The sequence below is a fragment of the Liquorilactobacillus aquaticus DSM 21051 genome (assembly GCF_001436755.1).
GTDB lineage: Bacteria > Bacillota > Bacilli > Lactobacillales > Lactobacillaceae > Liquorilactobacillus > Liquorilactobacillus aquaticus.
In genome coordinates this window covers 230,686-288,356 of the sequence record NZ_AYZD01000011.1, presented here as the reverse complement: position 1 = coordinate 288,356, position 57,671 = coordinate 230,686, and the positions used below count along the sequence as shown (strand labels likewise).

Genomic DNA, 57,671 nt, shown 5'->3' with positions numbered 1-57,671 from the left:
TCAAACCAATGGTCCAGCCGACAAATGTCGAGCTTACGATGTAAAAGTAGTCAGAAAAATTGCCTTGGAGCACACGATGAATTCCGCCTAGGAAACCAACAACGCCACCAACAACAGGCCCGCCAACTATTCCAGCGACCGTGATGACCAATGTTCTAGTATTAGCAATCGAGTCAGATTGAGGCAAACCGGTTAAAAATGGCGTTTGGACTAAGGTATTATTTTTGGTGATCTCAACACCAGTTAGGTTTGAAATTACAGCGAAAATTGAAAAAATAAGAATTAATGCAATTTGAGCTTTAGTTGTTTTTTTTGTAATTAGTTTTCTGAAGAAGGAAACGTTGACTAATAAAAAAGCAAGTACCAGAATAATTCCCAAACGCTGGAGAAGAAGAACAAAGAGAGTGAACAAGATTTTGCAGCTCCTTTCTTAAATACGATGAAATCGATTACTAATTTATCGTATCACTTTGGCAAGTAAGATGCTATGAAACGTTAGCCTACTAGTAAAGCTGGCAACATGTTATACGGATAGTGCGAAAAATAAAATAGGGCCGCCCAAGAACGTTAGTCTTGGCTCGGCCCTATTATTTATCATAATATGTTTCAAACTTCGATCCCTTGCAACGGTTTATTATGATTAAAAGGGGATTGTTATTCGACGCAAAAGCGCTTGTCTTTTAGCACATTCTTAACGCTAAACGTAGTCATAAATTCTTGGTTTTTAGTAGCTAAGTCGCAAACGGTAAGATATTTTTTTAAAAAGCATAGTTTTTAACTGGAGTATCAAGCCAGTCATAGCGCAAGAGTTGCCGAAGAGTTCGATTGACTGGAATCCAGAGACCACTTTTAAGTAGATCGACCATTGTCGGCATAAAGAATTTATCTTTTTTTTTGCCCTTGGTGACATTAACGGTAATAACTTCATTTGTTTCGGTTTTTAGTATCACTTGTTGTTTTTTTAATGCAATAACTTGTGCAGATACGATATTATTAGTAGTATTCATAACAGATGCACATCCTTGATATTTATTTAACTTACTATTTGCAGTATAATACTAAAGTCTAAAGAAAGCGTAAACATATATTTATATTTTGATAAAAGATGTATGGCAATAGATCTTGCTTGGAACTAAAGCTATTTCAACAATTTTATTATATAGAATAAAAGCGGAGGGCGAAGTTGGATGATCGGCAAAAAATTATCTCTGAAAGCGGACGTTATTGTTGGTATTGGGGATCTTAGCAAAATGACAGGTGTTTCTACAAGGCAGCTTAGATATTGGGAAGAGAAGGGATATATTCAAGCTGTTCCGAGCAAAAAAAATACTACACGCAAATACAAATTTGAAATGTCTTATAAAGTTCAGGCCATTAAACGATATTTAGATCAAGGCTATACTTTGGCTAAATCTGTGGAGCAGGCTGAAGAATTGCGGAAAAAATTCGAGATTTGGAAAAAATTTATAATGGACAAAGTCGAAAAGGTTGAGATCGTTGATGCTGAAAATGATTATGGAATAATTGATTTGGGAGACTTAGAGGGAGATCAAAACAAGCGGGTTTATGGAGTAGTAGATGAAAATGGTTGTCATTTTGAAGTGAGAAGACAACCGGATATGGATAAATAATTTAAGAATGAACGGAGTAGTTAGCATGGAATTTGAGGGAGTTCATCACATAGCAATAATTGGACATAATTTGCAGAAAACTTTAGATTTTTATGTTGCTAAGCTAGGCTTTGAGATTATTGCACAGCATCGACGCGCATCTAAAAAAGACATCAAAGTAGATCTTCAAAAAAACGGGTTAGTATTAGAAATCTTTATTAAACCAGATGCACCAGCAAGATCTACCTACCCTGAGGGTGAAGCGTGCGGATTAAGGCACTTGGCATTTGCGGTATCAGATGTAGATGAAGCAGTCAGGAATTTGAAAAAAGTTGGTATTTTAACGGAACCTATTAGAAAAGATGATTACACGCACAAAAAAATGACCTTTTTCTTTGATCCAGATGGATTACCGCTTGAAATTCATGAATGATAGTAAAAACAGAGCTTAGCTTACGTGTTTGCGTAAGCTAAACTCTGTTTTTTTTAACGAGTTTACTTAATATTCAAATTATATATTGACAGTTAGTATAATAATAATAACTTTATGAGGGTTTTGACTTGGTAAAAGAAAGCAATAGTGGTCTATCGGAAAAAGATAGCAGCATATGCCCATTAACAGGGCTTTGTGTGACATTGTTTGTAATTAGAATTATGTTAGAATGATTAAAAAATAAGTTGCTTTTTAATCAAGAAAGAATCTAGGTGTAAAAATGATCTCTGATTACAAGAAAAACTTTAAGTCTAGTGGTCAAAAATACAGTTACTACGACATTGTTTCATTTATGCAGGATAAAAAACAAAATGTTGAGACATTACCCTATTCAATTCGAGTTCTTCTTGAATTGACTCTGAGACATAGTGCTACGCATCCTAAAATGGAACAGTTTCTGGAAACTTTTGTAGACTGGGATAAGAAACATGAGTTCGATGTTCCGTATAAACCGGAGCGAGTCGTTCTGCAGGACTTTACAGGCGTCCCCGCACTCGTTGATCTGGCTGCAATGCGTGAAGAAGTCAGAAAACGTGGCGGCGATGTAAAAAAAATTAATCCAGATGTTCCAGTCCACCTTGTAATTGATCATTCTGTTCAGGTAGATATGGCTGGCAGTGAAGAGGCATTTGCGCATAATGTTGAACAAGAGTTTAAAAGAAATAGAGAAAGATATACTTTTCTGAAATGGGCACAGAATAGTTTTGATAATCTTACTATTATCCCGCCTGATACGGGGATAATTCATCAAGTCAATCTTGAATATTTGTCCTCAGTGGTACGGTACACAGCAGGGGAAGACAAAGTGGTTTTTCCAGACACGTTGGTTGGAACAGATTCACATACAACAATGATCAATGGCTTGGGTGTCCTTGGTTGGGGCGTCGGAGGAATTGAAGCTGAAGCAAGTATGTTGGGACAGGAGTCGTATTTTCCAATGCCTAAAGTTGTTGGGGTCAAGTTAACTGGAAGCTTGTCTGCAACGGCAACAGCAACTGATTTGGCACTTACTCTGACAAAACTGTTGCGGGAGCATAATGTTGTTGGTAAGTTTGTCGAGTTTTACGGTCCAGGATTGGCATCTTTGCCGTTGGCAAATCGCGCAACAATCGCCAACATGGCACCTGAATATGGAGCAACATGTGGTTTTTTCCCGATTGACGAACAAACATTGGCATATCTAGAGTTAACAGATCGGACGCCAGAACAGATACAACTAGTTAGAGACTACGCCGACGCGAACCACTTTATGTATAATGTTGAGCAAGACAATGTTCGACATTACTCAGAGTATGAAGAATTGGACTTGTCAACTGTCCGCAGCAATGTGGCTGGTCCGAAACGTCCCCAAGATTCAGTTTACCTTGAGAACTTACCGCAGCAGTTTATGGGGTATGCGGCACTCAAGAAATATTCAGTTGAGGTGGAGGGAGAAGAATTCCATCTCCTGCCAGGAGATCTAGGACTAGCAGCAATTACGAGCTGTACTAATACATCCAATCCCGAGGTACTGATTGCAGCTGCTCTGATCGCAAAAAATGCTATTGCAGCTGGTTTGAAGGTTCCTAAGTATGTTAAGACTTCATTCTCACCAGGGTCCCGAGTAGTGACCGATTACCTCGCCGCTGCAGATTTGCAACGTTACTTAGATGATTTGGGTTTTCAAATCGTTGGTTATGGTTGTATGACATGTATTGGAAATTCAGGTAAGTTGAAGACTGGACTACAGGAAAGGCTGGCGAAGGAAAATTATCCTATCGCGGCGATTGAAAGTGGAAATCGTAATTTTGAAGGAAGAGTTAATCCGCTGATAAGGGATACCTATTTGGCTTCACCCCCGTTAGTTGTTGCCTATGCGCTTGCAGGAACATTAAATATTGATGTGGAGACGCAACCGTTGGGTACAAATCCAAAAACTGGTGCTGAGATATATCTTAAGGATCTATGGCCGACTCAAGAGGAAATTAGTTCTGTTATTCACCGTTTTGTCAAACCACAGCTTTTTTCCAATAACTATAGAGATATTTTCAAACAAAATAATATGTGGAACGAGCTGGAAGCACCGACCTCTGAGACGTATCACTGGGATGAAGCTTCAACTTATATTGCTGAGCCGGACTTTTTCTCCGAAACGAGTGGGCAAGAAAAGCTGACAGGACTAAGAGTTTTAGCCAAACTGGGTGATTCTATCACAACAGACCACATTTCGCCGGCTGGATTTATTGGACAGCGGACCCCGGCTGGAGAATACTTATTGGAACATGGTGTTGAACCTACAGATTTTAACTCATATGGCTCGCGGCGTGGAAACCATGAAGTAATGATGCGGGGGACATTGGCTAATATCAGGCTTCAAAATCAATTAACTCCAAATAAAATGGGTGGTTTTACCAAATCATGGTTGACCGGGAAAGAGACAACAATTTATGATGCTGCAATGGAGTATAAAGCCAATCAGGTCGGAACAGTTATTTTAGCTGGGAAAGACTATGGTATGGGTTCTTCGCGTGATTGGGCCGCTAAAGGTGTTTTACTTTTAGGTGTCAAGGCGGTTATTGCTGAGAGTTTTGAACGGATTCACCGGTCTAACTTGGTCATGATGGGGATCTTGCCTCTACAGTATCTGCCAGGGGATACAACCGATAAATTAGGTTTGATGGGTAATGAAGAAATTTCGATCCGACCAGATGGAGATATTGCTCATGTGAGTGCTGTAAATAAGGAGCATGTAATTAAGTTTGATGTCAATATAAGGTTCGATTCACCGATTGATCGAACTTATTATCAAGAAAATGGCATACTGCCTTTGGTTGTCAAAAACAAATTAAAAGCGTAGAAAGACATGACATGAGGAGGGATTAGATGAGTTATGCGAAGGGACTAGCTGGTGTTGTTGCAGGTCAAACTAAAATCAGTTCTACTGATAATCAGCGATTGGTATATGCAGGCTATCCGATTGAAGAGTTAGCACAGAAGACGTTTGAAGAAGTTGTCTTTTTGTTATGGAACACACGTTTGCCAAACCACACGGAATTATCAAGGTTTAGAAAAGATTTAGTCAGCAAAATGGTCTTACCAGCGGAAACCATCCGATTGCTGAGCTACATTGCTAGGGAACCTCAGCATCCAATGAGCATTTTGCGAACAACAACTTCGCTTTTGGGAACAACTAACGATGTTGAGCATGATGAACCGCCTAAAATACTTGCAAAAATGCTGACAGCTATAGCAGCGATAGTTAGAATTCGTGATAATGATCCGTTGATCGATCTGGATCCGTCATTAGGTGTTGCGGATAATTTTCTGCATATGTTAACGGGCAAGCGTCCAGGCCCTGAACTATCGGGTATGTTCAATACGGTTATGATCTTACATGCAGATCATGAGTTTAACGCATCTACCTTCACGGCGAGAGTGGTTTCTTCAACTTTTGCGGATTATTACTCATGCTTGACGGCAGCAGTATGTGCATTGAAGGGGCCACTACATGGAGGGGCGAATGAACGCGTTTTTGAAATGCTGACTATAATTGCAGAAAATGAGATGGACCCGCTCAGTTTTGTGGAAGAGCAAACTCAGAATAAGCGGAAAGTAATGGGATTCGGCCATCGAATCTATAAAGATGGCGATCCCCGAGCTTTTATCTTAAAAAAGATTGCTGAAAAAATGGCAAAAGAAACTGATAATCAAAAGTACTTCGGAATTCAGCAGCAATTGGCGGATTATATGCTCAAAAGTAAACAATTGCATCCCAATGTTGATTATTATACGGCGCTTATCTACCATTGCCTAGGATTGAAAAAAGAAACTTTTACAATGATTTTTGCAGCTTGCCGGACAGCTGGGTGGCTGGCACATGTTATGGAACAACGTCAGCAAAAATGTTTAATACGGCCGAATTCTGAATATATCGGTCCCAAAGAACGACATTGTGTAAAGCAGCAAAATAGATAAAAAGGAGAAAGAAGTTATGGAAGCTAAAAAGATTCAGATTATAGGCGGAGAACTTTTAACTCCAGATGTACCAACGATTCCGTTTATAGCAGGCGATGGAATAGGACCAGAAATCTGGGGAGCTGCTAAACGGGTTTTTGATGAAGCAGTAAAAAAAGCTTATGCGGATAAGCGGGAAGTTAATTGGTTGCCGTTGTCGGCGGGGGAAAATGCATATCTTAAGACAGGAGAGTGGCTGCCTGATAAAACTGTTGAAGCTTTAAAGAAGTACCTTGTTGCAATCAAAGGACCGTTAACAACACCGGTCGGACATGGTCATCGGTCTATTAATGTAACTTTACGACAAGAATTAGATCTATTTGCTTGTTTTCGACCCGTAAAATACTATGCAGGAACCCCATCACCTGTTAGAGATCCTGAGAAAGTTAATATTGCAGTTTTTCGAGAGAATACAGAGGATATTTATGCTGGGATAGATTTTGACTCTGGCAGTCCAGCAGCTGGAGAACTGTTGGAGCTGCTTGAAAAAGAAGGTTTAGCTTCTAGGGTACGCTTTCCGAAGACTTCGGCTTTTGCACTCAAACCAGTTTCTAGTGAAGGGACTAAACGCCTTGTTAACGCAGCAATTACTTATGCACTTGAGCATGAGAAGCAGAGCGTTACGCTTGTGCATAAGGGAAATATTATGAAGAAAACAGAAGGAAGTTTTAAAAAATGGGGTTATGAGATAGCGGAGAGTTTTGGGAACAAGGTCTATACAATGGCACGTTATGAAAAAACTAAAAAAGAAGATGGTGAAGAAGCAGCACAGAAGCAATTAAAGACGGCTAAGCAAAATGGAAAGGTTATTGTCAAAGACATAATTGCTGATAACTTTTTTCAGCAATCTTTACTGAATCCTGAGCAATTTGATGTTGTGGCCACATTAAACCTGAATGGTGATTATATTTCTGATGCTTTGGCTGCCCAAGTTGGAGGGATTGGAATTTCTCCTGGTGCAAATATCAATTACCAGACAGGGCAGGCAATTTTTGAAGCCACACATGGAACAGCTCCTCAGTTTGCAGGTCTGAATAAACTTAACCCAACTTCGTTAATCTTATCAGGGGCAATGATGTTTGATTATATTGGTTGGAAAGAAGCTGCAGAACTAATCGAACAAGCCGTTGCTTTTGCGATTTCGCATCACTATGTCACAGAAGATTTTGCTCAAAAAATACCAGGTGCACATGAACTTGGGACAAGTGAATTTGCTGATTATATCATTAGTAAAATCGAAACTAAATCCTATAACACAAATTAATTTTAGGGTTTTTCAAGCTATTATAAAACAGGGAGTTGATCCAGAAAATCTGGTTTGATTCCTTTTTTTTTACGAAAAAAAGAGTGAAAATATTATGTTTAAAAATTAATTATTTTCAAAAAATTGAGGTTGTTTTTAGATAATATCGGTTGATGCTGTTCTAAGTGGAGGTAAAATGATATTCTTAAGTTTGGTGGGGGCGATTTGATCGGATGAAAATAAAGAAGAATAACCTTAAAGAAGTTCTGATTTTTATCATTTTTTCAATGCTTTTATTAAAACTTTTACGTTGGTTTGTAAGCGAGAAGTTGTCTGATTATTGGGATATCATGTTTTTCAGTGAACTGTTCATTCTCATAACAGTTTCAATAGTGAACGGGCTATACTTTAAAATTAAAATAGAGACTAAAAGCAGATACTTAAAAACGGGGTTGCTTTTGAGTATCCCTGCACTAATCCCGGCCATTGCTAATTATTTTCAAATAAAACAGCTTCCAACATGGTCGCTTGGAATTAAACTGATAGTTTTAAGTTTATTAGTGGGTTCTTTTGAAGAATTACTATTCAGAGGGATCTTGCTGCGCAGTTTATTGATAAAGTGGAACAATCTGCAGCATGGGCCTTTACTAGCACTGACGGTTTCAAGTATGTTCTTTGGTGCAGTTCACCTAATAAACTTGACGCATCAGTCGCTTCCAGCGACTCTTTTTCAAGTCGAGTTTGCGTTTAGCTTAGGTATGCTGCTTGGGGGAATCTATCTACGGACACATAATCTATTTTTGTGTATTTTTTTACATGCGTTGATAGACAGTGGTGCTTTCTTGTCTAATTGGATGAATAATAGTGCAGCTATGCAGATTCCTACAATATGGATGCTGGCCGCAGGAATTATTGTTTTTGCACCATACTATTTGTTAGGTGTTTTTTATGTCAGACCTAGTAAGAGAAAGTCTATCTTGAATGAGAGTCAAATTTAAATTGGCTGCTGGTACGCTTGACACGTTTCGTTTTTGGAAGGTTTTACTAATGAGAGTTTTCAGAAGTTATCTAGAATTTCATTGGAAATGAACTGAATTATGCTGTTACAAGATAAAAGAATGAATGATGGAGTGATATTTTGACTGGGAAAAAAAATAATCGAAGAACTCTTTATACGAAAAGAGCGATTCGTGAAAGTTTTCTTGAACTGTTACAGCATAAAGAGCTGGAAGAGATAACGGTAACTGATATCTGCCATAATGCGGGCATCAACCGAGGAACATTTTATCGATATTATCGTAACCCGCCTAATCTAATGCAGCATTTGCAAGATGAAGTGTATGAAAGAAGCATGTGTTTGATCAAAAAAAGATTTAGAGGGGACAGCTGTGTAGTACTTAAGACAATCTTTGAAGTGTTAAAAGATACAGATCCAGAAATTGTTAAGTTCATTATAGATAAGCGAAACGGATATGCCCTACTAGAAGAAATCTTCAATGGCGCAAAAGAAGCCACCCGCCCGTTTCTTATGCAACGCATAAAATGGCTGACAGATATACAATTCGATTATTTTTATGCATATGTTACGAATGGAGTTATCGGTATTATTTTACAATGGATCCACAGCGGAATGAGACATAACACAGAAAAAATTGAGAAAATGTTCATGCTGATTCTTGAACGAAGCAAACAAGAGCTGGAAGAAAGTGGTTCAGAGTTTCGCAAACTTGAATGAAAAATCTTTATAAGTGTCGCTCAAAACTAGCTGACAGCTATAAGGAGTTTTACTGAAAAAAATGCTTATTACTGCTTGAGCGTGAGTAGAACCAAAAAGATAGTGCTGTGGTAAAATTACGTTGTGCTCTAGGTATCAGAGCCTTCGAATTACCGGACTCTATCTTATTTAGTATGAAATTTAGTTGTGACAATGCTAATACTGCTCAGTATCTCTTTAGGGTATTGGATTGTCTCAACACGCCAGACCTGAAGGGCGCGTCCAATGCGGATGGGCTTTGCGATAGCGTTGAGAGAGCCTTCTGTGATAGGGACAAGGTGATTGGTATTAACACTGACTCCAATAGCAATCTGTCTATCAGAGGCTGCACAGTTAGCTGCAATACTGGCGGCAGTTTCAGCGAGTACAGTATTTATTCCTCCGTGAACAAAGCCATAAGGCTGTTTGACTTTGTCGTTCACTTTCAGGGAGACGATGGTTTTTCTGGCACCGCGACATTCAATTTTTATATTTAAGTTCTCGAGCAAGTTCATGGTCAGACCTCCAATTTTGGTTGTAACTTTATTTTAACAGAAAGGAACTGTGGTAATGGAAAAACATAGCTGGAAAAAAATTAAAGAATATTCTGAGATTATTTTTGAAAGAACAGGCAGAATTGCGAAATTGACAATCAATCGTCCTGCAAAGCGAAATGCATTTACTCCAGTTACTATTAGTGAACTGATAGAGGCATTCAGTGTTTGCCGTGATGACAGTACGATCGGGGTCATTATTTTAACAGGTGCAGGTAATCAAGCTTTCAGTTCAGGCGGTGATCAGAGTGTCCGTGGTAACGGCGGGTATGTAGGCCCAGACAAGATTGCACGTTTGAATGTTCTGGATCTTCAGCATCTGATCAGAATCATCCCTAAACCCGTCATTGCAATGGTGAAAGGTTGGTCTGTTGGAGGAGGCAATGTTCTGCAGCTTGTTTGTGATCTAACGATCGCTGCTGATAATGCTATGTTTGGTCAGACAGGACCAAAAGTTGGCAGCTTTGATGCGGGTTATGGATCAGGTTATTTGGCACGTGTTATTGGCCATAAACGTGCTAAAGAAGTCTGGTTTTTAAATCATTGGTATACAGCCCAAGAAGCATTCGAAATGAACTGGATTAATAAAGTCGTTCCTTTGGATGATGTTGAGACGGAAACGCTGAAGTGGTGTGACGAGCTACTGACCAAATCACCGACAGCACTTCGTTTTATCAAAGCTGCAATGAATGCTGATACGGATGGACTCGCAGGTCTGCAACAATTTGCGGGAGATGCAACTATGCTTTATTATACGACTGATGAAGCTAAGGAGGGACGCGACGCGTTTAATGAAAAAAGACAGCCTGACTTCAATAAATTTCCCAAATTTCCTTAAAAATAAATAAAAAGACAGCAGGAAGCGATGTAATGGAGAATTGGTTAATTAAACAATCTGAATTGGTTCCATATCGAACGGCTTTAGTCTATGAAGGAAAAACGTGGAATTTTAAACAGCTTAAGGTAGTTGTACATAAAACTGCAGGAAAATTAGCAAAATTCGCTGGTAGACTGGGTAAACGAGTTGCAGTGATTGCAGGGAACACACCGGCGAGTTATTTTATGGTGCTTGCGCTGCAACAGTTAGGTGTGCAACCCGTTCTGCTGAATTGTCGATTGGCTTTTTCAGAAGTAGAGAGACAGCGAGAAGATGCTGACGTTTCGGTAGTTTTTGTTGATGATGTGCTAAAGAAAAGTTTTGGAGGATACGTAAAGAAAAACGCACATTATTATCTTATTTCTGAATTGGATGCAATTCTACCAAAAGAGCCATCAATTATTCAATCTTTTAAGGATGAAGAAGTTGCGTCAGTCATGTATACTTCAGGAACGACGGGGCAACCGCACGGAGTTTTACAGACATTTCGTAATCATTTTTTTTCAGCAGTCGGTTCAGCATTTAACTTGGGCCTCAACCCCAATGACCAATGGTTATGCGCTGTTCCTATTTTTCATATCAGTGGATTATCAATAATGATGCGCAGTCTTATATATGGGACAAGTGTAGTTCTTGTACCACATTTTGACCCTGTAAAAATTACTCAAATCCTTGTCTCTAGTCCTGTCAGCTTGATGTCAGTTGTCCCTGTAATGCTTAAGCAGCTTTTGAATTTGTATCCTAGTGAAGGATATAATTCATTTTTTCGAGCTTTTTTGTTAGGAGGTGCACCGATTGATGCAGTGACGCTTGATAGATGTAAAGAAAGAGGAATCAACGTCATTCAATCGTATGGGCTGACAGAGACTTGTTCACAGATTGTGGCTCTGAATTTTGCCGATGCACCCTCTAAAATTGGCTCGGTCGGTAAACCACTTTTTCCAGTTCAGGTAAGAATTGCAAGTAAAACAGGCGAAATTGAGGTCAAAGCACCGAATGTTGTGCAGGGATATTTGAATGATCAAGTAAGTTTTGATGACAAGTTAACCCAAGATGGCTGGTTTAGAACCGGAGATCTCGGACAGTTCGATGATGAGGGGTTTTTGTTTATTAAGGGACGTAAGGATGAGATGTTTATCTCGGGCGGCGAAAATGTTTTTCCGAATGAAATCGAAGCCGTCTATGTTAAAGCAGCGGGGATAAAAGGAATAGCGGTTATTGGAATACCCGATAAAGTATGGGGGCAGGTTCCATATGCTTTTGTCGAACCTGAAACTGATTTTGAACTTGACGATGCAATGCTGAAACTATACGGCAAAAAGCATTTAGCTCATTATAAAGTTCCACAAAAATTTATTAGGGTAGATCAACTCCCGCGAACTGCTAATGGGAAACTAAAGCATGCTGAGATACGAAAGAATTTTTTAAAGAATAATAACTGGTAAGCAGCAGATCTGCAAAAAATTGTGTATCAAAAAAACATAAAGTGTGATGACTTTTTTCATTTCCCAGGTAATAATGATGCAAAAATTTACAGTTAAAGTTTCGCATATTCAAGCTTTTTAAAACCTGATAAATAAAATGACTGACGGGAGGTGTCTTTGTTAGACGCCCCTCAGCCAGTCATTTTTTAGTTGCTATAGTTGGTGTTTTTTTCGCTTACATGTGCTCTTACTTGTTCAAAAATAGTTATAATATGGCGATCCGATAATTGGTAGTTAACTTTTTGACCAGAACGTATGCCACGAACGAGACCTGTTTGACGCAGTAATTTTAATTGGTGGGAAATTGCAGACTGTGAAATACCAATTGTTTTAGCGATTTCGTTAACTGAGAGACTTCGTTCGGTAAGTAAAAATAGTATCTTATAGCGGGTCTGGTCACCAAAAGCCTTGAAAAGCTGGACACTTTTTTCAAGTTCAATTGTTGTTGGTAATTGGATATCATCGGTTGATTTTGCCATCAGATTCACCTTTTTAGATGTTTTTGCAACATTATCAGAAGCTAGCCTCATCTAATAGTTACTTTTAACTATTATACCTCAATTCAAAAATGAATCAAAATAGAAACGAGATTGGTAGCTCGGTTGCTCAGTTTCCTTAGCCAATCTATCTATTAAGTCAAAAAATTTAGTACTGTCTACATCATATACCAGAGTTGCTTTACGCCCAGTTTCAGTTAAGAAGGTCTGCCCGCCAGAAGGGAATCCAAGTTTAACATCACATTTTATTTCTTTAGTTTTAACAATGCTTGGGTCAAAGAGATAACAGGTCGTTAGAACATCCCATAAATAGTACGTCGAGTTTGTTTCAAAGAAATTTAACTCAGGGACAAAAGCATAACTGTTGCCAATGAAGTCAAGACCAGGGTAACGGCGTTGTGAGGCCCATCTTTGCCGTATTTTTTTTGTCAAAGGGACATTATTTGTACTTTCAAGACTGACTAAGTCAATTGGTACTGAAGAATTAAATACAGTCTTAACAGCATCAGGATCCCAAAAAGAGTTCCATTCTTGTGTTCCATCGCAATCTGGTTCGGCAACATTCCCTTTTTCTAAAAATGTTCCGCCCATCCAAATAAGACGTTTGATCTTTTTTTCAATCGAAGGATCACTCTTTAGGACTCGTGCAAGATCTGTTAAGGGGCCAGTAAAGAGCAGGGTTACCGGATCTGCAGTTCTTTGCAGTTTATTAAAAAGATCGACGTGTGCAGGTGCGGATGCTTCTGGAGTAGTTATTTTTCCGCTCTCATTTAGAAGCGGCAACGAATTCTCTGAATACGCTGCTAGACGCCATTCCTTAGGAAAAGGATGCACTGCGCGTGAGTTGGAGACAGCGACCGAGAGCTGAGTCCCATGCCCAAAGCGATCGATAATTTTACGACTTGCTTCAGTTGCTGGGACAACATAACTGTCGGCATCAACAACACCTACCCCTATTAGTTCGATGTTATCCATTTGCAGCAATAGAAAGAGGGATATTAAATCATCGACTCCTCCGTCATGATTAAAATAAATTTTTTCTGTCATGTTTTGCGATCCTTCCGAATTAAGAATATAATCAATGAGCTAAATTAACATTTCAGATTATACATAAAATGATAGCGTTCGTCAAAATGGGTATTTATTGACTTTATAACATTTTATGTAAGTTTATAAACTCTTAAAAGCGAACGTTTTTTAGAATAGCGCTTAAAATATATTGATTTTTCAAAAAGATACAGGTATACTTCTCGACATAGAAAGACAAAAATTGGGGGATGTATTCATTGAAGAAGAAAGTAGTGGCAGTTCTAGCGGCAACATTAATGGTCGGAACATTTCTTGTAGGTTGCGGTAATAATTCTGCATCAAGCAAGGGCACCAAACATTCAGCAGCATTAGTCACTGATGGTGGAGGAATTGATGATAAATCCTTTAATCAATCGGCTTGGGAAGGCTTGAAAAGCTGGGGAAAAAGCGAAGGCCTAAAAAAAGGAATCAATGGGTACAACTACGCACAGTCAAATGATGACTCAGATTTTCTGCCTAATATCAATAAGCTGATTAAGGCTAAATATGCAACTATTTTCGGAATAGGTTACAAGCTGGATAATGCCATTAGTTCAGCTGCAAAAGATAATCCTAAGATAAATTTTGCTATTATTGATTCTGTAGTAAAAGGCCGAAAGAACGTGGCTTCAGTGACGTTCAAGACAGAGCAATCTTCTTTCTTGGCAGGAGTTGCAGCGGCTGAAACAACCAAGACTGGCCATGTCGGTTTCGTGGGTGGTATCCAAAGTGACGTTATTAAAACATTTGAAGCTGGATTCAAACAAGGTGTCAAGGCCGTTAATCCTAAGATTAAGGTAGATGTTAAATATGCAGGTTCGTTTACAAAAGCGGATGTAGGTCAGTCTTTGGCAACTGCCATGTTCAATAACAATGAAGATGTTATCTTCCATGCAGCTGGAGGGACTGGTGCAGGGGTGTTCACCGCAGCTAAAAATGCAGCTAAGAATGGTAAAAAAGTCTGGGTTGTCGGTGTTGATCAGGATCAAAAAGCAGATGGTGCCTATAAAGGCGGTAATGTGACCTTAGCATCAGCAGTTAAAAAAGTTGGTACAGCCGTAAAAGATTTATCTAAACAAGCAGCAAAGGGCAATTTCCCTGGTGGAAAAACAGTTACTTATGATTTGAAAGATAATGGTGTAGGAATTATCAATGATAATATGTCTGCGAGTGCTTGGAAGTCAGTTCAACAATATGAGAAAAAAATTGAAAATGGTCAGATTACTGTAAGTCCTAAATAAAAACACTCGAAGTAATATGTCGGATTAACCTTAAGTATATATAAATGGTGAAGAATTGGTAACGTACCAATACTTCACCATTTTGTTACTTTTTGTGAGCGGTCCTAAAGAAAGGAAACTGAGATGGAAAACGACATTGTTCAAATGAAAAATATCACCAAAATATTTGGAAGTTATAAAGCTAACGATAACATTTCATTAAAGTTGAAAAAAGGCGAGATATTAGCCTTGCTTGGTGAAAATGGGGCTGGAAAATCTACTTTGATGGGGATGTTGTCAGGTTTGCTGAAACCGACTTCCGGCGAGATCATAATCAATGGAAAGCCCGCAAAAATGGAAAACCCACGTGAAGCAAAGGCATTGGGAATTGGAATGGTCCATCAACATTTTATGCTGATACCTGCATTTTCTGTCTTGGAAAACATCATTCTAGGTGATGAGCCTCTTAAGGCAGGACGTATAGATTATAAGAAGGCAGCGAAGGATATAGAATTTTTAGCTGGTAAGTATCATTTGGAAATAGATCTGAATGCAAAAGTATCTGATATTACAGTTGGGATGCAGCAGCGTGTAGAAATAATGAAAGCATTATATCGCAAAGCTAATGTTTTCATATTTGATGAACCAACAGCAGCATTAACACCACAAGAAATAAGTCAATTGATGAAAATTACGCATGCTTTGTCGGAAGAAGGCAAATCAATCATTTTTATTACACACAAGCTTAAGGAAATTAAGGAAGTTGCTGACCGTTGTGTTGTTATTAGAATGGGGAAGGTGATTGATTCTGTCAGGGTCGCTGAGACTAAAGAAGCAGCTTTGGCAGAGATGATGGTTGGTCATAAAGTTAATTTTGCGATAGATAAAAAAGAAGTCAATCAAGAGAAAGATATTTTCAAGATCGAAAAACTGAGTGTGGAAGCGCATGGACAACTTAAAATAAAAAATCTTGATTTAACAGTTCATTCGGGTGAAATAGTTGGTGTTGCAGGTGTCGATGGTAATGGGCAAAGTGAGTTGATCGAGGCTGTTACTGGTTTACGCAAATGTAAAACAGGCACGATCATGTTAAACGGAAAAAAAATTCAGCATCAGAGTGCGCGCAAAATTGCTGAAGCAGGCATTAGTTGCATCCCAGAAGACCGTCAAAACGTGGGCCTGATATTGCCATTGACGATTTCTGAGAATCTAGTTTTGAAATCATATTACAAAAAGCCGATCAGCAATAAAGGTTTTTTGAACTATAAAAAAATTAATGAAGATGGACGCAGGATGATCAAACAGTTTGACATTCGTTCTCAAAGTGAGAAGGAGTTGGTGGGGGATCTTTCTGGTGGGAATCAGCAGAAAGTGGTCGTTGCACGCGAAATAAGTGCTCAGCCAGATTTGTTAATCGCAGCCAATCCAACACGTGGAGTTGACATTGGAGCAATTGAATATATTCATGAAAAAATTATGGAACAACGCAACGCAGGACATGGTGTTCTGCTTGTAAGTTTTGAACTCGAAGAAATTTTAAAATTGTCTGACCGTGTTGTTGTAATGCATGAAGGGCAAATTGTCGGAGAAATTGATCCTAGAGATACTTCTAGTGAAGAGTTGGGGATGTTGATGGCTGGGAAACAGCAAGCTGAAGAGATGGGAGAGATAAGTTAGATGCTACATAGTAGGTCATTAAAAGGATTAGCCGTTCCTTTGATTTCAATTGCTGCTGGGTTCATTATCGGAGCGATATTGATGTTGATGTTTGGTTATGATCCAATACAAAATTATCAAAATTTGTTTATCGGTTCGTTAGGTGATATTTACTCTCTGGGTGAAACACTACGTAATATGACCCCTTTGATACTAACAGCATTGGGTTTTGCAGTTTCAAGCAAGGCTGGTTTTTTTAATATTGGTGGTCCAGGACAATACTTGATGGGCTGGTTTGGCGCTATCGTTTTCGCATTAAATTTTCCTAACTTACCCACGGTATTATTAATTATAGGTTCTTTGGTTTGTGGAGCTCTTTTGGGCGGAATATGGTCTCTGATAGCGGGTTTCTTAAGAGCATATTTTGGAACTAGTGAGGTTATCACGACTATTATGCTAAACTATATTGCACTATATTTTATTAACTTTGCAGTTAAGAACTGGCTGGCCAGCAAGGGAAGCGACTCATCACCCAATATTGTAAAAAAAGCCAGCTTGAATACGGAATTCTTGCAGAAACTGACAAATAATTCAACTTTTAACTGGGGATTTTTTATTGCACTTATTACAGTTTTTGTGATTTGGATATATTTTAATAAAACCCGTTCAGGATTTGAGGTTCGTTCTGTCGGTTTAAACGAAGTAGCATCACTATATGCGGGTGTTAATGTGAAAAGAACAATTGTAGTCGCAATGTTGGTGTCAGGCCTGCTCGCTGGTTTAGGCGGTGCTATTGATGGTTTAGGGAACTTTCAGAATATCTCTGTATCTAACAATCTTCCGAGTGTCGGTTTTAACGGGATGGCTGTTGCTTTGCTTGCGGCCGAGAATCCAATTGGGATTATTTTTGCAGCTTTGCTCTTTTCGGCTTTGCAAATCGGGGGATTAAGCATCTCAGTTTACTCCAATACGCCTAGTGAAATTGTTGATATTGTTATCGCCTCTATTATCTTCTTCGTTGGAATTAAATATGTTTTTGAAGCAGCTTTAGCTAAGAATTGGCGTAAAAAGCAGCGTAAAACACCGGATGGAGGTATGGATAAATGAGTCTATCAACAATTTTAATGACAGTTTTTTCAACAACTTTGATTTACGCAGCCCCACTTATTTTTACAGCGTTAGGCGGAACTTTTTCTGAACGGAGTGGAGTTGTTAATGTTGGTCTTGAAGGCATGATGATTGTGGGAGCTTTTTCCAGTACAGTTTTTAATCTCTCCTTTGGAAATGTTTTCGGTGCTGGAACTCCATGGATATCCCTTTTGATCGGAGGTTTTTTCGGGCTGCTTTTTTCACTGTTACACGCTGTTGCAACAGTTACTTACCGTGCGGATCACATTATCAGCGGGACAGTTTTGAATCTAATGGCACCAGCATTGTGTGTCTTTCTAACACGTATTTTTTATAATGGCAAAGGACAGACCCCCGTGATTGATCAAAGCATGGGTAACTTCACTTTTCCGGGACTTGCGAATATTCCTTTTATAGGAAAGATTCTATTTACGAGGACATCGTTGATCGCTTATTTAGCAATATTTGTTGGCGGAGCCAGCTGGTTTTTCCTGTATCGAACCAATATTGGTTTGCGGCTTCGATCTGTGGGTGAGAATCCTGCAGCAGCGGATACATTGGGCATAAATGTAGCAAAATATCGTTATATAGGGGTCTTAATTTCAGGCGCGTTAGGCGGAGTAGGCGGAGCTGTTATGGCACAATCGATAACGCTTAATTTTTCAGCTAGTACAATTTCGGGGCAAGGTTTTATGTCTTTAGCAGCGATGATTTTCGGTAAGTGGAATCCTATGGGAGCAACTGGAGCGGCCATTTTCTTTGGCTTGGCACAAAGCTTACCCATTATAGGTGGTTACATACCTATTCTATCGCATGTAGATTCAGTCTGGTTTCAAATCGCACCCTATGCAATTACGATCATTGTTTTGGTTATTTTCCTAGGTAAGGCCGTTGCACCTGCTGCTGACGGACGAAATTATATTAAAGGAAAATAATTAAGTAAAATCGGCATTCTCAAAGAATTGAGATAAGAGTGTTGAAGGTATGGAAACACTCAACACCTGTCGAATTCTTCTTTATCCAGCGCGATTTTTTGTTTAAAAAATATTTTGACAGTAAGCGTTTTAGGTGAAGCAAATATTTTATTATGTTAGCATGAATACAAGGTATTTGTCTGGCAAATGGTTAAGGTTACTTAATAATTGGAGGGATTCACTATGGCGCTTACTGAAGAATTTAGAGAAGTTTTGACATTAAAAAACAGTCCTGGTCCATTTATCTCGCTTTTTATGCCGCTTAGTTCATCACTTCATGATGTTTCAGCTGACCGCACTCAGTTCAATAGTTTGATTACTGAAGCCAAGCGTGAACTAACGCACAATTATACGGCAAGTGATTGGTCTCCCTATGCGCGTGAGTTGGCTAAATTTGAACATGATCCGCTAGGAAATGCTAGTGCTCGTGGTTTAGTGATATATGTTGGCCCAACGGTTAGTCAGTCTTTCAGAGTTGCAAAACCGCTTTCTAGCAAAGTAAGTATCTCGGATAAACCTGAAATCTTACCTTTGATCGCAGCATGCGAACTTAACTTTTCGTATGATATTTTGTTGCTGGGGAGAGATATGTTTCGATTAGCCCGAGTTATCAACAATGAACCCGAGCTTGTTAAGCTTCCGAATGATGTTCCACAAACGTTGAAAGAAGCTCTGGGTTCTGAATTAGGCAGTCGTGGTCATTGGCAAAGATCAACAGGTGGCGATAACGGTGGTACACAATATAGCGGGACTGGTTCCTTAGATACAGCTGAAAATGCCGATCGTCGTAATTTTTTCATGATAGTTGATGAGTATTTGCTTAAAAACTTTTCTAATCAAGATCATCGTTCCTTAATTCTCGTTACAGATGCGAAGAATCAGGGTAATTTTCGGAAAATTTCTCAAAATCCTTATCTAAGCAAGACCGTCCAGATTACACAAGTAGCTAATTTAAATGATCCGATGACTGATTTGCGGACTTTAGCAACGAAAATAACTGAACAATTAGAAAAAGCAGCGATGGAAACCTTTGAAAATCAATATGAACAAGCTGCCGGTTCTAAAAGAACTGCAACTGATTTAGGTGTTCTGATGGATGCCGCAGTTGCAGGGCAAATCGAAATGCTTTTTGTGCGTGTGGGTGCAAGTTTCCCAGGCCGCATCTCAGATCAGTTACAAATCGATACGACATCTGTATTGAGTCGCGACAACAATGTTTACAATGATTTAGCAATGCTGACATTAAGCCATGGAGGGCAGGTCCATGTCCTTCCAGCAGAACAGATGCCAGTTGCAGGTAATGTAGCTGCCATCTTAAGAAGTATTGTAACTGTCAGCTGAAAATATGCTTCAAATATTGTTGGTGGAGTTTTTTTAACAAGAGCAAGTGATGAAGGTTGATTTTAGATCAAACTTCATCATTTTTTTATATATTAGATTTCAATCTTCGGGATGTAGAATCACTTTAAATAATGTGTGGAGGAAGCGAATGAATCAACTGGAAGTCAACAATAAAACAGAAATATTGAATAGATTTTTATATGTAATAGGCGAAAATACTGCTCAACGGCATTGTGGCAACGAACTTATGCTTGATGTGTTCCCTACACCTTTGGGAGAAATGCTCAGCTTGTCTAATGAGCGTTACTTGTATTTGTTGGAGTTTACAGATAAAAAAGGACTCGATCAAGAAGTTAAACAGGTAATTCAAAATCATTCTGCTGTAATTACTTTAAGAAAGACTAGTGTGAGTGTTGAAGCGCAAAATCAATTACAAGAATATTTTTCAAAACAAAGAACGAGTTTCTCACTGCCGCTTTTCAAAGATGGGACAGCATTTCAAAAGAAAGCATGGAATGTTTTAGAGATGATTCCTTTTGGGAAAACACTGTCGTATCAAGAAGAGGCAGCTAAATTAGGGAATACCAAACTTGTCAGAGCAGTCGGAAATGCAAATGGAGCAAACAAGCTCGCGATTGTTATTCCCTGTCATCGAGTTATCAGATCAAATGGCGAGCTTGGCGGGTATGCTGGTGGAATAGAACGCAAGATAGCCCTTCTTCAGTTGGAAAAACAGAGCTGAATTTTCCAAACTAAACAGTGGTACTGCTAGAGAGTATATAAATTTCCTGGGAAATAAAAGCGGCGTCTCTTGTCATTGTGCCAAGTACATTGATGATCCGATAAGCAAGCCTTTTGATGTTTTTGAATGACCAATCTGGTTGGTTTTTATTAAAGGTGCTTTATAATTAGGGAGTGAGTGTAAAAAAAGGTTTGAAATGTCTCCGACTGGTGCAATCTGTTCATATTTTGTAAAAGAGCCCAAAATTATTCCAGCTAGATCGAAAAAATCGGGTAATTGTGATAATTGATGAAAGCTTGAAAATAACATATTTCGCTCTCCACTATAACTTTCCAAAAAAAGAATTTTGTTTTTTAGATTTGGAAAATATTTAGTGCCTGCAAGTTTTAAAAAACAGCGAATATTGCCGCCAATTATAGTACCCGATAGAGCATGGCCTTGAATAAACGAGTAATTGAAATCAAAAAGATCGTTTGATCCTTTGAAAAGTGTGTTATAAAGCAGCTTTTTTTGTGTCCCAGATTTATCCCAAGCAAGTGTCTTTAATTGAAATAGTCCCGTTTGGAGATCTGAACGAGTTGTGATCGCATTCAAGACAGCTGTCAGATCGCTGTAACCAAAAAATAGTTTAGGATTACTTTTAATCAGAGAGTAATCAAGATAAGGCAGCAAACTGTTGGACATGTTGCCGCCGCTGACATCAAAAATTGCTTTGATTCTTTTTTCAGCAAAGCATTGATTGATGAGAGCGGCTTTTTGAATGAAATTTTCTAAGTCATTTTTATACAACAATGGGCTAACTTCTGTAACCACTCCCCAGGAAGTAAGGGTCTTAATTAAAGAATCAATAATTGGTTTGTCAGAAAGTGAAAGCGGATCGGAGCTTGCGACCAAGGCGACGGTATCACCCTTTAGTAATTGTTTATTCATCATAAAGAGACTCCTTATTTTTTTCCTTTATTATACGCGTTGCTTGAACTTTTTTGAATGATAGTCAGGTTGCATATTCATAGACATTGGGCACGTTTCCAAGTTAAACTGGAATCAGATAAACAGATGTGATTCTTTTAAAAAAGGTAATTATAAAGGAGGAATTTTTTTGAAGAAACTGCACGTTTTAATTCTGGGCGTGAGCTCTTTGGGACTATTGGCGGGGTGTTCTTCAAATAATCAAGATGCAGCTTCATCTAGCAGCAGTTCAGAGACTTCTAGTTCAGAAGTCTCGAAAACGAGTCAAAAAAGCGTCTTAGATGATAAAGTCAAAGTTTCAGTTAATCAGGCGATTCAGGTTTATCAAGACGCTTATCCTGATACGGATATCACTTCAATTGAACTAGATTCAACATTAGGTAAATACTACTATGAAGTTGAGGGTGTGGACGATGATAATGAATATTCACTCAGAGTCAACGCCAGTGACAAAGCCGTAAGTCAAAAGAAACAAGAACAACTTGACAATGATGAGGATAATGGAACAAAACGCAGTGATGACAAATTAAATTTGAATAATCTGATTTCTGTAAAAAGAGCGGCTAACATAGCTGAAAAAGCAGCAGGTTCAGGAAATGCTTCTGAATGGTCTTTAGATAAGGATATGGATACAACATATTGGGATGTTCAGGTCAAAGATGGCAGTAAGCAAGTTGAAGTTAAAGTCAATGCTCAGACAGGCAAAGTTTTGGAAAAAGAAACAGATGATTAGTTTTTTGTTTTTTCAGTAGCTCCAAGGATATTAGGTAGTTTGTTAACGACAAATTGAGAATGAAGGGTTGTTTTTGGCTATAGTTGATCCGCGATTAGGTGAAAAAGATGGTTGTGGAACACGTTAGTGAAGAAAATGCAAGTTGAATTTAAAAAACTGAGACAAAACGCCAGCGTTTTGTCTCAGCTTTTTTTTGACATAATATAACAAATTAAAAAAATGCTTTTTCCTTTATTTACAAACAATTGTGATAATATACTTGTTTTTTTTTGTTTTTCTAATTAAAATTAAAAGAACATTAGATTTTTTGAAAAGACAAAAGTAGTAATTTTTCTAAAGAATGAAACTAATGTTTGTTGGAACTGACTTGTCAGATTAAGGTGGGAAATTATAATGATTGAAAAAAGCAAAACAATGTATACCCCGACCTTTGAACATGATGCTTGCGGGATGGGATTTATTACGCAAGTTGACGGTAAAACTAGTCATGAGCTAGTTGAGCGTGCTTTAATTATGTTAAAAAGAATGAATCACCGTGGGGGGACTGGTGCGGAACCAGACACTGGTGATGGAGCAGGTATTTTACTTGCAATGCCAGATGCTTTTTTTAGAGCGTATACTGAAAAAAATACGTTGAAATTACCAGCATTAGGTGAATATGCTATTGGAATGTTTTTTTTGCCACAGGAAAAACATGAAAAAGATGCAATGTTGAGTTCAGTGAATGACGAAATTTCGCGGTATGGTTTTCCAATTATTGGTTCACGAAATGTTCCATATGTTTATGAAAGCTGTGGTCCTACAGCTCAAAAAGCCATGCCAGGATTTGTCCAAGTAATCGTAGGGAAACCTGCTGATATAGATGCGGGAAGGCCCTTTGAGGATGCCTTGTATTACTTGCGGCGCCATTTGGAGAAGACTTTTTCTTCAGATGAGTTCGCTATTGTTAGTTTTTCTAGTCGTACCATATGCTACAAGGGAATGCTGCATGCGTATCAAGTGGGAGAGTTTTATCCCGACTTACATGATCCCCAAATGGAGTCAGCTATTGCTTTGATTCATTCACGTTTCTCGACTAATACATTCCCAAGCTGGGAACGTGCACAGCCGTTCAGATTTATAGCACACAATGGTGAGATCAATACATTAAAGCGTGCAGAAAATTGGATGGTCAGTCATAACATTGAGATTTATAACGAAGATGATTCGGACTCTGCAAAATTAGAAAATTGTATGGAGTATCTTTATCGGAATGGACGTGATATTCCACAGATACTTCTAATGATGGTTCCTGAAGCATGGGGCAAAGAGGCACATTTGTCTGCTAAACAAGCAGCTTTTGATGAGTACAACTCCAGTTTTGTTGCGCCATGGGATGGCCCTGCAGCTTTATGTTTTACTGACGGCATCCAAGTTGGAGCAATGCTGGATCGGAATGGCTTGCGTCCTTCTCGGTATAATTTGATAAAGGGTAATTTTTTAATTGTTGCTTCTGAGTCGGGTGTGTATGATGTGGAGCCAGAAAACATTATCGAAAAAGGTATTCTTGGTCCTGCAGATATGATACTAGTTGATACTTCTGAAGGAAAATTCTATCGGACAGAAGAAATCAAAGCGCACTACGCGAATCAGCATCCTTATGAAAAATGGTTAGCAAATGAACAGCTGACCCTTGAAGATCTTTCGGAGGCAGATGTAGATGAAAACATTTCATCCAATGCTTTGCGAACATTATGGCGCCGCCATGGGTATACGGAAGATGTTATCCGCGATGCAATTATTCCAATGGCTCAAAATGGTGAGGAACCGGTTATTTCAATGGGGTATGATTCCCCGTTGTCTGTTTTGAGCAAAAAACCACAATCGTTGTTCACCTACTTCAAACAGCAATTTGCGCAGGTTACTAACCCGCCGATTGACGCGATCCGTGAAAAACTTGTTATCGGAACAGAAATGTTTCTAGGTTCTGACGGAGATATTACGAGTGATAGTCCGTTGAACGCCAAAAAAATAAAAGTTGATTCACCTATTTTAAACTCAGCTGATTATGAGCGTTTGAGACATCTAAATGGTAAAAATGGTTTTAAAGTAGACGAGGTTTCAATGTGCTACGATAAGGCTCAACGACCAAACCGCTTGGAACAGGCGCTTGATGACATGTTTAAAGATGCTGAGACCAAGATTGACAGTGGTGCCAACCTCATTATTTTGACTGATCGAGGAGCAACCCGTGAAAAACTGATTATACCTGTTTTGTTAGCCGTTTCTGGCTTAAATAATTATTTAGTGCGTAAGGGCAAACGAGAGCTGGCTTCGATAATCGTGGATACAGGTGAGGCATGCGAAATTCATCATTACGCAACATTGTTAGGATATGGTGCTTCTGCAATCCATCCTTATGGGGCATACGCGACACTGATAGCTTATAAACTTGGAGATAAACTGGAAAACTATCGCAAGGCATCTGAAAAGGGAATCGTCAAAATTATGAGTCGAATGGGAATTTCGACGATTATCGGTTATCAAGGTGCACAGCTCTTTGAAGCTGTCGGTCTTTCACAATCAGTTGTTGACGAATATTTCACAGGAACCGAAAGTCGGATAGGTGGTTTGTCGCTGGATCAAATTGAAGATGAATATCTTGCTCGATATGACAAGGCATTTGGATCTAAGGCTGTGGAAGATCTTCCATCTGGTGGTAGTTTCAAATTCAGACAGGAAGGAGAGCATCATCTTTACAATCCGCTGACAATGTATAAGTTCCAGCACGCGGTTCGAACAGGTGATTATGAAGTTTATAAGGAATATGTTAGCGAAATGCATGAAGAAGAACTGGCAACTCCAACAACACTTCGTTCGCTTTGGGAGATAAAGAAACACAATAATAAAATACCTTTGAGCGAAGTCGAACCTGTTAGTCAAATTGTCAAGCGTTTCAAGGCAGGAGCGATGAGTTTTGGTTCCTTGTCCAAAGAAGCACATGAATGCATCGCGGAAGCTATGAATGAGTTGGGCGCAAAAAGCAACAGTGGTGAAGGCGGTGAAAATCGTCTGCGGTTTAAGAAACAACCAGATGGTCGTAACTTGAACAGTAAAATCAAGCAAGTTGCATCAGGCCGTTTTGGGGTCAATGCTGAATATTTGATGAGTGCCGAAGAGCTCCAGATAAAGGTTGCTCAAGGCGCTAAACCAGGTGAAGGTGGACAGCTGCCGGGAAATAAAAACTTTCCTTGGGTAGCGGAGATTCGTGGTTCTGTGCCAGGTGTTCGTTTGATTTCACCGCCGCCGCATCATGATATCTACTCAATTGAGGACTTAAAACAATTGATATATGATCTAAAACAGATTAATCCATTTGCCAAAATTACCGTTAAATTGGTTTCGAGCACAGGAGTGGGGACCATTGCGGTAGGTGTAGTCAAGTCAGGTGCTGATAAGGTTGTTATCAGCGGTTACGATGGTGGAACAGGAGCTGCTCCGCGAAACTCTGTTCGTGATGCGGGCTTGCCTTGGGAAATGGGCTTGGCGGAAGCGCACCAAACCTTGGCGTTGAATAATTTGCGGCAAAGAACGACTTTGGAAACCGATGGCAAGTTAATGACCGGGAGAGATGTCCTGATTGCAACAATGCTAGGAGCGGAAGAATATAGCTTTGCTTCTTTGGTACTTGTTTCAATTGGATGTATTATGATGCGAGTTTGCAGCAAGAACACTTGTCCAACAGGAATTGCAACTCAAAATCCAGGATTGCGCAAATTCTTCATAGGCAAACCTGAGCATGTCAAAAACTGTATGAAGTTTATTGCTGAGGATTTGCGCGAGGAAATGGCTGCCCTCGGATATCGTACTATAGATGAGTTGGTTGGACATACGGAAAATCTGCGACCGCGGTTTATTGCAAAAGGAAAAGCAAAATCACTCGACTTTTCAAGAATTTTAGGTACTCCACTGGGTATTGAACGCAAGTCTGTCAATCCATTTTTGCCAAAATATCAATGGCCTGATCTAAATGATTTTGCTGAAACGGCAATTGCAAATAAACAGGATGTTGTTATCAAAAATAAAATCAACAACCGGATGCGTGCGGTGGGCGCGCGAATGGGCGGATGGATCGCACAACGCTTCGGCAACGATACTTTGCCAGCTGGGCACCTTAAATATGAATATACAGGAGTAGCTGGGCAAAGCTTTGGAGCGTTTATTACAAAGGGTCTTGAACTAGAGTTGACTGGAGAAGCGAATGATTATGTTGGTAAAGGCTTAAGTGGTGGTCGGCTGATAGTCAAGTCGCCTAGGAAGGCGCAAGAGTTGTATAGCAATGCACCAATCGTAGGAAACGTTGCTTGTTTCGGAGCGACTGGTGGAGAAGCTTACTTTAATGGACGCGCAGGCGAGCGGTTCTGTGTCCGGAACTCAGGTGCAAAAGTTGTTGCAGAAGGAATCGGTGACCATGGTTGTGAATATATGACCGATGGAATTGCTTTGATTTTAGGCTCGATCGGGCGCAACTTTGGTGCTGGGATGTCAGGTGGTATTGCATATATTTACGATCCTGCAGGCAGTTTTAAGCAGAAATGCAACTTTGAAATGGTCGAACTATTCAAGCTGAATGAAAAAGGCGACGATAGTGTTGTCTTAGATATGCTGAAGAAACATGTTAAATATACAGGCTCACGAAAAGCCAAGTATGTCTTGGAAAATTGGGATAAAGAGCAAAATAACTTTATTAAGGTCTACCCGAAAGAATATCGACATGTAAATGAAATCATGGCACGGTTTGCAAGTCAGGGTGTTGCAGAGGATCAGTTGGAGCAGAAAGCTTTTGATACTGTAGTAGGCTCACAACCGACAATGATGAAATAAGGAAAGGGAGGAAGCGAAATGGCAGATCCGTTTGGTTTTATGAAATACGCACGTGTCGATAATCCCATCCGACCAGTGGAGGAAAGAATCAAGGATTTTGAGGAAATGCAGAATGCTTTGAGTGACGATGAACGACGGAAGCAGGCTGCACGATGTATGAATTGCGGGGTACCCCATTGTCACGTAGGTTTCTTTTACGCAGGAGGACGTGCCGTTAGTGGATGTCCTAATGATAACTTAATTCCTGAATGGAACGATCTTGTTTATCGTAATGAAGACAAACGTGCTTTTGAGCGTTTGACGAAAACCAACCCATTGCCTGAGTTCACGGGGCGTGTCTGTCCAGCACCGTGTGAAGTTGCTTGTAATGAAGCCTTGCATGGCAAAGGAATTACGATTAAAGATAACGAGCGGTTCATTATTGAACAAGGTTTTAAATTCGACTGGGTTAAAGACAGCGGGACACCTTTGAGAAGAAATGGAGTTAAAGTAGCTGTTGTAGGTAGTGGCCCGGCTGGTTTATCAGCAGCTTGGGAATTGAACAAATTAGGTTATACAGTTACTGTTTTTGAAAGGGACGACTACCCCGGTGGCTTGGTTATGTATGGCATTCCTAATATGAAACTGCCTAAAGAAATTGTGCAGCGACGTGTCAAAGTTATGAAAGAATTGGGAATTAAATTTAAGGTAAACACCGAAGTAGGTGTAGACATTACGGCGGCGGAACTGAAAAAAGAGTTTCAACGAGTAATCCTGACTGTTGGTGCACGGTCTGCACGTGACTTGGATGTTCCTGGGCGTCAATTGAAAGGAATTATGCAGGCGGTTGATTATTTAACTTTAGCTACAAAACAGGTTATCAAGGATGGAACGAAAGCAACTAAGGCTTTGGCCGGTAAGAAGGTTGTTGTTATTGGCGGTGGAGATACAGGTAATGATTGTATTGCAACAGCAGTACGTCAAGGTGCTGCTGAGGTGCGTCAGCTTGAGATTACACGGCAGGCACCAAAGAAACGTTTGGCTAGCAATCCGTGGCCGCAGTGGCCAATGGTTTCTAAGCTGGGATATGGTCAAAAAGAGGCTCAAGAATTATTTGGTGGAGTCCTTACATCCTATGAGATGACTGCAGTGGGCTTTAAAGGTAAAAAGGGTAAAGTGGCAAGCATGATTACCAGTAAGGTTCGGTTATTTAAACCAATTGAAGGAACTGAACAGGAACAACCGGTTGATCTTGTCTTGCTAGCGATGGGCTTTACTGGAGCGCAGCAAAGTGTACTGGATGCCTTTAATATTACACAAGTTAATGATGACTATACAACGGATCAAGAACAGATTTATGTGGCAGGGGATGCACGTCGTGGACCTAGTCTCGTTATTTGGGGGATTCACGAAGGAAGAATGGTTGCAGATACAGTGGACCAGTCCTGTCAGGTTCATGTCTAAGGCTGATTTGAGTGTAAGTTAATGAATAAGGACAATATAGAGAAGAAGCCTGCTACAAAGCTAAATACTTTGTGGCAGGCTTCTTTTTCAATACCTTATAATAATTAGAAGTTGAAAAGTGTTTTGTCAGAAACTAATAAGCAAATTTTTTGGAGTTACATTGTTGCAAATTTTTCCCGAATTGTTGCAGCAGAATTAGCTAATTTTGCTTCCTCTTCATCAGGTAATGGAATGTCGATCAATTCCTCGACACCATTTTTCCCGATGATTCCGGGTTGTCCAACGTAGGAATCGTATTTCTTATTGTAAGAAGAACATGGACACATAAGATGTGCATCATCTAGAACGGCACGACTTAATTTGACTGCGCATGTTGCAATTGCATAACTTGTATAACCCTTGCCAGAATGAACTGCCCAACCGCCAGATCTTGCTTGCGACTCAAGCTCCGTGAGGTTAATATTACGTGCCTCTGCGAGTGGGATAACATCAAGCCCATTAACTTTAACGGTTGACCAAGCAACGAATTGTGATTCGCCATGTTCGCCATAGACAAAGCCGGTGACATTTTTTGGATCGACATCGAACTGCTCTGCGACAACTCGCTGCATTCGTGCAGTATCTAAGAATGTACCTGTGCCAAGGACTTGAGATCCAGGTAGATCAATTTCTTTTTGGAGATATTGCGAAATTGCATCACAGGGATTCATTGTATCGATTAAAACACCATGAAAGCCGCTTTCCTTTATTTTAGGTGCGATATCCTTTACGATTTCACGCGTATACTCGAACTCTGCCCAACGATTGCCACTAGCGTGATCAAGCGCGTGAATGTTTCCGGCGGTAACGAACAAAATATCTGTGTCAGCTAACTCAGAATAGTCTTGAATTTTGATCTTCGGTCGAGTTTCAAGCCGTGCGGTTGCGTCTTTCAAATCAAGTTGTTCTGCACGAGCCTTCTTTTCATTTTTGTCGATCAAAATCAATTCATCTGCGTCACCCTTGGTAACAAGTGCAAAAGCAATCGTTGCGCCTACGTGTCCAACGCCGATAATTGCGTATTTTCTTCCCATAAAAAACAAGTCCCTCTCTAAAATTAGTAATAAAATATTCGTTGGTAATTAAACAATTTCCAAATGCAACTGATTGTCTTGGATAAGACCAACCTTTTTCATCATGCTGTAAGCAACAAGTGAAATGATGGCCGGCAAAACAACACCGGTAAACATATAGACCGCGAAACTACCCCAACCTTGTGCAGCATAGGCTAAAGGAGCAATAAATGAGTTAAGTCCCAAGCCAGCCAATTTGTAGGTCGAGCGGAAACCAAACATGATCGTCGCGATCGGCGCACAGACAACTGCAGATAACATAGATGGCAATAAGAGATAAGGATTAATCAGCAGATTAGGAAACTGAACCTTAGGCGTGATGACACCTTGTGCAATATTTGCTCCAATGTTGTTCTGCCGGAAAGACATAACGGTGAAGGCAACGAACTGCGATGTTGTTCCGATTAAAGCAGCAGCGGAGGAAATAGGATCAAGCGTCAAGGCAATCGCTAAGGCGGCAGAAGAAGCGGGGGTCATCAAGAACAACGCCCAGACCACAGAAACACAGATTGAACCAACTAACGGATTCACTTGCATTGTTTCCGCAATATAAGCACTAACACCCAGTAAGAATGGAGTGGTGACAGCAGCCAGCCCTAAGCCGGCAACTCCACCGATAAAGGTTGCTGCAAGCGGGACCAGCATCATGTCTAAAGGTGTTTTTCCTGTCAGATATTTACCCACTAAAGTAGCAATCAAGCCAGCCAGAACAGCACTAATCGGCTGACCTGTTGAGAGGGTAATCGAACCGGCAGCCTGCATTAGGCTAGAACCGGTGGCTGTAGTTCCATTGACAGCACTTGTTGTAAAGTGAATAGCATTTGCACCAATTGTCGATGAGATCATTGCACTGAAGATAACCAGTGAATTCGTTCCCAGCTGAGAAGCAACTGCGACACCAAGTGCTGGGGCAAGCAAACTATTTGCTATTAAACCAACTTGATAAAGCGCGTTCCAATGAACAAAAGAAGCAAACGTCTGTAATAAAAGTCCAATTCCTAATGTTACTAAGACAGCATTAGCGATTGCGGCAGTAATACGGTATGCATACTCCTTAACAGTTGGATTTGATTTTGCCTCAGCATTTTCCATAATTAACACTCCTTTAAAGTATAAGCTAACTAAATTTTCTCGATCCAACCTTCAGGTGCTTTAACGTCACCAAACTGGATGCCGGTCAATTCATCGTATAATTTATGTGTTACAGGGCCAACTTCAGTCTCACTGTAGAAGACATGGTATTTGTCACCATACTTGAATCCTCCAATAGGGGAAATAACAGCTGCAGTTCCACAAGCACCAGCCTCTGCAAAATGATCTAACTGATCAATAAAGATATCACCTTGTTCAGTTTCCATACCGAACCGATGTTCCGCTAAATAAAGCAGTGAATATTTAGTTACACTAGGCAGAATGGAAGGTGACTTAGGAGTAACAAACTTACCATCTTTTGTAATTCCAAAGAAGTTTGCTGAGCCCACTTCTTCAATCTTTTTGTGTTCAATTGGATCAAGATAGATACAATCGGAAAAACCATCATTATGTGCAAGCTGACCAGGGAAAAGACTAGCAGCATAGTTACCACCGACCTTGCTTGCACCGGTACCTTTGTGAGCAGCACGATCATATTCAGATGCAACAAAACTCGTAGGTGTTAAGCCGCCTTTGAAGTAATTACCAACGGGCATCGCAAAAATTGAGAAGATATATTCTTGAGCAGGATGGACACCAATGTTACCGCCGACCCCGATCAGGTATGGACGAAGATAGAGTGTACCACCTGAACCATATGGAGGAATGTATGCCTCATTTGCTCGAACAACTTCCTTTAGAGCAGCGATAAACATATCAGTTGGAACTTGAGGCATCATTAAACGTTCACAGCTTTTCTGCATACGTTTAGCATTTTGGTCAGGACGGAAAAGATTAATGCTGCCATCTTTGCAGCGATATGCTTTTAGTCCTTCAAAAACTTCTTGACCATAATGCAAGCAGGTTGAGCCTTCGCTGATCGTTACATTTGAATCTTCAGTTAAACCAGTATCCTGCCACTTTCCATCACGCCAATAGGCACGATAGCGATAAGGAAGGTTCATATAATTAAATCCCAAATTACTCCAGTCGATTTCTTCAGGTTTAGTTGCTTTTGGTTCTGACATAGTCATAAAAAATTCCTCCTTCTAATTATTACAAAGCGGCTATTTGATTAAATATTAATGAAAAAGCACCTATCGCTATGAGACTAAGCGATAGGTGCTAAAAAAACTCCATCGCCTAAGATTACCTTAGCGCGATGGAGTTAATGTTCTCAGATTTAATCAGCCGAGACATTAAACAACACATCGCGCGTGCTAATAATGACTAGGCTCACTAGGTATGCAACTGCAGAAAAACTTTCATTTAACATAGTCCTACAAGTTCGTGACATGCTGTCTAACTCCCTTCCATTGCTTTTTAAATTCCACTTTGTAATTGATAAACTTAATTATATACAACAAAATTAAAATTGCAAGTATTTTTTAATAAAAATATCATTTTATCATTTTTCAAAATTAAAACAAACTATTATAAGAAGCACTTCAAGAAAATAAAATAACTACTTAATCTGCAACACATAGACGCAATATAGGAAGGTTATGAAAAAAATTTTTATAATGATTGAACTTATTATAATAAACGATTACAATTAGTGGAGTAAGGGATCACGATCTGAGAGGTGTTGTTAGATTTGGTTGTTTCTTAGATACAGCGGATGAGACATCCTCAATTGAGTATCCCTTATAGACAGCAGTTGGACTGTGCTGCATTGAAAAGCTCGTATTGTGGTCTGGTTATCACATGTAGCAGTTTTTGCCAATGACAGCAGGGAAGTTAAGGACATTGAATGATGTTCCTTAGTCTGGCTGTTGTTTTGATGTGTACGGTGGCTTGGTTCATAGACTGTTTTTTAAGAAGTCAGGTACACTTGTTGACAATTTTTGTGTTTGAAAGTATATTATAAGCAATCATTCTTATCTTAATTGATAAAGTAGTCAAAGTGCTTTGTCCACGTTTTTTGGCGTGGAGTGGCGCTTTTTTTATTGTCTAAAAGGAGGAGAGCTGTTGACAACGACAGAGTTTGACACGATTGCTGCTATTTCTACTCCGCCAGGTGAAGGGGCAATCTCAATTGTTCGTTTAAGTGGGGAAGAAGCAATCAATGTCGCAAAGAAGGTTTTTAAAGGAAGAAACCTTTCGAAAGTTTCAAGTCATACCATTAACTATGGACATATTATTGATCCGAAAACAAAACAAGAAATCGATGAAGTAATGGTTTCCGTTATGCGGGCGCCCAAGACATTCACACGTGAAGACATAATTGAAATCAACTGCCATGGCGGGATAGTAGCAACTAATCGTATTCTGCAGTTGTTACTAAGCAATGGGGCTCGCCTTGCCGAACCTGGAGAGTTTACTAAGCGTGCTTTTCTGCACGGGCGAATAGACCTTTCACAAGCTGAGGCCGTAATGGATTTGATCAGAGCTAAAACTGATCGTTCGATGAAAGTTGCCTTGAATCAATTAGATGGAAATCTGTCGCATCTTATTAAGAACCTGCGTCAAGACATTTTAGATGTATTAGCACAAGTTGAAGTTAATATTGATTATCCTGAATATGATGCTGTCGAGGAGATGACAACTCGTCTCCTCAAGGAAAAAGCAGTTGATGTGAAAAAAAGAATCCAGCAGCTGCTGCAGACAGCTAAACAGGGCAAGGTTTTAAGAGAAGGACTGGCGACGGCTATTGTTGGACGGCCGAATGTGGGGAAATCCAGTTTATTGAACCACTTGCTGCATGAAGATAAAGCAATTGTAACAGATGTGGCCGGAACAACGCGTGATGTAATTGAAGAATACGTGAATGTTCATGGGGTACCTTTAAAGCTGATTGACACAGCTGGGATTCATGATACAGCTGACAAGGTTGAAAAAATTGGTGTTGAGCGCTCGAGAAAAGCTATCGAACAGGCTGATTTGGTAATGCTGGTTCTTGACGGCAGTCAAAAACTAACAGAACAGGACAGGGAATTAATCAGTTTGACAGATGATAAAAAAAGAATTGTTCTTCTAAACAAGGTTGATCTGCCACAGCAAGTTGAAATTGAAGAATTGAAAAAAAGAGTTGGGACAGATGAGGTACAGACAACCTCCGTTTTAAAAAACGAGGGACTCGACCAGCTTGAGGAAAAAATTGCCAAGTTGTTTTTTGGTGGCATTGAGAATAGTCAGACAACAGTCATGGTTACGAATGCACGCCACATCGCGTTGCTTAACCAAGCTGAGGATGCATTAGACAATGTTCTGCAAGGAATTGAAGCAAACATGCCGGTTGATTTAGTTCAGATCGATATGACAACTTGCTGGGAACTTCTAGGCGAAATTACTGGTGATAGTTACCAAGATGAACTTTTGAATCAGTTATTCAGTCAGTTCTGCTTAGGAAAATGATAAAACTAATCTTTAAATGTATAGTGGGAGATTGAAATGGAAGTAAAACAATATGTAAGTAAAACATATGATGTGATTGTAGTCGGTGCTGGTCATGCTGGCTGCGAAGCGGCTTTGGCAGCGGCTCGGATGGGTAATAAGACACTTTTAATGACGATTAATCTTGAAATGGTGGCTTTTATGCCCTGCAATCCTTCAATTGGAGGGCCCGCAAAGGGAATCGTTGTCCGGGAAGTGGATGCACTTGGTGGTGAAATGGGCCGCAATATCGACAAAACCTATGTTCAAATGCGGATGCTTAATACCGGCAAAGGCCCTGCAGTCCGTGCATTGCGTGCACAGGCTGATAAGCGCGCGTATTCAATTGAGATGAAGCATACAATTGAGCGTGAACCTAATCTGACTTTGCGGCAAGGAATTGTTGATGACTTGATTGTTGAAAATGGTGTTGTCAAAGGTGTTATTACCAATACCGGTGCTCGTTACGGTGCAAAGAGTGTAGTTTTAACCACCGGAACAGCGGCTCGGGGGAAAATTATTATCGGAGAATTAATGTATTCTTCCGGTCCAAATAATTCCCAGCCATCGATGAAATTGTCAGGTAATCTGGAAAGATTGGGATTTGAACTGAAACGATTCAAAACAGGGACACCGCCGCGTGTTGACGGGAATACGATCGATTATGACCAAACAGAAGAACAAAAAGGTGATGTTGATCCTAATCATTTTAGTTTTGAGTCAAATGATGAAGATTATCTTGCGGTCAAGGATCAGTTATCGTGTTGGTTGACCTATACCAATGAAATGACGCATAAGATGATTAGAGCCAATCTTGACCGTGCCCCGATGTTCTCTGGAGTTATCGAGGGTGTTGGTCCGCGTTACTGTCCTTCTATAGAAGACAAGATCGTCCGTTTTGCAGACAAGCCGCGCCATCAGCTTTTTATTGAACCCGAAGGACGTAATACGGATGAATACTATTTGCAAGGGCTCTCAACTTCGATGCCTGAAGAAATTCAGCAGAAGATGGTTCATTCGATTAAAGGTCTGGAGAAAGCTGAAATGATGCGCCCTGGCTATGCGATTGAATATGATATTGTTTCGCCTTATCAATTGCGGCCAACTCTAGAAACAAAATTGATCAGCGGTTTATACACCGCTGGGCAAACAAATGGGACTTCTGGTTATGAAGAAGCGGCAGGTCAAGGAATGCTGGCTGGGATTAATGCCGGCTGCCACGCGCTGGGTAAAGAGGAGATCGTTTTAAAACGCAGTGATGCCTATATTGGTGTGATGGTAGATGATCTAGTTACGAAAGGGACAAACGAGCCTTATCGACTCCTGACTTCGCGGGCGGAGTATCGCTTGATCCTACGTCACGATAATGCTGATTTAAGGTTAACGGAATTAGGCCGCAAATTGGGCTTGATTTCAAATGAGCGTTATGAAGCCTTTGAAGCCAAAAAAGCAGCTATTGAGGCTGAGAAAAGGCGTTTAGGGGAGTTTAGAATTAAGCCTAACGCTGAGGTCAATAAGTTCTTAGCTTCTAAAGGCGATGCACCGCTTAAGGATGGAGTGTTGGCAAACGAGTTTTTGCGACGTCCAGAAATCGGTTATGCTGATCTGCTAAAATTTATACCTGCACCTGAACAGCCTTTAGATCTCCGAGTCATTGAACAGGTTGAGATTCAGATCAAGTATGAAGGATATATTAAAAAAGCTTATCAAAAGGTTGAAAAGCTGAAGCGGATGGAAGCTAAAAAAATACCCGATCGAATTGACTATGATGCGATCGAAGGGCTTGCAACCGAAGCGCAACAGAAGCTAAAAAAAATTCAGCCTGCAACTTTGGCACAAGCTAGTCGTATCAGTGGTGTGAATCCAGCTGATTTGTCTATCTTAGCCGTTTATATTGAGCAAGGTAAAATTGCTAAAGTTTAATTAAAAAATCCGCATCAGTTTGTCCAATCCTGCAGATCGGGGGTACGATAAACAAGGTGCGGGTTTTCTATTTGTTTACTTCTTTTTTGACTTCCTTTTTCTTTCTGCGTGTTTCAAATACTAGAATAGAAAGTAGCGTTGACTCAACTGTCAGATAAAAAAAGTCGACTAAAAAGATGCTAAGAATAATCCATTTGTTTGAAGTTGAGATAGCCCAGATAGTTGCAAGCAGCAGGGGAATAAAAAAAACACTTAGAATTGCGAATGCTAAACGCAGCTTTTTTTTGACTTTTTCCAATTGACATCTTCCTATCCGAGTTAGTATAAGGTTATTATACCTTTTTTGAAGAAATTTGTGATTGAAAAATAAAAGAACCGGTTAGGGTTAATAATCATTGCGAAAGGCTGTATAATCAGCATAGTAATCAGTGGAAGTAAAAATGAGACTGAGCAGATAAATTTTATGTTATATTAAATTATCAGATTTGAGTCGATGAGGGGATACTAATTAATGAATAAGTTAATTTCACTCGTTGTACCTTGTTACAACGAACAAGAAACAATACCGCTTTTCTACAAGGCACTTGAGGGTGTCAAAGAACAACTCAGAGGTAATGAACTTGAATATATTTTTATTGATGATGGTTCAAGGGATGATACCTTAAAAGAATTGAAAGAATTGCAGCAAAAAGATCCTGAACATGTTCATTATGTATCTTTTTCCAGGAACTTTGGTAAAGAATCAGCCTTGTACGCGGGATTAAGTTATTCAACAGGCGATTATATTGCGGTAATGGATGTTGATCTTCAAGATCCGCCAGAACAATTGGCAGAAATGCTTGCTGGAATTGAGGATGAAGGTTATGACGTGGTAGGAACACGGCGAACAGACCGCAGTGGTGAACCACCTGTCCGTTCATTTTTTTCCAACATGTTCTATAAAATTATTAATAAAATCTCAAATACACCGATACTTGACGGGGTACGGGATTATCGGTTAATGACTAGACAGGTTGTGAACTCTATCCTTGAGCTGAGTGAGTATAATCGATTTTCGAAGGGTCTTTTCAGTTGGGTCGGTTTTAAGACAAAATACTTGGAATATCAGAATCGTGACCGGGTGGCTGGCAGCACATCTTGGTCATTCTGGAAACTGTTTAAATATTCTTTAGATGGCATAGTCAATTTTTCAGATGCTCCGCTTTCGATCGCATCGTTTGTCGGTTTTTTCTCATTTATGGGTTCAGGGTTAGCGATGCTTTTTATCATTATACGCAAATTGCTGTATGGTGGAAGCGTTGATGGCTGGGCCTCGTTAGTAACTATTATTCTTTTAGTTGGGGGGATGCAGCTATTTTGCCTAGGGATTGTCGGCAAATACATTGCTAATATTTATCTTGAGGCAAAGCATCGTCCAAACTATATCGTTAGAGAGAAAAAATAAATTTTTAAGGTTTACACTAGGTACGAATAGAGACATATACGTATATTAAAAAAGCATTGGTTGAGGTATGTAAAGGACCAATGCTTTTTTGGTTGTGCAAAATATTGTTTTATTTATCACAAAGGAACCGCAAGAAAAAATTTTTTTGATATATAATCAAGCTTAGAGTAGAAAAACCATCTCTTCAACATGTTAAAGAATCAACAATGTTTTGTTTTAAAACAAAAGGCGGTACAATTAAAATGTAAGCGGTTCATGAAATGCCGACGATAACGCAGAGTTCTAATTGCTTTTATTATGTTAAAGGTTGTGTTATCTAGTAGGTAGCGCCGTGGTGAATTCATATAAGGAGGTTGCAAAAAATGTCCAAAAAAATTATTGATTTTGAACAGTTAAAAGAGCAATGCGATGAATTTGAAACTATTAAGTTGCTGTCTGAAGAGGGGAAGATTATTGATCCTGAATGGCAGCCTGATTTAAGTGATGAGGAATTGATAGAACTTTTTAAACAGATGCTTTGGTCAAGGACGTTAGATACACGTTCAACTAAGTTAAATCGGCAAGGGAGATTGGGGTTCTATGCGCCAACTGCGGGTGAAGAAGCGAGTCAGATAGCTTCTAATTTTGCAATGGAAAAAGAAGACTTTGTTTTACCGGCCTATCGTGATGTCCCACAGTTAGTGCAGCATGGTTTGCCATTATATAAAGCTTTTCTCTGGTCACGAGGACACGTTGATGGTAATAAATACCCAGCAGACTTCAATGCCTTACCACCGCAGATTATTATTGGAGCTCAGTACGTTCAAGCTGCTGGTGTGGCGCTTGGGTTTAAGCTGAAGGGACAAAAAAATGTAGCCTACACATATACAGGTGACGGCGGAACTTCTCAAGGCGATTTTTATGAAGGCATCAACTTCGCTGGAGCATTTCAAGCACCGGCAGTTTTCATTGTTCAAAATAACGGTTTTGCCATCTCAGTTCCGCGTGAAAAGCAGACAGCTGCTAAAACATTGGCACAAAAAGCTGTTGCTGCAGGTATTCCCGGAGTTCAAGTCGATGGAATGGACGCGCTGGCAGTTTATGAAGTGACCAAAGCTGCCCGTGATTTTGCGATCAATGGAAATGGGCCTGTCCTGATCGAAACTTTAACTTATCGTTATGGGCCGCATACTTTGTCTGGAGATGACCCGAAACGTTATCGGACTAAAGAAACAGATGATTTTTGGCGGGAGAAAGATCCACTTGTTAGGATGCGTAAATTCTTAATTGCGAAGGACTTATGGTCACAAGAACAAGAAGAAAAATACGTTGAAGAGGTTAAGACTGAAATTAATGAAGCGATTGACAAAGTGGAGAATATGCCGCAACAGAAGATCAGTGAATATTTAAAGAATACTTTCGAGGAAGTACCTGCTAATATTCAAGCAGCAGTTGAGTATTATGAAGCAAAGGAGGCCAAATAATTATGGCTAAAAAAACAATGATCAAAGCCATCACGGAGGCATTGGATGAAGAGCTGGCACGTGATGAAAAGGTCTTAGTTTTTGGTGAAGACGTCGGGAAAAATGGCGGAGTCTTTCGTGCGACAGAAGGACTGCATGAAAAATATGGAAATGAACGTGTTTTTGATACACCACTAGCTGAGTCTGGAATCGGTGGTTTAGCCGCAGGGCTTGCACTGCAAGGGTTCCGGGTCGTCCCCGAGATCCAGTTTTTTGGTTTTGTATATGAAGCAATGGATGAAATCGCAGGTCATATTTCACGAATGCATTTTCGTTTAGGTGGTACGCGAAAGATGCCGGTTACGATCCGAGCACCGTTTGGCGGCGGGGTGCACACTCCGGAATTGCACGCTGATAGTTTAGAAGGACTTGTGGCACAAATGCCTGGGTTGCGTGTTGTTATTCCAAGCAATCCATATGACGCAAAAGGATTATTGATTTCCGCGATTCGTTCAAATGACCCGGTTGTTTTTCTAGAACATATGAAACTGTATCGTTCATTCAAAGAAGAAGTTCCTGAAGGGGCATATACAGTTCCACTTGATAAAGCGCAAGTTGCACTGGAAGGTACGGACATAAGCATTATTTCCTATGGTGCAATGGTTCGTGAGAGCTTGAAAGCTGCACAAAAACTTGCCAAGCAAGGTATAAAAGCTGAGGTTGTCGATTTGCGAACAGTTTCTCCGATAGATGAAGAGACAATTTTAGCCTCCGTCAAAAAAACTGGACGGGTTGTTATAGTCCAAGAAGCTCAGAAACAAGCTGGTGTGGGTGCGCAGGTTGCTGCGTCGATTGCAGAGAAGGGGATTCTCTATCTCGAAGCCCCTATCGGTCGAATTGCTGCACCGAATACACCATATCCTTTCAGTGAAGCCGAGAGCGCTTGGCTGCCAAACAAACAGGATATTATTGATAAGGTAAAAGAAAACATAAATTTCTAGGAGGCAAAAAAATGAGCGTATACCAATTCAAGTTGCCTGACATTGGTGAAGGAATTTCTGAAGGGACCGTTGCTCAATGGTATGTTAAACCAGGCGATGTCTTAAAAGAAGATGATGATTTATTGGAAATCGAAAATGATAAATCAGTTGAAGAGATCCCTTCGCCAGTTTCGGGAACGATTAAAAAAATCTTAGTCGAGGAAGGCGAAACGGCAGAGGTAGGGCAAGGGCTGGTGGAGTTTGAAATAGAGGGGGATCTTCCCACTGGAGCGCAAGCAGAGGATTCTGAACCAAAGGAACCAGCTCCGGAATCTACTGAACAGACACCGGCTGCGCCAGCTTCTACGACTGCACCGGAACGAGCGAAAGAAGCGGATGTCGAGGAAACAGCGCCCAAGCATGAAGAAGACTCTAAAGAAGAAACGACCTTGAATAGACCGGAGCGCACCTTGCCGGTTCTAGCAATGCCGGCTGTCAGATTTTATGCCCGTCAGCAGGATGTCGACTTACGGCAGGTCAACGGAACTGGCAAACATGGACATGTTACACGTGAGGATGTTGATGCTTTTCTTGAAAATGGACCAACAGCAGCTACATCTGAAACAGCAAAACAGGAAACCGAAAAGACTGTATCAGCAGCAGCTGCGGGTGATTGGCCGGAAACAAGGGAAAAAATGTCTGGTATTCGCAAAGCAACTGCTAAGGCAATGGTTCGCAGCAAGAGCGAAATTCCACATGTGACGGTGTTTGATGACGTAGTGGTAGATAAACTATGGGCACATCGCAAAAAATATAAAGAAATGGCGGCAAATAGGGATGTTCGCTTAACATTTTTGGCTTATATCGTGAAAGCATTGGCAGTTATTTTGCGTGAATATCCTATTTTTAATTCTAAAGTTGATATGGCGGAACAAGAAATTGCTTATCGCAATTATATCAACATCGGTGTTGCGACAGATACAGACCGGGGGTTGCTTGTTCCGAATATTAAACATGCAGATGAAAAGAGTCTCTTTACGATTGCACGCCAGATAAGTGAGAATACTCAGAAAGCTAAAGAAGGCAAGCTGAGCGGAAATGACATGAAACATAGCAGCATGTCCATAACGAATATTGGTTCAATCGGTGGTGGATTCTTCACACCGATTGTTAACTGGCCCGAAGTGGCGATCTTAGGAGTCGGTAGAATCAAGAAAGAACCTATAATAGCAGATGATGAGGTAAAAGCAGCGTATGTTATGAAATTATCGTTATCTTTCGATCATCGTGTGATTGATGGGGCGACTGCTCAGAGGGCGCTCAATCGTCTGAATGAATTATTGAGCGAACCAGAACTTTTATTAATGGAAGGATGACGACAATATGGTAGTAGGAGATTTTGAGATTGAGCTAGATACAGTTGTTGTTGGCGCGGGACCTGGTGGTTATGTAGCGGCGATCAGAGCCGCTGAAAAGGGACAGAAAGTGACGGTTATTGAACGCGAGTTCATTGGTGGTGTTTGCTTGAATGTCGGCTGTATCCCATCTAAAGCTTTGATTGAAGCAGCACATCATTATCAAGCGGCAATGAGTTCACAAGACATGGGTTTGCGCGTTACTGCAGCGACTTTGGATTTTAAGCAGACGCAAAGATGGAAGAAAGAAGGAGTTGTAGATAAACTGACTGGCGGTGTAGCCAGTTTGTTTAAGAAGCATCACATAGATGTAGTATGGGGCAGTGCGTTTTTGAAGGATGAACATAGCCTGCGTGTTATTAACAATGACCGTGCGCAAACATATACCTTTAATAACCTGATTGTTGCAACGGGAAGTCATCCAATTGAAATTCCTAATTTTAAATTTAAAGGACGGGTTCTGGATTCAACGGGAGCACTAGCATTAGAAGAAGTTCCAAAAGAATTGATAGTTGTTGGCGGCGGCTATATTGGCTGTGAATTGGCATCTGCTTATGCTAACCTAGGCGCACATGTTTCAATTTTGGAAGGAACCGACGGAATCTTGGCAAACTATGAGCGTGATCTTGTTGCGGTTGTTGAACATCACTTCAGTTCACAGCATGTAGACATTTATACTAAGGCAATGGCAAAAAACACAGAACAGGATAATGACGGAGTAACTGTAACATTCGAAGTTGACGGAAAAGAAAAACAGTTGCGTGCTGATTATTGTGTGGTTTGTGTTGGACGGCGTGCTAACACAGCTGACATGGGTTTGGAACATTTAGGCGTAAAGATAGATGAGCGCGGTTTGATCGATGTAGATGCTCAGGGGAGAACGAACATTTCTAATATTTATGCGGTTGGCGACGTTGTTGCAGGAGCTGCACTTGCACATAAAGCCAGTTATGAGGGCAAAATAGCTGCGGAGGCTATTTCTGGTTCGAAGGGAACAGTTGATTATCATGCAATGCCAGCTGTCTGTTATACAGATAGCGAGATCGCGACAACCGGTCTGACTGTTAAAGAAGCAAAGGAACAAGGATTGGATGTTAAAAAGGCACAGTTTCCCTTTGCAGCAAATGGACGTGCTATTTCGATGAATAACACCGATGGCTTTGTGCGGGTTGTTTTTGAGAAAAAAAGCCAGGCTATTGTTGGCGCACAAATTGTCGGTCCCAATGCCAGCGATATGATTACGGAGCTGACCTTGGCGATTGAAAGTGGTGCAACAATAGAAGATATTGCTCTGACGATTCATCCCCACCCAAGTGTCAGCGAGGCTATTATGGATGTAGCTGATCTAGGCTTGGGCTTACCAATTAATATCTGACAAGGAAGTGTACGTATATGCAGTATGTAGCGATGCCGACATTTGATATTAGGAGAAACTTGGCAACTGAGCAGTATTTGATGAATAATAACAAGTTAAAATTACCATTATTGCTATTCTATATTGAAAAACCATGTGTTATTGTAGGACGTAATCAGAATACACTGGAAGAGGTTAATCAAAAGTATTGCCGGGAAAATGGTGTTACGGTCACACGACGCTTGTCGGGCGGTGGCGCAATGTATCAGGATTTGGGCAACCTCTGTTTTAGTTTTATCGTTGATGCAGACAGTCAGCAGTTTGGTGATTTCAAAACAATGGTTGCGCCGATCGTCGATGCGCTTCATGAGATGGGCGTCACCGGTGCTGAAGTTACAGGGCGCAATGATATTGTGGTAGATGGGAAGAAATTTTCTGGAAACGCGATGTATACCCGTGGAGGAAAGACATTTTCGCATGGCACACTGATGTTGGATGTAGATACAGATGAAGTCACTAAAACATTGAATGTTCCATTAGACAAAATAAAGTCAAAAGGTATTAAATCTGTCCGCAGTCGGGTGACGAATTTACGCCCGTATTTGTCACCAAAATATAAAAATATCACTACGGAGGAATTCCGTGATTTACTAATAAAAAACGTTTTAGGTGTTGATGACGTTAGTCAAATTGGGCAGTATGAATATAAATTAACTGAAGATGATGAAAAAAAGATTGCTGAGCTTGAAGAAAAATTCTACAGTAATTGGGATTGGGTCTATGGTCAGTCACCAGAATTCACTGTTAAAAAAAGAAAACATTTCACAAACGGAACAATTGATGCTCGTGTTTTAGTTGAAAAAGGTAAGATAAAGAGCATTACATTCTTCGGTGATTTTTTTGGGACTCATCTGGTCTCAGAACTGAAGGAAATATTAACAGGGTGTATGTTTGAAAAAGACGAAATAGAAAAAGCATTGGAGGATACTGATCTCAATCAATATTTTCAAGGTATTCCTAGAGATGATGTTATCGAACTGTTAACGGTTTGATAATATCATTAACAAAATGCTACAAAGGGCTGGAGATAAGTATAATTCCGGCCTTTTTATTTTCGCAAGAAGGAACATAACTTGGAAGGAAGTGATCAAAGTGGAATGGAAACTAGGATGGTATCACAGTTGTGATAATTATCGAACATTACCTTTTACATTTCCAGAACTAACGGAGGTTATTCAAGCTGTAATTAATCTCAGTGGAAAAGCTGTTCGCCTGAACTTATCTAATTTATATGGGAAGACAAAACTTGTTTTTCAAAAAGTAGAGGTTTCTTTGGATGAAAAGTTTCACGTGAAACAAACAGCAACTTTTAACGGTGTAGCTAGGGCAGAAATTGTGCAGGGAACGATTATCATGAGCGATCCAGTTTGGTTGAAAGTAAGTGCTGGTATGAAACTTTATGTGAAACTCAGCAGTTGTGTTAAACAAACATATTCTGATTTTTGCTGCACATATGATACAACAATGACTAATGCAGCTTTTGTGCGCAACTATAAAGGGCTACCGCACCTGCAACGTTCAATGACTGCACGCAGGGGATGGTTCTGTTTAAATGAAATTAATATTCTAACCGATAATATGCCTGGGATTATAAATATGACAGGTGATTCACTGGTTGAGATGGGGCAAATTTCAGCTAGTGTAGCTGAGGTAATGTATCGTGCTTATCCCGAGGAAGTAGTTGTCGTGAATACTGGAATATCAGGCGGAAGGCTCTTGTATGACGCACCTGATGATGAACAGCTTTATCAAACCTTCGGACTAAGTTTGCTAAAGAGGGCCTCAACTGAAGCGCAAAAAATAAACCCGATATGGACAATCGCATTTATCGGTTCGAACGACTTACTTATGCCGTTACTGAGTAAGGAAGCGGCAGGGCAAACTGTTACAGTCGAAACTTTTTTACAAGGAATCTTACAACTAAGAAGAACATTAGTTGAACGTAATAGCCGATTTATTTTAGGAACTATTTTACCGTTTAGCTTAGGCCACGGTACGGTTCCACATACAAGCAGATATATTCAAGCGGTAGAAAAACGGTTCAAAATCAATCAGCAGTTGTATCTTCTACCAGAAACAATAGATTGCAGTCGGATAGTAGAAGATGAAAATCACTGTTTGAAGGCTGAGTATGACTTTGGAGACCATCTTCATCTAAATAAGCGCGGCGGCCAGAAAATTGCAGCAGCGATTTGTGCCAAGATTAGCGCAGGAGATTAGTTGCGGAGAATTATTGATTAATTAATTTCAAGAAAGAAAGTGAGATTATGAAGTATTTAGCGATGCCGACATTCGATATTAGGACAAACCTGGCAACAGAGCAATACTTGATGTCTAAAAAAGATATTGAATTGCCATTAGTTCTGTTTTATATTCAAAAGCCATGCATAATTATTGGACGTAATCAAAATACTTTAGAGGAGATCGACCAGCAGTATTGTCGAGATAAGAATATCGTTGTTACCCGGCGTTTGTCGGGCGGTGGTGCAATGTACGATGATTTGGGCAACTTGAGTTTTAGTTTCATCGTTAAAGCAGACAAACAGCGCTTTGGTGATTTTAAAACAATGGTTGCGCCGATTGTTACAGCACTTCACAGGCTAGGTGTTACGGGTGCTGTGGTTACAGGTCGAAATGACATTGTGGTAGATGGAAAGAAGTTTTCCGGTAATGCAATGTATACAAGAGCAGGCAGAACATTTTCGCATGGGACTTTGATGCTAGATGTAGATATGAACGAAGTTGCCAAGGCTTTGAATGTTCCGAAGGATAAAATACAGTCAAAGGGCATTAAGTCGGTCCGCAGCCGAGTTACGAATCTACGCCCGTATTTAGCAGAAAAATATAAGAAAATTACAACGGAGGAGTTTCGAGATTTTATAATTCGAAGTATTTTAGGCGCAGAATCTATGAGTGCAGCTGAAAAATCTGCCTATCATTTAACGCTGGATGATCAAGCAGAAATTAAGAAGTTAGAGCAAAAGTATTATCGTAATTGGGATTGGGTCTACGGACACTCACCTAGGTTTACTCTTAAAAAGAGGTACCATTTTGCAAGTGGAACAATTGATGCACGTGTTTTGGTGGAAAACGGCAAGATAAAGAATATAAGGTTTTTGGGTGACTATTTTGGTACTAGGGATGTTACAAACTTAGAGAAACTTTTAGTTGGTCAGCCCTTTGAGCCAAGCAAAATCATGAAAATATTGGCAGCAAATGATATCAATAGTTACTTTCAAGGATTAAATGCAAGACAAATAGCGGATCTCTTGTTTACCCTATAAGAACTTTGATGCTTGGGTCGAGAGGAAATATCATTTTGGAAAAGAACTTGAGCGATGAGGTGATTATGTTATACTAATCTAAAAAAAATATGGTCTATTTCTATGAGGGTGAAAAAATGATCGATTTGCATGAGATTTTGGATAGAATGAACCAAAATCAAAAAATCAATTATGATAAAATCTTGCAAAAAATGATAGGGAATTGGCAACAGCAGAATGTCAGGCCTAAGATTCTATTGCATAGTTGTTGTGCTCCATGCAGTACCTATACGCTAGAATACTTAACGAAGTATGCTGATGTTACAGTTTATTACGCTAATTCTAACATCCATCCGCGGGATGAATATAAGCGGCGCGAATATGTGCAGCAAAAATTCATTACTGACTTTAATACACGGACAGACAATAATGTTCAGTTCATCGCAGCTCCATATGAACCGCAGAAATATTTTGAAGCTGTTAGGGGGCTTGAAAAAGAACCGGAGGGCGGTCAGCGTTGTGAGGCTTGTTTTAATTATCGATTGGACTTGGTTGCGGCTAAAGCAGTTGAGCTTGGGTTCGACTATTTTGGAAGTGCGCTGACAATCAGCCCGCACAAAAATTCGCAAGTCGTTAATCGTGTAGGAATTCATGTTCAAAACTTTTATACAACTAAGTACCTACCAAGTGACTTTAAAAAAAATAACGGTTATAGGCGTTCTGTTGAAATGTGCAAAGAATACGATGTCTATCGACAGTGTTATTGTGGATGCATCTTTGCAGCAAAGGCTCAGGGGATTGACTTGCCACAGATCCGCAAAGAAGCAAGAGCTTTTATGCAAGGTAAAGATGCTGTCAAAGAATTTCCAGATATTAAATTTGTCTATCACGATGAAGCAAAGGAATGAAGTACGGTAATTAACTGGAAAAGAGTATCTTTGCAAAATAAAATTCAGGGGGACTACATAAATATGGATAAAAGAAACCAGGATCGGTTTGCAGTTGAAACCATTTTAGCGCAAGCGGGGAATCGCAATGACGGAGATTCGCGCGAGTCAATCTCAACTCCGATATATTTGTCATCAAACTATCGCCATAAGGATCTGGACGATATCCGCAACTTTGATGAACATAAGCAGTATTCTTATTCACGGTTGGAAACACCAACACGAAAGGTCCTTTCTGAAACATTGGCTACTTTAGAACATGGTACGCAGGCATTTGCTTTAAGTTCAGGGATGGCAGCGATACAGCTAGCATTCAGTCTTTTTAAAACTGGTGATCATATTGTAACGCTGGACGATCTATATGGAGGGACCTTCCGTTATTTTGACCAATTAGACGAACAATATGGTATTCGTTTTAGTAAATGGAATGGGAAAAAACTTGATGAGTTACATGATTTGCTTCGACCTGAGACACGAGCTGTTTGGATTGAGACACCTTCTAATCCAACTATGAAGGAAGTTGATATTGCAGCTGTTGCAGACATGGTTCACGCTGTTAATCCGAAAATCCTAGTAATGGTCGATAATACTTTTTATACACCTATTTATCAGTTACCGCTTACTCAAGGAGCAGATATTGTCGTGCATAGTGCGACTAAATATCTCTCAGGACATAATGATTTGCTAGGTGGGGTCGTAGTTGTTCGTGGGCAAGGACTTAGCGAGAAGCTGTCCTTTAACTATAAGACAACGGGTGCAACACTTGCTTCTTTTGATTCATGGCTGCTATTGCGGAGCTTGAAAACATTACCCTTAAGAATGCGTGAACACACAGCTAATGCACAAAAAGTTGTTTCATATTTGAAACGGGAAACGCAGGTTGAAAAGATAATGTATCCTGGCAAAGGAGGAATGGTGAGCTTTTATGTACGGGATGAAGATATTATTGACAAAATGTTCAAAAGACTGAGAGTAGTCTCATTCGCTGAAAGCCTAGGCGGAGTCGAAAGCCTATTGACTATTCCTTATATTCAGACACATCGCGACATGGAAGAGGCTGAGAGATTGCGCTTAGGTATTACACCAAAGCTGTTGCGTTTATCAGTCGGTCTTGAGAATGCGGTCGATCTTATTGCTGATCTTAAGCAGGCTTTAGCGCAATAATTTTTCTCAATAAATTATTGACAATCGAATATCCACCATGTACTATTAAAGAAATATTAGAAGATTAAATTTTATTTAATTAAGAAGGAGCACAAATCTATGTTGAACCAAAACACAAACTACAAACAACAAGTCATGTGTATGAGTGTTAGTTCATGTTGCGCAATGTGTAACATGTGTTTTGGTGTACTTAAAAACGTAGATTGGTGTGGAAATCTAAATTGGAGAGTGGTTTAGGAGTGTAGTTGGTCGGACAACACAATCTTAATATATCTTCGATGAAGAACCAGCGGTCTGCGTAGATCGCTGGTTCTTTTTGTCGCATGTAAAGACTATGAAAGAATCGGGAGGAGAATATTGATGACAGTCACAGTTTATGCAATTGGTGGAGGACAAATGGTCGAGGCGATTTTACGGGCAGCATTGAGAAACAAAATTATAGAACCAGAAGCAACTGTAGTAACGGATGTTTCAGAGAAGAGAGTCAACTATCTGCATGAAAATTATGGAGTTGATGCACAGACAACGATTAACGAGAAGAAACTGAAATCAGCTGAGATCGTTCTGCTGGGCGTTCGTCCTCAGGATGATTGGGAAAAAATAACGGCACAAATTGGAGCTGCTGAAGTATCAGCACAGGTCATTTCAATTATCGCGGGAGTGACATTGACTCAGCTTCAAACAGCAAGCAATACAGAAATTGCATTTACGCGTATTATCCCTAACACCCTAACAGACACAGGCTACGGATATTCTGGAGTTACTCTTGGGGAAAGAGCTGAACGTGAGCTAGTGACACCCTTTTTGGAAAGTTTCGGCAAAGTTGATTTCATTCCAGAAGAACAGATCGATCTTTATACAGGTTATGCGGTTTGCGGTCCTAATTATGTCTATAATTTTTACATTGCTTTGACGAATGCGGGCGTACTCAGTGGCCTTTCACGTAAACAAGCCAATGCGATTGCGCTTGAGAATTTGAAGGGAGCAGCTAAGTTTCTTGAACTGACAGGTAAACATCCATATGAGTTGTTAGACATCAATAATTCTGCTGGCGGGGTCGGAATTAATGCTCAGCATGAAATAGACGCCAGTGGTTTTGCAGCTGGAATTCAGAATGCAGTATTGGCGGCTGTGCAGCGAACAACTGAATTGGGGAAGAAGGGTTAAAATGGTAGAACTTAATTGGGATCATACAATGGTCAATATTACTGACCTGAATGCAGCAATCAAAGTATTTAAGAAAAAAGGAATTGTTTTTGAACATGGAGGGGAACACAAACGCTGGGGAACGGGAAACGCGCTGGGATATTTTGGACTAAACTATATTGAATTAATTACCGTTGCGGACAAAAAAAGCGCACGAACCGTTAAACGCACAGATGGGTCAGCCGTTTATGACGCAATTCAAGACTATATAGCGGGTACTCAGCGCTTTAACACGATTGCTATTCGTTCGAACGATATTGAAAAGACCCACCAGCGTTTGAAAGAAAAAGATGTTTTAGTCAGCGAGATTGAAGAAGGGCAACGTTTAGATCCGCACGGACAGCTGATCAGTTGGAAAATCTTCTTCATCAATGATTATCTTGCACCTGATCTGCCCTATCCTTTCTTTATTCAATGGGCAGGAAATGACGAGAATCGTTTGGCAGAGCTGACTAAACAAGGTCTGATCGTTGACCATCCCGCAGGTAATTTAAAAGTTTTGGCAGCCGAATTCGAGGTTGCTGAACCACAAGTTATAGCTGGAAAACTGGGTGAGCTGCTGCAGTTGCCCGTGAAAACGGACAGCAAAACAGCATTGATCGAGCTTAATGGGCGTCAGCTCAGATTTGTGCAAGGGTCACAGAATCACTTAACAAGTTTGGAGTTCACAGGTGCAAATGAGGAGTTGCGGAATCAAACAATCAAAATAGACAAAGTTGTGTTTAACTTTTAAAAAGGATGGAATAAATTCATGAAAATAAACAGATTGAAAAGTCGTATGCTTTTAGCTTTTGCTCTTGGGATAACGGTAGGCGGTTTATTTGTAGGAAAGATAGACAGGGTGGATGCGGCAAAAGTTAAAACAATTAAAGTTGCATATGCAACGACAAACTATCCAATCACATATCAGAATGCAAAAAAGCAAGGCGATGGGTATGATGTTGCAATTATGAAAGCAATTGACAAAAAACTTCCGCAGTATAAATTCAAATATATCGGTACAAGCGATGATGATGTTTTAATTGGTGTCAAAAGCGGCAAATACGATGTTGGAATAAAGAATATTTTTTATACTAAAGATCGTGCAAAAGCGTATCTTTTTCCTAAAAATTACTTTGGGGTGAGCGATTCCGGTTTTGTTGTTAGAACGACAGATAAGTCTAAGTACAATACTCTTGGTAAATTAGCAAAAAATAAGGGAAAACTTGTACCAATTGCACCGCAGAATGGGCAATACGGGGTGATTGCTAATTATAATAAAAAACACAGTCCAAAGATCAAGTTAGGCAGTGCAGATACATTCGTAGTCTCAGATGCCTTGAAATGGGTTAACGAGGGTCGCTACGATGCCTTTTTCGCAATTCGACCAATGTTTGAAGCAAATGTAAAAAAGAAAAATGGGGCGAACGCTGACTTGAAAGACAAACTGACATATGTGACTTTGGGTGGAATAAAAACATATCCGTTGTTTAACAAGAGTGAAACTAAATTGGCCAAAGCCTATGATAAAGCTATTAAACAAGTTATTGCTTCTGGTCAGGCTAAGCAGCTCTCAGAAAAGTATTATGGTCAGGATAACTTCAAACTGTTGAATAAGACATTTAAATAGCAAAATTAGATGGGAGGAGGATAGAAATGAGAAATTTTGAATTGATTGGTAATTTTCTATTACAGCTGCTGCCTGTCATTAATATCACTTTAACAGTTTCGGTGTCTGCCCTTGTCTTGGGAAGTTTTATTGGTTTGATATTAACATTGGGGAAGATCGGTTCTAGTAGAATATTGCGTGGAATCGTAGCCGGTTACATCAGCATTGTCCGCGCAACTCCTCCAATTATTATGATTTTTTTGGTGTATTATGGTTTGCCGTTCATCACTGCCAATTTTTTTAAGATAAATATTGAAGGATGGAACCGCATTTATTTCGTCATAATCGCCTTAACCCTTTTGTTCTCAGCACCGGTCGCAGAAATCATGCGATCTGCGTACTTATCGATCGATAAAGGTCAATATGAGGCGGGAATAATGGTTGGAATGAATAAATTTCAAATATTCTATCGCATTATTTTGCCGCAAGCAACAGTGGTTGCCTTGCCTAATTATGCAACCGCACTTATTAATCTTCTGAAAGAAGGATCTTTGACATTTACGATTGGGGTTGTTGATATGGTTGCTAAGTCGCAAATGATTGTTTCGAACAACTCAGGCGGATATGCATGGCAGACATATGGATCACTGGCATTGATTTATTGGGCCTTGTCACTGGCAATTGGACGTGTTGTCGCCCTGTCAGAAAAAGCTTATCAGAAGAAAAGGCAGTCAATCAGTATCTGATCGGAGGAGGTTAGACATATGTTGAATACAGATTTTATGCTCCAAGTGGCTAAAGCAACGATTAAGGGTGTTCCAGTAACACTTGAAATCGTAATTGTATCACTGATTCTTGCTTTACCAATCAGTTTTGTTTTTGCATTATTACGATTATACAGTGTTAAGGGTGGCAATCAATTTGTTAAACTATATGTTTCTTTTATACGTGGAACCCCAATCATTGCGCAAATTCTGATTGTTTACAGTGCTTTTCCCAGTTTGCTGGCGAGCTTTATTGGCAAGTCGGCTTTTGCCATTGATCCTATTAATTACGCTTATATTGTTTTTACGATTAATGCTGTCGCAAGTCTAACAGAAGTATTTCGTTCTGCACTGCAGACCGTTGATCGTGGGCAATATGAAGCAGGAACTATGGTTGGAATGACATCAAGCCAAATTTTCAGGCGTATTATTTTGCCGCAGGCACTTGTTTCAGCTCTTCCTAACTTAACCAATATAACGCTGGGGTTGGTTAAAAATTCGGCTTTGGCTTTTATTATGTCCGTCAAGGATATTACGGCGATTGCCAAGACAGAAGCTGCTTTTAATTACAGTTTCTTAGAGGCATATCTTGTGCTGTGGGTCTATTACTTGATAATTAGTTATGCTGCTGAGCTCATTTTCAAATCACTAGAACTATATTTCGGACGTTATCGTAAACAAGTAAAGAAGCGACACTACAGCAATAAAGAACAACTGATCTCTGTTACAACTGATAAGAGGCGTTCACCAGCACAAGGATGAGGAGATGAATGTTCAAATGTTAAAAATCAGAGGACTTAAAAAAAGTTATGCAGAAAATGAAATTTTAAAGGGAATTGATCTCGATGTTAAAAAAGGAGATGTTATCACTATTATTGGTCCAAGTGGTGCCGGAAAAACGACACTTTTACGGAATATTACAACGCTTGAGTCGGCTGATAGCGGTAAAATCGAGTTCGAGAATATTCAAGGAGACTATAGTGCATTAACACGTCAGGAAACAAAAAAATTGCGACAGAGTATTGGTTTTGTTTTTCAAAATTATAATCTATTCAATAATAAAACGGCTCTTCAAAATGTAATGGAGGGACTGTTGACCGCCAAAAGGATGCCTAAACAAGAAGCACGGACGGAAGCACTAAAGGCGCTTGAGCGCGTTGGACTTTTAGAATATAAAGATCAGTATCCGGTTCAACTTTCTGGCGGTCAGCAGCAGCGTGTTGGAATTGCACGGGCAATTGCATTGAAGCCTAAAGTTATCTTTTTCGATGAGCCGACTTCGGCACTTGATCCAGAACTTGTGGGTGAGGTATTGCAGGTAATGCGCTCACTGGCTCATGAAGGGACAACAATGGTTATTGTGACACATCAAATGCGTTTTGCACAAGAAATCTCTAACAAAATAGTGTTTATGGTTGCAGGACGTGTGGTCGAAAGCGGTACGGCACAGGCAGTTTTTGAAAATCCACGAGCAGAACGAACACGGCAGTTTCTGGCGGAAACCCTTGTTCAATATTGATTAAGAACGTTTTTGCGAGTTTACTATGAATTTAGATATCATATAAAAAATAAGGCTCTGGCAGGCAAGGGCAATAACGATAGACATTGTAAGTGTTATTTGGATGAAAAGGCTGAGGAAGTTATTAAATGAAAATAAAATATAAACGACGGGAGCAGCTCTTGGCTACTCTTAATAATGCTAATGAGCCGCAAGACGGTATGTTAGCCGGTTTCTGGCATCATTTTTTAGAAAATGAAAAACAGCAAGTTTTTGGTTATCGTGATGAAAAGACTATTTCCCGGGTTATTGCGGCCCAAAAGCAGTTTTATGATAACACACATCCTGGTTTTGTTAAGATCATGAGCGATGGATTTTTTTTGCTTCCCAATCTTTTAGATGTTGAATTGAATACAGCAAGCGATCTCGAAAAAATCAAGCGATTGTCTGCAGATGATCCTTGGATCATGGATCAAACAGCCATGGTCAAGCAAATTGTGGCACACTATCAAGGCCAAATTGGGAGTTTTTACAATGTTTTTTCACCGTGGTATCAGCTTCGTTTACGTTTTGAGATCCTTGATGGGGATCCAAATAAAATTTATCGTTTTTTTAGGGAAGAGCCAGCTTTATTTAAGCGAACGCTTATGGAGCTAGCGACCGATTTAAAACTGCTTGTTGAGCTGCTTTTGAGAGAAACAGGAATCGAAGGAATATACTTGTGTGTTCAACAGCCACAAGGAAATGGTATCACTTTAAAACATTGGGAAGACAGTATCAAACCTAGCGAATTAAGCCTTCTCGCTCAGGCGCAGAAGGTTAAAGATAATAATCTTTTGCATATTTGCGGCTTTGATGGTAAGCGTAATGATCTGACCGCTTATCGAGAGTATCCGTTTAAAGCGGTAAATTGGGCAACACATATCGAGCAGGTCAGCTTGGAAGAAGGGAAGCGAATTTTTGGTGGTCGAGCTGTTTTGGGTGGCTTTGCCAATACAGAAAAGGATATTTTGTTTAAGGCGGATCAGCAGGAACTAATTGCGGCGACTAGTAATTTGATTAATGAAACAGGAACAAAAGGTTTTCTTGTTGGGGCAGACTGCAGTGTCCCCTTTAAGATAGATGATGAGCGGTTACGTTGGGTAAATAAGGTTGCTCGTGTGTACGGCAAATGACAATATAAAAAAAGGTTTATTCAAGGAGAAGATAGAATGGTAGAGGTAGAAAATGCGGCAAAGATTCAGACTTTTTTGATAGAAACTTATCACCACTTGCACCAACATCCGGAACTGTCTGATCATGAGTTTGAAACCAGTACTTTTATTCGCTCAAAGTTAGCAGAATGGGGCATTCCGCTTAAGAAAACAAGTTTAAAAACCGGTGTCATTGCGGAACTTGATTCTGGTAAAAGCGGGCCGACTGTTGCCTTGCGGGCAGATATTGATGCATTGCCAGTTCAGGAAACAACAAACTTAGCATTTGCGTCTCAGAATGCAGGAGTTATGCATGCTTGTGGACATGATATACATATAACGTCACTTTTGGGCGCAGCATATGTTTTGACGCATCAGTCAATTGATTTTAGCGGGAAGATTCGCTTTATTTTTCAGCCGTCCGAGGAAGCAAATGAAGGAGCACTTCAAGTAATTCATGCTGGGCATGCCCAGGGGATAGCTGCTATTTTGGGATTGCACGTCAAGCCAGGCAAACCAGTTGGTAATATTGGACTACGTGCGGGTTATACGGCGGGATCAATTGATAAATTCGATGTTGTAATTAAGGGAACTGCGACACATGCTGCCCATCCTGATCAAGGGACTGATGTGATTGTTGCGTTGACAAGTATAGTAACAGCGCTGCAAACAATAGTTAGTCGGAATATTGAGCCGACTTCCAGTGCTGTTTTAAGCGTGACAGAATTGCATGCAGGGACTGCTTGGAATATTCTTCCTAAGACTGCTGCATTTTCTGGAACTGTTCGAGTACTTGAAAAAAAAGAGCGGGAGCTTATTCGGTCTCGTTTCGAAGAAGTTGTTTCACAAGTTAGTTCAGCATATGGGACAAACGCTGAAATTAATTGGTACGTCGGGGATCCTGCTGTCTATAATGATCCCAAGTTGACTGAAATCGTGCGAGATGAAACCAGTAAGTTTACTGAAACATTTGAGAGTCGAGCAGAGCTTGGAAGTGACGATTTTTCCTGTTATCAAGAACTTCTGCCAGGTGTTTATGCCCATCTAGGTGTCGGTGAAACTGGTGAAATACATCATTCTGATTTTGCTCCAGATGAAAATGCGATCTTGTCTGGTGTATCATATTTCGTTAACAATACTCTGCGCTTGCTTAATGAATTGGGCTGATTTAAGGACAGAGTTGTAAAGCAGACAAAGAAGACCCTGCTGTGGTTCGCAGCGGGGTCTTTGAATTATTTTAAAATTTAGAAAAATAAAAAAGAGATAGTAGTGGGTTTATTCTTTCTGCGGATGTTTTAAGTAAATGTAGAAAAGAAATTCAGTAATCCCTAGAAGGAGCACAGTAAACCAGATTGCAAGACGTGTTCCATTAATGAAAGATGCTGGCAAATCTGCAATAACGATCATTACCGTGATTGAAACAGCTGCGGCAACTTGTCTGAAGGCATTGTTTAAAGCTGTCGCATGACTGATGTGCGCCATTGTGACATCCTTAAAAGCCTCAGACATTGCAGGAGAAAAAACAAGTGAGTTGCCGATCATGCGTAACATATAAGCACAGGTTATGAGCCAAATTGGTGTTTGAGTGTTAATTGTTATAAATGGAATTGTTGCGATCAGCATCAGAGCAACTCCAACACTGATTAACATCTTCGGACCGTGAGAGTCATAATAACGTCCAGCCAGAGCTGCAAAAAGTGCATTTGCAATTGCACCAGGAAGCAGAATCAGTCCAGCCTGCATACTACTTAAACCAGCAATATTTTCAACAAAAATGGGTATAATTTGTTCTGTACCTATGAGAACCATGAATGCAAGCATTCCGATCATTGTAAGTATTCTAAATGAACGCAGTTTAAGAAGCTCAATACGCAGCATCGGTTCAGAGAGTTTGAATTGGCGTCGTACAAAAACTGTTAGGATTGCACCTCCACTGAGCAACATTCCAAGGCCAATCCCAAAGTTTTGTTGGAAAACAGTTAAACTAGCTAGAGCTAAACTTGAACCCAGAAGTGAAAGAAAAACGGATAAGAGATCGATCTTGACGACACGTTTTTGTGAATAATTCGGAAAAACAAAATATGAAATGACTAGTATCAACACGCTAAAGGGAAGAAGTAAGATAAACAAATAGTGCCAACTGAAGTAATTAAGGATAATACCAGCGACTGTTGGACCAAGCGCGGGGCCTGAAGCGATTACCAAACCTGACATTCCCAAAACTGTACCACGTTTTTCAGCAGGATAGATCGTAACCATCGTTGTCATTTGAAATGACATCAAAATGCCTCCCGCACATGCCTGTAATAAGCGAGCAGTTAAGAGCATCCAAAAGCTGGCCGCAAAGCTGCCTAATAACGTTCCTAGCACAAAGACACAAGTTGTTGTTAGGAATACCTGACGATTAGTATATTTATCGTATAAGTTTGATGATAAGGGAGTGACAATTCCTATAATCAGCATATAACCAGTGGTAAGCCACTGAGCGTTGGTCAATGAGACATGCAATGTATGCTGAATAACTGGCAAAGCAGTAACCATCATCGTCTGACTTGCTAAGTTGAAAAAGGTTGAGACTAGGACGAGAGTCGTGACAATAATTCTCTTATGAGTGCTTATTTCTGAAGACATAATCAGTTCCTTTCTCAGATATAGGTAGAAATAATTTATTATTAATGCGTAACTCATATTATCTGTATTTTGAAGCAAATTCAAGCACAGTATTTTAGAGTAATATTTTTAAAGCGATAATTCGGGTACTAAGATGTTTTTTTCTATATGCGTGACTAATATACGTGTATAGACTAATTAACTCAACCGGTTTTTCCACAACTATATATGACTACAAACAATGATATGCAAGGATTCTTGTAATCTAAAATGGGGTAGATAATTGAAAGACTAATTGCGGTTTTGTTCGGAAAAGGCTATACTGTAAAATAAGTTGAATGGAGTTAAAAATAAAAGACGAGGTGGCACCCATGAAAGCTATTTTAACAACAATTGGTAAAGATCAAGTCGGAATTATTGCGGGAGTGAGTCATTTTCTTGCTGAAAAAGAAATTAATATTTCAGATGTGTCGCAAACAATTATGAATGGATACTTTACAATGATGATGATGGTTGAAATTCAAAATGAAAAAACTGATTTTGCTGTTCTATCTCAGCAGC

The 57,671-nt window shown here is 39.9% G+C and carries 50 protein-coding genes (2 of these 50 only partly in view); 39 read left to right on the top strand and 11 right to left on the bottom strand.

Annotated features, from left to right (window positions below; all coding sequences use genetic code 11):
* Positions 1-412 carry the start of a sensor histidine kinase gene (locus FC19_RS03125; RefSeq protein ID WP_057875536.1) on the bottom strand. It extends 1,316 nt beyond the left edge of the window, so only the first 412 of its 1,728 coding nucleotides appear in the window; it begins with the start codon at positions 410-412; its stop codon lies beyond the left edge, outside the window.
* Between the two features lie 346 nt (positions 413-758).
* A complete protein-coding gene (locus FC19_RS03120) occupies positions 759-1,007 on the bottom strand; it encodes a hypothetical protein (RefSeq protein ID WP_057875535.1) in 249 nt (82 codons plus the stop codon).
* Positions 1,008-1,187: 180 nt separating this feature from the next.
* Here FC19_RS03120 and FC19_RS03115 point away from each other — a divergent pair, with 180 nt between their 5' ends.
* The 7 genes from FC19_RS03115 (at position 1,188) to FC19_RS03085 (ending at position 9,074) form a co-directional block, all read left to right on the top strand.
* Positions 1,188-1,631: a MerR family transcriptional regulator gene (locus tag FC19_RS03115; protein ID WP_057875534.1), complete on the top strand. Its 444-nt coding sequence runs from the start codon at positions 1,188-1,190 to the stop codon at positions 1,629-1,631.
* Between the two features lie 25 nt (positions 1,632-1,656).
* Positions 1,657-2,043, top strand: coding sequence for an SMU1112c/YaeR family gloxylase I-like metalloprotein (gene gloA2 / locus FC19_RS03110; RefSeq protein WP_057875533.1), 387 nt, complete (start codon positions 1,657-1,659; stop codon positions 2,041-2,043).
* 280 nt (positions 2,044-2,323) lie between these two features.
* Positions 2,324-4,939 carry an aconitate hydratase AcnA gene (gene acnA, locus FC19_RS03105; RefSeq protein WP_057875532.1) on the top strand — a complete coding sequence of 872 codons (2,616 nt, stop codon included), beginning with the start codon at positions 2,324-2,326 and terminating at the stop codon, positions 4,937-4,939.
* A 26-nt stretch (positions 4,940-4,965) separates the two neighbouring features.
* Positions 4,966-6,057 carry a citrate/2-methylcitrate synthase gene (locus FC19_RS03100; protein ID WP_057875531.1) on the top strand — a complete coding sequence of 364 codons (1,092 nt, stop codon included), beginning with the start codon at positions 4,966-4,968 and terminating at the stop codon, positions 6,055-6,057.
* Positions 6,058-6,073: 16 nt separating this feature from the next.
* Positions 6,074-7,360, top strand: a complete 1,287-nt coding sequence (icd, locus tag FC19_RS03095; RefSeq protein ID WP_057875530.1) for an NADP-dependent isocitrate dehydrogenase — start codon at positions 6,074-6,076, stop codon at positions 7,358-7,360.
* Positions 7,361-7,572: 212 nt separating this feature from the next.
* Positions 7,573-8,337: a CPBP family intramembrane glutamic endopeptidase gene (locus tag FC19_RS03090; protein WP_057875529.1), complete on the top strand. Its 765-nt coding sequence runs from the start codon at positions 7,573-7,575 to the stop codon at positions 8,335-8,337.
* Between the two features lie 140 nt (positions 8,338-8,477).
* The gene (locus FC19_RS03085; RefSeq protein WP_057875528.1) at positions 8,478-9,074 is read left to right on the top strand and encodes a TetR/AcrR family transcriptional regulator; all 597 of its coding nucleotides are present in this window, start codon (positions 8,478-8,480) and stop codon (positions 9,072-9,074) included.
* A 164-nt stretch (positions 9,075-9,238) separates the two neighbouring features.
* Here FC19_RS03085 and FC19_RS03080 read toward each other — a convergent pair whose 3' ends face one another.
* Positions 9,239-9,607, bottom strand: coding sequence for a hotdog fold thioesterase (locus tag FC19_RS03080; protein WP_057875527.1), 369 nt, complete (start codon positions 9,605-9,607; stop codon positions 9,239-9,241).
* 55 nt (positions 9,608-9,662) lie between these two features.
* Between FC19_RS03080 and menB the strand changes: the two genes are divergently transcribed.
* Positions 9,663-10,484, top strand: a complete 822-nt coding sequence (gene menB, locus FC19_RS03075) for a 1,4-dihydroxy-2-naphthoyl-CoA synthase (RefSeq protein WP_057875526.1) — start codon at positions 9,663-9,665, stop codon at positions 10,482-10,484.
* A gap of 32 nt (positions 10,485-10,516) precedes the next feature.
* Positions 10,517-11,968, top strand: a complete 1,452-nt coding sequence (locus FC19_RS03070) for an o-succinylbenzoate--CoA ligase (protein WP_057875525.1) — start codon at positions 10,517-10,519, stop codon at positions 11,966-11,968.
* Positions 11,969-12,153: 185 nt separating this feature from the next.
* Here FC19_RS03070 and FC19_RS03065 read toward each other — a convergent pair whose 3' ends face one another.
* A complete protein-coding gene (locus FC19_RS03065; RefSeq protein WP_057875591.1) occupies positions 12,154-12,486 on the bottom strand; it encodes an ArsR/SmtB family transcription factor in 333 nt (110 codons plus the stop codon).
* A gap of 78 nt (positions 12,487-12,564) precedes the next feature.
* Positions 12,565-13,551 carry a nucleoside hydrolase gene (locus FC19_RS03060; RefSeq protein ID WP_057875524.1) on the bottom strand — a complete coding sequence of 329 codons (987 nt, stop codon included), beginning with the start codon at positions 13,549-13,551 and terminating at the stop codon, positions 12,565-12,567.
* 230 nt (positions 13,552-13,781) lie between these two features.
* On the opposite strand from FC19_RS03060, the gene FC19_RS03055 reads away from it, so the two are divergent.
* The 6 genes from FC19_RS03055 (at position 13,782) to FC19_RS03030 (ending at position 20,633) form a co-directional block, all read left to right on the top strand.
* Positions 13,782-14,813 carry a BMP family lipoprotein gene (locus FC19_RS03055; protein ID WP_057875523.1) on the top strand — a complete coding sequence of 344 codons (1,032 nt, stop codon included), beginning with the start codon at positions 13,782-13,784 and terminating at the stop codon, positions 14,811-14,813.
* Positions 14,814-14,936: 123 nt separating this feature from the next.
* Positions 14,937-16,469, top strand: a complete 1,533-nt coding sequence (locus FC19_RS03050; RefSeq protein ID WP_057875522.1) for an ABC transporter ATP-binding protein — start codon at positions 14,937-14,939, stop codon at positions 16,467-16,469.
* Complete coding sequence (locus FC19_RS03045; protein ID WP_057875521.1) at positions 16,470-17,555, top strand: ABC transporter permease; 1,086 nt, start codon at positions 16,470-16,472, stop codon at positions 17,553-17,555.
* The gene (locus FC19_RS03040) at positions 17,552-18,511 is read left to right on the top strand and encodes an ABC transporter permease (protein ID WP_057875520.1); all 960 of its coding nucleotides are present in this window, start codon (positions 17,552-17,554) and stop codon (positions 18,509-18,511) included. The genes FC19_RS03045 and FC19_RS03040 overlap by 4 nt, the downstream gene beginning before the upstream one ends.
* A gap of 222 nt (positions 18,512-18,733) precedes the next feature.
* On the top strand, positions 18,734-19,891 hold the full coding sequence (locus FC19_RS03035; protein WP_057875519.1) for a baeRF6 domain-containing protein: 1,158 nt from the start codon (positions 18,734-18,736) through the stop codon (positions 19,889-19,891).
* Positions 19,892-20,039: 148 nt separating this feature from the next.
* The gene (locus FC19_RS03030) at positions 20,040-20,633 is read left to right on the top strand and encodes a methylated-DNA--[protein]-cysteine S-methyltransferase (RefSeq protein ID WP_057875518.1); all 594 of its coding nucleotides are present in this window, start codon (positions 20,040-20,042) and stop codon (positions 20,631-20,633) included.
* Between the two features lie 72 nt (positions 20,634-20,705).
* Here FC19_RS03030 and FC19_RS03025 read toward each other — a convergent pair whose 3' ends face one another.
* The gene (locus tag FC19_RS03025) at positions 20,706-21,566 is read right to left on the bottom strand and encodes a S66 peptidase family protein (RefSeq protein ID WP_083488311.1); all 861 of its coding nucleotides are present in this window, start codon (positions 21,564-21,566) and stop codon (positions 20,706-20,708) included.
* A gap of 166 nt (positions 21,567-21,732) precedes the next feature.
* Here FC19_RS03025 and FC19_RS03020 point away from each other — a divergent pair, with 166 nt between their 5' ends.
* The 3 genes from FC19_RS03020 (at position 21,733) to FC19_RS03010 (ending at position 28,641) form a co-directional block, all read left to right on the top strand.
* Positions 21,733-22,335, top strand: a complete 603-nt coding sequence (locus FC19_RS03020) for a PepSY domain-containing protein (protein ID WP_057875516.1) — start codon at positions 21,733-21,735, stop codon at positions 22,333-22,335.
* A gap of 393 nt (positions 22,336-22,728) precedes the next feature.
* Positions 22,729-27,198: a glutamate synthase large subunit gene (gene gltB, locus FC19_RS03015; protein ID WP_057875515.1), complete on the top strand. Its 4,470-nt coding sequence runs from the start codon at positions 22,729-22,731 to the stop codon at positions 27,196-27,198.
* Positions 27,199-27,216: 18 nt separating this feature from the next.
* Positions 27,217-28,641: a glutamate synthase subunit beta gene (locus FC19_RS03010; protein ID WP_057875514.1), complete on the top strand. Its 1,425-nt coding sequence runs from the start codon at positions 27,217-27,219 to the stop codon at positions 28,639-28,641.
* 155 nt (positions 28,642-28,796) lie between these two features.
* Here the strand turns inward: FC19_RS03010 and FC19_RS03005 are convergent, their stop codons facing one another.
* From FC19_RS03005 to FC19_RS02995, 3 genes are read right to left on the bottom strand one after another with little or no spacing between them, the layout of a single operon-like run.
* Entirely contained in the window at positions 28,797-29,714 is a 918-nt protein-coding gene (locus tag FC19_RS03005; protein ID WP_057875513.1) for an L-lactate dehydrogenase, read from the bottom strand.
* Between the two features lie 48 nt (positions 29,715-29,762).
* Positions 29,763-30,845, bottom strand: a complete 1,083-nt coding sequence (locus FC19_RS03000; protein ID WP_057875512.1) for a PTS sugar transporter subunit IIC — start codon at positions 30,843-30,845, stop codon at positions 29,763-29,765.
* Positions 30,846-30,874: 29 nt separating this feature from the next.
* The gene (locus FC19_RS02995; protein WP_057875511.1) at positions 30,875-31,918 is read right to left on the bottom strand and encodes a branched-chain amino acid aminotransferase; all 1,044 of its coding nucleotides are present in this window, start codon (positions 31,916-31,918) and stop codon (positions 30,875-30,877) included.
* A gap of 934 nt (positions 31,919-32,852) precedes the next feature.
* Between FC19_RS02995 and mnmE the strand changes: the two genes are divergently transcribed.
* Positions 32,853-34,241: a tRNA uridine-5-carboxymethylaminomethyl(34) synthesis GTPase MnmE gene (mnmE, locus tag FC19_RS02990; protein WP_057875590.1), complete on the top strand. Its 1,389-nt coding sequence runs from the start codon at positions 32,853-32,855 to the stop codon at positions 34,239-34,241.
* 36 nt (positions 34,242-34,277) lie between these two features.
* Entirely contained in the window at positions 34,278-36,182 is a 1,905-nt protein-coding gene (mnmG, locus tag FC19_RS02985; RefSeq protein ID WP_057875510.1) for a tRNA uridine-5-carboxymethylaminomethyl(34) synthesis enzyme MnmG, read from the top strand.
* Between the two features lie 67 nt (positions 36,183-36,249).
* Here the strand turns inward: mnmG and FC19_RS02980 are convergent, their stop codons facing one another.
* Positions 36,250-36,480 carry a hypothetical protein gene (locus tag FC19_RS02980; protein ID WP_057875509.1) on the bottom strand — a complete coding sequence of 77 codons (231 nt, stop codon included), beginning with the start codon at positions 36,478-36,480 and terminating at the stop codon, positions 36,250-36,252.
* A 213-nt stretch (positions 36,481-36,693) separates the two neighbouring features.
* On the opposite strand from FC19_RS02980, the gene FC19_RS02975 reads away from it, so the two are divergent.
* The 18 genes from FC19_RS02975 to FC19_RS02890 all read left to right on the top strand — a co-directional run bounded on the left by FC19_RS02975 (position 36,694) and on the right by FC19_RS02890 (position 55,667).
* Complete coding sequence (locus tag FC19_RS02975) at positions 36,694-37,626, top strand: glycosyltransferase family 2 protein (protein ID WP_057875508.1); 933 nt, start codon at positions 36,694-36,696, stop codon at positions 37,624-37,626.
* 353 nt (positions 37,627-37,979) lie between these two features.
* A complete protein-coding gene (gene pdhA / locus FC19_RS02970; protein ID WP_275453144.1) occupies positions 37,980-39,089 on the top strand; it encodes a pyruvate dehydrogenase (acetyl-transferring) E1 component subunit alpha in 1,110 nt (369 codons plus the stop codon).
* A gap of 2 nt (positions 39,090-39,091) precedes the next feature.
* On the top strand, positions 39,092-40,069 hold the full coding sequence (locus FC19_RS02965) for an alpha-ketoacid dehydrogenase subunit beta (RefSeq protein WP_057875506.1): 978 nt from the start codon (positions 39,092-39,094) through the stop codon (positions 40,067-40,069).
* Between the two features lie 11 nt (positions 40,070-40,080).
* A complete protein-coding gene (locus FC19_RS02960) occupies positions 40,081-41,424 on the top strand; it encodes a 2-oxo acid dehydrogenase subunit E2 (protein WP_057875505.1) in 1,344 nt (447 codons plus the stop codon).
* A 7-nt stretch (positions 41,425-41,431) separates the two neighbouring features.
* Complete coding sequence (gene lpdA / locus FC19_RS02955; RefSeq protein ID WP_057875504.1) at positions 41,432-42,838, top strand: dihydrolipoyl dehydrogenase; 1,407 nt, start codon at positions 41,432-41,434, stop codon at positions 42,836-42,838.
* A 17-nt stretch (positions 42,839-42,855) separates the two neighbouring features.
* Complete coding sequence (locus tag FC19_RS02950; protein ID WP_057875503.1) at positions 42,856-43,869, top strand: lipoate--protein ligase; 1,014 nt, start codon at positions 42,856-42,858, stop codon at positions 43,867-43,869.
* A 100-nt stretch (positions 43,870-43,969) separates the two neighbouring features.
* On the top strand, positions 43,970-45,097 hold the full coding sequence (locus FC19_RS02945; RefSeq protein ID WP_057875502.1) for an SGNH/GDSL hydrolase family protein: 1,128 nt from the start codon (positions 43,970-43,972) through the stop codon (positions 45,095-45,097).
* A gap of 47 nt (positions 45,098-45,144) precedes the next feature.
* On the top strand, positions 45,145-46,161 hold the full coding sequence (locus FC19_RS02940) for a lipoate--protein ligase (protein WP_057875501.1): 1,017 nt from the start codon (positions 45,145-45,147) through the stop codon (positions 46,159-46,161).
* Between the two features lie 116 nt (positions 46,162-46,277).
* Positions 46,278-47,048: an epoxyqueuosine reductase QueH gene (locus tag FC19_RS02935; protein ID WP_057875500.1), complete on the top strand. Its 771-nt coding sequence runs from the start codon at positions 46,278-46,280 to the stop codon at positions 47,046-47,048.
* 63 nt (positions 47,049-47,111) lie between these two features.
* Positions 47,112-48,251 carry a trans-sulfuration enzyme family protein gene (locus FC19_RS02930; RefSeq protein ID WP_057875499.1) on the top strand — a complete coding sequence of 380 codons (1,140 nt, stop codon included), beginning with the start codon at positions 47,112-47,114 and terminating at the stop codon, positions 48,249-48,251.
* Positions 48,252-48,611: 360 nt separating this feature from the next.
* The gene (locus tag FC19_RS02925) at positions 48,612-49,418 is read left to right on the top strand and encodes a pyrroline-5-carboxylate reductase family protein (RefSeq protein WP_057875498.1); all 807 of its coding nucleotides are present in this window, start codon (positions 48,612-48,614) and stop codon (positions 49,416-49,418) included.
* Between the two features lies 1 nt (position 49,419).
* Positions 49,420-50,190: a VOC family protein gene (locus FC19_RS02920; RefSeq protein ID WP_057875497.1), complete on the top strand. Its 771-nt coding sequence runs from the start codon at positions 49,420-49,422 to the stop codon at positions 50,188-50,190.
* An 18-nt stretch (positions 50,191-50,208) separates the two neighbouring features.
* Entirely contained in the window at positions 50,209-51,066 is an 858-nt protein-coding gene (locus FC19_RS02915) for a transporter substrate-binding domain-containing protein (protein ID WP_057875496.1), read from the top strand.
* A 26-nt stretch (positions 51,067-51,092) separates the two neighbouring features.
* On the top strand, positions 51,093-51,791 hold the full coding sequence (locus FC19_RS02910; protein WP_057875495.1) for an amino acid ABC transporter permease: 699 nt from the start codon (positions 51,093-51,095) through the stop codon (positions 51,789-51,791).
* A gap of 18 nt (positions 51,792-51,809) precedes the next feature.
* Positions 51,810-52,571: an amino acid ABC transporter permease gene (locus tag FC19_RS02905; RefSeq protein ID WP_057875494.1), complete on the top strand. Its 762-nt coding sequence runs from the start codon at positions 51,810-51,812 to the stop codon at positions 52,569-52,571.
* A 16-nt stretch (positions 52,572-52,587) separates the two neighbouring features.
* A complete protein-coding gene (locus FC19_RS02900) occupies positions 52,588-53,328 on the top strand; it encodes an amino acid ABC transporter ATP-binding protein (protein ID WP_057875493.1) in 741 nt (246 codons plus the stop codon).
* 128 nt (positions 53,329-53,456) lie between these two features.
* Positions 53,457-54,482, top strand: coding sequence for a uroporphyrinogen decarboxylase/cobalamine-independent methonine synthase family protein (locus FC19_RS02895; protein WP_057875492.1), 1,026 nt, complete (start codon positions 53,457-53,459; stop codon positions 54,480-54,482).
* Between the two features lie 36 nt (positions 54,483-54,518).
* Positions 54,519-55,667, top strand: a complete 1,149-nt coding sequence (locus FC19_RS02890) for an amidohydrolase (protein ID WP_057875491.1) — start codon at positions 54,519-54,521, stop codon at positions 55,665-55,667.
* 108 nt (positions 55,668-55,775) lie between these two features.
* On the opposite strand, the gene FC19_RS02885 is transcribed toward FC19_RS02890, so the two are convergent.
* Positions 55,776-57,131, bottom strand: a complete 1,356-nt coding sequence (locus FC19_RS02885; protein WP_057875490.1) for an MFS transporter — start codon at positions 57,129-57,131, stop codon at positions 55,776-55,778.
* Between the two features lie 350 nt (positions 57,132-57,481).
* On the opposite strand from FC19_RS02885, the gene FC19_RS02880 reads away from it, so the two are divergent.
* Positions 57,482-57,671 carry the 5' portion of an ACT domain-containing protein gene (locus FC19_RS02880; RefSeq protein ID WP_057875489.1) on the top strand. 80 nt of this gene lie beyond the right edge of the window, so only the first 190 of its 270 coding nucleotides appear in the window; it begins with the start codon at positions 57,482-57,484; its stop codon lies off the right edge, out of view.

Bases quoted from the DNA above. Each gene is read 5' to 3' on its own strand.
- FC19_RS03065 (WP_057875591.1), bottom strand. From the start codon at position 12,486: ATGGCAAAATCAACCGATGATATCCAATTACCAACAACAATTGAACTT.
- FC19_RS03035 (WP_057875519.1), top strand. From the start codon at position 18,734: ATGGCGCTTACTGAAGAATTTAGAGAAGTTTTGACATTAAAAAACAGT.
- FC19_RS02910 (WP_057875495.1), top strand. From the start codon at position 51,093: ATGAGAAATTTTGAATTGATTGGTAATTTTCTATTACAGCTGCTGCCT.
- FC19_RS03010 (WP_057875514.1), top strand. From the start codon at position 27,217: ATGGCAGATCCGTTTGGTTTTATGAAATACGCACGTGTCGATAATCCC.
- mnmG (WP_057875510.1), top strand. From the start codon at position 34,278: ATGGAAGTAAAACAATATGTAAGTAAAACATATGATGTGATTGTAGTC.
- acnA (WP_057875532.1), top strand. From the start codon at position 2,324: ATGATCTCTGATTACAAGAAAAACTTTAAGTCTAGTGGTCAAAAATAC.
- FC19_RS02885 (WP_057875490.1), bottom strand. From the start codon at position 57,131: ATGTCTTCAGAAATAAGCACTCATAAGAGAATTATTGTCACGACTCTC.
- FC19_RS02915 (WP_057875496.1), top strand. From the start codon at position 50,209: ATGAAAATAAACAGATTGAAAAGTCGTATGCTTTTAGCTTTTGCTCTT.
- FC19_RS03040 (WP_057875520.1), top strand. From the start codon at position 17,552: ATGAGTCTATCAACAATTTTAATGACAGTTTTTTCAACAACTTTGATT.
- FC19_RS03080 (WP_057875527.1), bottom strand. From the start codon at position 9,607: ATGAACTTGCTCGAGAACTTAAATATAAAAATTGAATGTCGCGGTGCC.
- FC19_RS03025 (WP_083488311.1), bottom strand. From the start codon at position 21,566: ATGATGAATAAACAATTACTAAAGGGTGATACCGTCGCCTTGGTCGCA.
- FC19_RS03050 (WP_057875522.1), top strand. From the start codon at position 14,937: ATGGAAAACGACATTGTTCAAATGAAAAATATCACCAAAATATTTGGA.
- FC19_RS03055 (WP_057875523.1), top strand. From the start codon at position 13,782: ATGTATTCATTGAAGAAGAAAGTAGTGGCAGTTCTAGCGGCAACATTA.
- FC19_RS03045 (WP_057875521.1), top strand. From the start codon at position 16,470: ATGCTACATAGTAGGTCATTAAAAGGATTAGCCGTTCCTTTGATTTCA.
- FC19_RS03090 (WP_057875529.1), top strand. From the start codon at position 7,573: ATGAAAATAAAGAAGAATAACCTTAAAGAAGTTCTGATTTTTATCATT.
- gltB (WP_057875515.1), top strand. From the start codon at position 22,729: ATGATTGAAAAAAGCAAAACAATGTATACCCCGACCTTTGAACATGAT.
- FC19_RS02890 (WP_057875491.1), top strand. From the start codon at position 54,519: ATGGTAGAGGTAGAAAATGCGGCAAAGATTCAGACTTTTTTGATAGAA.
- FC19_RS03115 (WP_057875534.1), top strand. From the start codon at position 1,188: ATGATCGGCAAAAAATTATCTCTGAAAGCGGACGTTATTGTTGGTATT.
- FC19_RS02930 (WP_057875499.1), top strand. From the start codon at position 47,112: ATGGATAAAAGAAACCAGGATCGGTTTGCAGTTGAAACCATTTTAGCG.
- FC19_RS03000 (WP_057875512.1), bottom strand. From the start codon at position 30,845: ATGGAAAATGCTGAGGCAAAATCAAATCCAACTGTTAAGGAGTATGCA.
- FC19_RS02995 (WP_057875511.1), bottom strand. From the start codon at position 31,918: ATGACTATGTCAGAACCAAAAGCAACTAAACCTGAAGAAATCGACTGG.
- FC19_RS02950 (WP_057875503.1), top strand. From the start codon at position 42,856: ATGCAGTATGTAGCGATGCCGACATTTGATATTAGGAGAAACTTGGCA.
- icd (WP_057875530.1), top strand. From the start codon at position 6,074: ATGGAAGCTAAAAAGATTCAGATTATAGGCGGAGAACTTTTAACTCCA.
- FC19_RS03005 (WP_057875513.1), bottom strand. From the start codon at position 29,714: ATGGGAAGAAAATACGCAATTATCGGCGTTGGACACGTAGGCGCAACG.
- FC19_RS03070 (WP_057875525.1), top strand. From the start codon at position 10,517: ATGGAGAATTGGTTAATTAAACAATCTGAATTGGTTCCATATCGAACG.
- FC19_RS02900 (WP_057875493.1), top strand. From the start codon at position 52,588: ATGTTAAAAATCAGAGGACTTAAAAAAAGTTATGCAGAAAATGAAATT.
- FC19_RS02975 (WP_057875508.1), top strand. From the start codon at position 36,694: ATGAATAAGTTAATTTCACTCGTTGTACCTTGTTACAACGAACAAGAA.
- gloA2 (WP_057875533.1), top strand. From the start codon at position 1,657: ATGGAATTTGAGGGAGTTCATCACATAGCAATAATTGGACATAATTTG.
- FC19_RS02925 (WP_057875498.1), top strand. From the start codon at position 48,612: ATGACAGTCACAGTTTATGCAATTGGTGGAGGACAAATGGTCGAGGCG.
- FC19_RS02895 (WP_057875492.1), top strand. From the start codon at position 53,457: ATGAAAATAAAATATAAACGACGGGAGCAGCTCTTGGCTACTCTTAAT.
- FC19_RS02905 (WP_057875494.1), top strand. From the start codon at position 51,810: ATGTTGAATACAGATTTTATGCTCCAAGTGGCTAAAGCAACGATTAAG.
- FC19_RS03120 (WP_057875535.1), bottom strand. From the start codon at position 1,007: ATGAATACTACTAATAATATCGTATCTGCACAAGTTATTGCATTAAAA.
- FC19_RS03100 (WP_057875531.1), top strand. From the start codon at position 4,966: ATGAGTTATGCGAAGGGACTAGCTGGTGTTGTTGCAGGTCAAACTAAA.
- FC19_RS02965 (WP_057875506.1), top strand. From the start codon at position 39,092: ATGGCTAAAAAAACAATGATCAAAGCCATCACGGAGGCATTGGATGAA.
- FC19_RS02940 (WP_057875501.1), top strand. From the start codon at position 45,145: ATGAAGTATTTAGCGATGCCGACATTCGATATTAGGACAAACCTGGCA.
- FC19_RS02960 (WP_057875505.1), top strand. From the start codon at position 40,081: ATGAGCGTATACCAATTCAAGTTGCCTGACATTGGTGAAGGAATTTCT.
- lpdA (WP_057875504.1), top strand. From the start codon at position 41,432: ATGGTAGTAGGAGATTTTGAGATTGAGCTAGATACAGTTGTTGTTGGC.
- FC19_RS03060 (WP_057875524.1), bottom strand. From the start codon at position 13,551: ATGACAGAAAAAATTTATTTTAATCATGACGGAGGAGTCGATGATTTA.
- FC19_RS02920 (WP_057875497.1), top strand. From the start codon at position 49,420: ATGGTAGAACTTAATTGGGATCATACAATGGTCAATATTACTGACCTG.
- menB (WP_057875526.1), top strand. From the start codon at position 9,663: ATGGAAAAACATAGCTGGAAAAAAATTAAAGAATATTCTGAGATTATT.
- FC19_RS03030 (WP_057875518.1), top strand. From the start codon at position 20,040: ATGAATCAACTGGAAGTCAACAATAAAACAGAAATATTGAATAGATTT.
- FC19_RS02935 (WP_057875500.1), top strand. From the start codon at position 46,278: ATGATCGATTTGCATGAGATTTTGGATAGAATGAACCAAAATCAAAAA.